Raw genomic sequence first — 57,671 nt, 5'->3', positions numbered from 1 at the left:
CGAGTGGCCTCTCGAGCTGGCGCGAGCTCGACAGCGCCGTCGAGTTGCTCCGCCGGCACGGCTCACCCTTCGCCGTCTTCCAGTGCACCACCGCCTACCCGTGCCCGCCAGAGAAGGTCGGTCTCAACGTCCTTGCCGAGCTCGCGGCGCGCTACGAGTGCCCGGTCGGCCTCTCCGACCACTCGGCAACCATCTTCGCCGGCCTTGGCGCGGTGGCGCTGGGCGCCGATCTGCTCGAGGTGCACGTCGCCTTCTCGCGCGAGGCCTTCGGGCCCGACACGAGCTCCTCGCTCACTCCGGCGGAGCTCGCCGAGCTCGTCGCCGGGGCGAGCTTCCTGCACCGGGAGCGAAGCAGCCCGGTCGAGAAGGACCGATCGGCGAGCGAGCTCGCCGACCTCGGTCGCATCTTCGGCAAGAGCCTCGTCGCGGCTCGCGACCTGGCCGTCGGACACCTCTTGGCCGAGGGCGATCTCGGGCTCAAGAAGCCGGGAACCGGCCTGCCGCCGGCCCGCCGGGATGAGTTGGTCGGGAGACGACTGCGCCGCGCGCTCCTGGCGGACGAAGCGATTTCGGAGGAAGACGTTGAGTGACTCTCGCCGCAAGGTCTGCGTGGTGCTCGTCGACCGTGCCAACTACGGTCGCCTCAAGCCGGTGATGGCCGCGATCCAGCGCCACCCTGCCCTCGAGTTGCAGGTGCTCTGCGCCGGGACGATGGTCCTCGAGCGCTTCGACCAGCCGGTCGAGGGTGTGCGCCGCGACGGCTTCCCGGTCGACGGCGAGATCTTCATCGAGCTCGAGGGATCGCGTCCGGTGACCATGGCGAAGTCGGTCGGTTTCGCCACGATCGAGTTCGCCAGCGAGTTCCAGCGCCTGGCTCCCGATCTCGTGCTGCTGATCGGCGATCGCTACGAGGCGCTCGCCGCGGCGCTCGCCGCGGCCTACATGAATCTGACCATCGTCCACATGCAGGGCGGCGAGGTCTCGGGGTCGATCGACGAGAGTGCGCGGCACGCGATCTCCAAGCTCGCACAGTTCCACTTCCCTGCCACCGTTCGCTCGGCGGAGTATCTGGTGCGGATGGGAGAGCGTCCCGAGACGATTCTCGGCGTCGGCTGCCCGAGCGGTGACATCGCCCTCACGCTCGACCGCCATCTCGAGCCCGAGGTGCTCAATGGCCGGGGCTCCGGAGCGATGATCGACCCGGGGCGGCCATTTCTGCTCGTCGTGTTCCATCCGACGACGACGGAGTTCGGTGGCGAGCGCGCGCAGATGGACGAAGTGCTCGCCGCTCTTGGCGAGATTGCGATGCCGACCCTTCTCCTCTGGCCGAACATCGACGCGGGATCGGATCACATCAGCAAGGCGATCCGGGTCTATCGGGTGGTAAGAGGAGCTGACTGGCTTCGGACCCTCACCAATCTCAGCCCGGAGGAGTACCTTGCCGTGCTGGCCAGCACCGTGTGCGCTGTAGGGAACTCCTCGAGCTTCGTGCGAGATGCCAGCTTTCTTGGTACCCCGGTGGTCCTCGTGGGTAACCGGCAAGAGGGCCGAGAGACTGACGAGCACGTCTCGAGAGTCGCGACGGAGAGGGCAGCGATTCGAGATGCCATTACGGCCCAGTTGAGACACGGGGCTTACCCTCCAAGTCAGCTCTACGGCGACGGTCGGGTCGCGGAGCGGGTCGCAAGCCAGTTGGCGGCGCTACTCCCCTACCTCCAGAAGCGCCTGAGTTATGTCGATGAGTAGTGATTCGGCGAAGCCAAGGCTGCTGATCGCAGAGCCGGAGGGGTTCAGCGACAAGGCCCTTGCCATCCTACGGTCGGTCGCGAGCGTCAGGCTGAACTCCGTGACGAGAGGGGAGCTACGGGAGGCGCTATTGGATTACGACGGACTCTGGATCCGGTTGGGCCACCGAGTGGACGCCGAGGTCATCCCGGCCCACCCGCGCTGTAGGGTCCTGGCTGTCCCTGCCACAGGTCTCGATCACGTCGACTGCGGCCTCTGTGAGCAGATTGGAATCAAGGTCCTCAGCCTGAAGGGCGAGACGGAGTTCCTCAAGGGAGTACGGGCCACGGCCGAGCTTGCCGTGGCACTCGCTCTGACCCTGATGAGGCGGATTCCGGAAGCGGTGGATTCGGTCAAGGCTGGCACCTGGAATCGAGATCTGTTCCGCGGGCACGAGCTGTTTGGAAGGACTGCTGGGATCGTGGGGATGGGGCGCCTTGGATCGATCGTCGCGGGGTATCTGAGGGCCTTCGGCATGCGGGTGCTCGGATTCGATCCGCGGCCGGACTTTCCTGTGGAATTGGCGGAGAGAGTGGGTTCGATCACGGAGCTTCTCTCGGGCTCGGACCTGGTCACTCTCCACGTGTCCTACAGTCCGGCGACGCGCCACCTCCTCGGTCCGTCGGAAATGAGATCAATGAAGCCTGGCTCAGTGCTGGTCAACACCTCGCGGGGCGGGCTGGTCGACGAGAGCGCGCTGCTGAGTGCGTTGCGGGACGGGCGGCTTGCCGGCGCAGCTCTCGATGTGCTTGACGGGGAGCCCGACATCGGCCCGGACCACCCTCTGGTGGTGTGGTCGCGGATTCACGCGAACCTGTTGCTGGTGCCGCATCTCGGAGGAAACACGTTCGAGTCCTTGGAGAAGGCGGAGGTCTTCCTGGCGGGGAAGGTGGCGACTTTCCTGTCTGGGTCAGGACGGGGGCAATGAGGGTCCTGGGGATCGTCCCAGCGCGAGCCGGCTCGAAGCGGTTACCGGGAAAGAACACCCGGGATCTGGGTGGCAAGCCGTTGGTCGCATGGGCGATCGAGGCCGCCATGAGATCGACCTTGCTCACCCGGCTGAAGGTGTCGTCCGATGATGAGCGCGTCCTGAGTATCGCCGCAGGTTACTCCGAAGACCTCCCCTTGCGGCGCCCGGAGGCTCTCGCCGGGGACCGCTCGCCGGCTGTGGAGTACGTAAGGCACGCCCTGGAGTGCGTTGGAGGCGAGGGGGACGGACCCTACGACGCCGTCGCCATCGTCCAGGCAACGTCTCCGTTCACCACGTGCGAGGACATCGATGGGGCCGTCGGGCTGCTCGAGCGGACGGGGGCTGACTCCGCCGTGACTGTCGTCAAGGTCGATCACGCGGTACATCCGGTGAAGCTCAAGACGATGGAAGGTGACCGGTTGCTGCCGTTTCTGGAAGAGGAGGACGGCCGGATGGCAGCCTTTGAACTGCCAGAGCTCTTCGTCAGGAACTGCTCCGTCTACGCCACTCGGAGGCGCGTCATCGAGTCCGGCTCGATCCTGGGTCGGGACTGCCGTGGATACCTCATGCCGCGGCGAAGGTCTCTCGATATCAACGAAGAGGTGGACTTTCTGTTTGCGGAGTTCCTACTCGAACGAGGCAAGGCATGAGCATCACGGCAGCCGTGATAGGCCTGGGGCCGCACGGACGTAGAATCCTCGGCGCGCTGGGCGAGGAGGGCGCCACGGTCGTGGCAGTGGTCGACAGTCGGCATGAGGCGATCGCACAGGTCGCGCTCCCTGTCGGTTGCAGGCCGCTTCAGGACGCAGCGACACTCTGGTCCGAGCCCGGTCTCGATCTGGTTTGCATCGCGACCAATGGACCCTCGCACGCAGAGCTCGCCCTTGCCGCCATCGCCGCCGGAGTTCCACGCGTAATAATTGAGAAGCCGATGGCTTGCTCGGTGAGCGAGTGCGATCGGATTCTGGAGGCGGCCGCGAAAGCAGGCACGCGGATCGCCGTCAACCAGTCCCGCCGCCATGATCCCTTCTACCAGTGGCTACGGGATCAGGTCCGGTCCGGTCGGTGGGGCGATCTTCTCGCCCTGTGGATTCAGCGGCCAGGGATCGGTCTGGGATGCCTCGGAACCCACTCCTTCGACCTCGCGGCCTACCTGTTCGACTCGACGCCAAGGAAGGTCTCTGGCTGGGTGGATTCTCCCCGTGGTCGCAACCCGAGGGGTGACCAGTTCAGAGACCCCGGGGGCCTGGTGGTAATGGACTTTGGTGCGGAGCGTCGCGCGGTTGTGGCTCAGCTCGAAAGCGGTGCCGGGCCGATGTCCGTCGAGCTTGACCTCACGGGAGGCCGAGTCCGCATCGATGAGAAGCTGGACCGGATCGAGGTGATCACGCGGAGTACGGGCTCCGGCCCGACGCCGAGTACCATGCCGCCGCTCGTCGAAGAACCCTTGCCCTCGGGTCTTTCAGCAAGGACGGACATGAAGCGCATGCTGCGTGGACTCATCAGCGAGGTGCTGAGCGAGGGTGATCTCACCTGCGACGGGTCGCACGGTCGACTGGCTGTCGAGGTGCTCGCGGCGGCCTATCTGTCGAGTGAGCGAGGCAGTTCGCCAATGGAGCTTCCGCTGGCTGACCAAGAGGACCGGGACCAATGGCTCCCCGTGACGTGATCCGGCTCGCCCTGGTCGGATACGGCCGAATCGCCCCTCGGCATCTAGAAGTGTTCCGGGCACTTGGCGCTGAGTTCGTGGGAGTCTGCAATCGTAGCGAGGAAGGGCGTGAGCGCGCGATCCGCGAAGGCGGGATTCCGCGTGCCTACTCGTCCATTGCCGAGATGATCACGAAGGAGAAGCCCGACGGAGTTGTGGCTTGTCCATCGTTTCCGCAGTCCTACTCTGTGGCGCGTGAACTCCTGACCGCTGGCGTGCCCTTTCTCCTGGAGAAGCCCCCGGCGCTGTCACTCCTCGAGTTCGAGGACCTGTGCGCCCTTCAGCGACTGACCCGGACGCTTGTGATGGTGGCGTTCAATCGCAGGCACTACTCGGTCGTTAGGAAGGTTCAGGAGGAGATCGCAGGAGAAGTAGTCGATGCAGTGCTCGTACGGTGGAGCGAGAACCCTGAGGCGTTCCTCGCCAGAGGCTTCGCCGCCGAGGAGGTCGAGAAACTTGTCTTTGCGAACAGCACCCATGGACTGGACATGGCCACTCTATTCGCAGGGGAAGTGCGCGAACCCCAGGCGGTGGCGATGCGAGGAGTGAAGCCGATGACTTGGTCCATGGGCCTCTTGGCCAAGTCAGCAGCGGGGACCATTCTGTCGTTCACGTCCACGTGGGCGGCGCCGGGGCCATGGAGCGTGACAGTCTCGGTTTCGGGTAGAGCTTACGTCTTTGCTCCCCTGGAGACCTGCACGGTACTGGAGAAGGGCGGCAAAGAGCGCCGTGTCCTGCCGGATGACGATGACGTGAACTTCAAGCCGGGATTTCTCCATCAAGCCCAGAAGTTCCTGGAGTGTCTGAGAGCAGGCGAAGCCGCCCCCCACCTCGCTCTGAGCTCGGCTGGCCCCGCAATGCGTCTCGCTAGCGCTCTCTTTGGCAGCATGAACTGTGGGGAACGGTAGTGCCCCGAGTGGCCGCCCGCAGCTATCTGAGGGTTGTTGCGTTGGCAGACTCCCTCGCTCTTCCTCGGTCAGAGGGCGGTGAGAGGGTAGCTTGGGAAGAAACCTGGCCCAGCGAACTCCAGAGGCTGCTCGGGGAGGTCCGCCCAGGAGCGCAGGTCGTGAACTGCGGGCGGCGAGCGCGGACTGTGGACTCCCTCTTGGCCGAGGACTTCTTCGAGCATGTTGTCCTCACTGAGCCGAGCGATGTCGTGGTGCAGGTGGGAATCGTGGACTGCGCGCCACGGGTTCTGTCGCGCCGAGATCAGCGGGTCCTGAATAGCAGGTTGGTGCCGGAGCGCCTTCGGCGGTGGGTCATCGAACGCAGGCGGCGTGCACGGCGTGCTCTCGTCGCGCGGGACCCGCTTCGGAAGGTCTACACGCCGCCGCGAGAATTTGCGGAGCAGTTTTCCGAGTTCTTGAAAAGAACTGCTGAGCTAGAGACCTCACCTCGGCTGATCGTCGTTCCGATCCTCGGGCGCCGGGAAGTGCTCGACGCCAAGTCGCCCGGCTTCTCGAAGAATATCGACACCTACAATGAGGCTCTTCAAGCATGTTGTCAGCGGAGTGAGGCGGTGTGGCTGGGAGTCGATTCTATAGAGGGCGGCATCCCAGTAGAGACGGCATTCTGCTATGACGGCTACCACCTCACGAAAGAGGGCAACGGCAACCTCGCGAGGATCCTGGCGCAGACCCTCTTGGATCCGTGCAGATGAGGATTGCCGAAGTCCAAGAGACCTCGTCCAGTGCCTCCGGTGCCGCAGGTGGGTTAAGGCGGCTACTTCTCGGCACGCTCAACTATGGCGTTGGCAGCGTTGTTGCCCCTATTCTCGGTTTCTTCCTCATCCCGCTCTACACAAGGCTCCTCGACCCAAGAGACTTCGGCGTCGCGGACTTCTGCGTCACTCTAGCCACCGCCATCGGAGTCGTGGCGCGACTGGGAGCGCCGGGAGCCGTGGCGCGGTTCTACTTCGACCTGCGTGGCGGGCAGACATTCGACAGTTTTGTCGGCAGTGTCACGTGGTTTCTTCTGGTGGTGAGCGGTGCGATTGCTGCCCTGAGTGTCCTCGTTGGGCCACTCCTCGCACCGAGACTCATCCCGGACGTGCCCTTCTACCCGTATCTGCTCATCGTCCTGCTGGGAGTGCCGTTGACGATCCTGCCGGAGATGCAACGACGGGTACTCCAAGTGAGGGAGAAGGCGCAGGTTGCGGCATTCCTGAATGGTGCCAACGCGCTCACAGTGCTCTTCTTGACGCTCGCGTTCGTAGCCGTGGCGAGGTGGAAGGCGACGGGTCTGCTTCTCGCGGGAGCGGTGACTGCCCTTCTATTCAGCCTTGTCGCCGCATGGAACCTGCGGCGAGAACTCGCGGCCCCATTCCGACGGGACTTCGTTCGGCAGTCGCTGACCTTCGGACTGCCGTTAGTGCCTAATCACCTGAGCGGTTGGTTACTGCAGGCTGGGAACCGAGCCGTACTGGGAGTGCTTGTCTCTGCCGGGGCGTTGGGTGAGTACTCGGTCGCTTCGCGGTTCGTCCTCCCAGTCGTGCTCCTCGATAGCGCCTTTACGACTGCGTACGTTCCCATCTACTTCGACCACCGGGAGAGAGAGAAGGAAGGCAGCAAAGGTGCGCTTCAGCGCCTTGCCACACTGACGATTGTGGGCTTCCTGGCTCTTGGACTACTTGTGTTCAGCGTGATGCCTTTGGTCCTCCGGCTCGTCACTCCTGCGGAATACCATGGCGGAGCCGCCTTGATCCCCGTGATCGCTATTGGGGCAATCGCTGGCGGGATCTACCATGTCGTAGGCAACGAGGTCTTGTACCAGAAGCGTCCCCTAAGCCTTCTGCCCACTACCGTGACGGGCGGACTAGTGGCGCTTTCAGTGACGAGTCTCCTGGCCGGTAGGTTCGGGGCGCTCGGCGCTGCACTCGGTTACGCGGCGGGAATGGTCGCGACGGCTGCGATCGGGGCTGCCGTGAACAACCGGCTCTACAAGTTTGGGTTGCCAATGGCGAGGCTGATCAGCTCGGGGATCTTCGTCTTGACTTGCGCGGTCGTAGCGTCAGCGTCACAGAGGGCCTCAGTCGAGGCAAGCTCGGCGATTGCAATTCTCCTGGTCGTCGCAGGTGCGGCCTTCCTATGGGTCCTGTTTCGCCGGGAACTGACGGCGAGAAACTAGGAGGCGGGTCATCGATGGCATTGCCGCGCCCTTGCAGGAGCAAGTTGAGACTGCTGAAGCCCACGGGGAGTGCTAGATGGTAGAAGTTACCGGTAAATTGGGAAGCTGGGAAGTTCCGACGGCTCATATGTGGAAGGACCGTGGTGTCGAGCTGCGGATGCAAGGGCGTCCGATGGTCGGGAAGCAAACGAGGGTGGCGACCATCGGCAGCTGCTTTGCGGCCGAACTGGTCGCAGGGATGAAGAGAAGAGGACTCGCAGGACAGATGCACCCAGGGGGTCTCTTCTACACGAGTCGGTCGATCAGGCAGGAGTTCGAGAGGATCTTCGTTGGGCAGAGCGTGGAGGAGCCCCTATGGCAGGTCCGAGGCGGGTGGGTTCACCCGTTTCAGGAACCAGGTCGGAGTGCTCCAAGCCAAGACCAGTTGCTTGCGGCGTGTGCCGAGGTCGATGCGGAGGCAGACTCTCTCTTCCGCAGCGCTGAAGTGGTGGTCGTTACACTTGGCCTCATTGAAGCATGGGTGAGCCCATTTTCTGGGTGGTTCTACCGGCAACTTCCGCACCCGGACGTGTTCTCGGATCTCAAGCCGGTCTTCACGCGGCTAACAGTCACCGAGATTCGAGAAGACCTCGAACGAATCTGGAGCTTGTTAGGAACAGGGGTTTCACGATCCCTTGTGATTACGGTGTCTCCGGTTCCGCTCCACGTCACCTTCACCTCAAGCGATGTCCGTACTGCCAACATGGAGTCTAAGTGCCGCCTTCGCGCTGCAGTGTCGGAGTTCGTTGAGGAACACCCCGAGGTCGTCTACTTCCCTTCCTTTGAGCTAGCCATGACCGCTGAACGTTTGAGCGACTTCATGAAAGAGGATGGCAGACACCTTCACCAGCGTGCCGTCGACTATATTGTGGCGACATTCCTGCGTAACTACGGCAGCACTGGGATGGAGCTTCCTGTTCTCGATCTTTCTTGGTTGGCAGGTCCCGAAAAGACGGCGGCGCGAGTTGAGCGGCGGCGCGGACTGATGGATCTCATCAGGAGGGGTTTCTCTGCGGTCGCTGGCGGCAAGCGCCGGGGCTCTCTCGGACCGTGAGCGGTGGCATGAGTGAACCGCATCACGGCGGTCGGTCGAGTCTCGAGCGGGACGCGCCTCGAGCTATGGCGCTTCGCTTTGCGGCTGCCGAAACAGACGAGCTGGCGAGTCGTGCAGAGGCATCTGGGCGATGGATGCTCGTGCGGAATCCGTTTGGGCTTCCCCTGCCGCGAATAGCTCGCAATCTGATCGCCGTGAGATTCGCCGATAGGTGGGCGGGGGACGACGGAGGTCTGCCAGTCTTAACGAAGCGTCGGCTTGCGCTTCTCGTAGCGAGGGCGGCAAGTGATCTCCGTTCGCGATTGGGAGCGCTCTCACCTCCGAAGGCCGAGCTCCGGCTGGGGGCGGGTTCAAGCCGGCTCTGCGTGCTTCTCGTGGCACGTGAACCATGCCACTTCCACCAACTTGTCCCTGTCGTCGAGAAGCTGAGGGAGAAGGTTGTCGAACTGGAGCCTTGGTGGGTGCTCTTCTCGAGACACCACAAGACCGCTATCCCGCCGTCTGCGGGGAAGACTGTCGAAGCGGAGGAGTTTCGTCCTTCTGCACGTGAGCTGGCATTCCTGCGCCGTGAGATCACGGAAATGAGTAGTCGGGACATCAGCGAGCCATGTTCAGGCCTGCGAAGTCAAGGCAACGCCTACACGTTGTTCGCTGAGGTTGCGCGCCAGGTGATGGCGGAGGTGGCTAGCCACGCACTTACTGTGACTCGAGCAATTGCGGACGTGATGGAGCGGACCGGGCCCTCGGTGATCGTCGCTGGGAATCCCTGCACCATGGAGGGGCGAATCGCAGTCGAGTTGGCAAGGTGCTCGGGGGTGCCCTCACTTGCCGTGCAACACGGATCCATGTTTTCGGAGGATCCCCTTTGGCGCGACATCCCGGTTTCGCTGTTCTGTACCTGGGGGAGCCAAGCAAGAGATGCCTGGATCTCGTACGGGTATCGAAGGGAGACTGCCGCGGTCACCGGGGACCCGGGCGGCGACTTGAAGCCAGCGCAAGGTTGGGGTGCTAGCCTCCCAACTGGGAAGGTCGTGGTAGCGCTGTCGGGTTCTGGGCATCAGACCGGGAGGAACGAACAAAGGCACTTGGTTAGCGTCATTGCGTCCGCTGCCGCGATTGATCGGGGCGGCCGCTGGTTGGTTCGCGTTCATCCAAAGGACAACCCGGAATCCTACCTCCGCGAGATATCCGAGGTGGGAGCGAGGAACGTGGAAGTAGTTTCGGCGCGGGTGGCCACCACCACTCTCAGGGAGGAGCTGTTAGATGCGCTCTGCCTCGTCACCAGCACCTCCGCATCCGCTGCGGACGCGATTCTGATGGGAGTGCCGGTCGTCTCGCTTTCGCGGCCTGCCGGGGAATGCGTTCCTGACTATGTGACAGCGGGTGCCACGCTTCATGTTGAGGCGACGCCTGAGGCGCTGGCTCGCGCGGTGGCAAAGTTGCGGATGGTTGGCCCCCCCGCGGAGGTAGTGGAGTCCGCAGTAGGTTTCCGAGAGAGGTTCTTCGGTGTGTTGGATGGGTGCGCCGCCGTCCGTGTTGCCGAGGAGCTTCTAGGGCTTGCCGCGGCTACGAAATCGCAATCAGCTCCCCGCCCGAGCACGCATTCCCGAGGCTGTGGTCTAAGAGCACCACAACATGGAATCGCCTGATGTGCGGGATCGCCGGGAATTGGAATAGCAGATTGGCCCGGGGTGGTTGCGAGGGCACAGTAGCGTCCTTGCGCGCGATGTCTCACCGTGGCCCAGACGGATTGGGGATCCACGAGTTCAACGGTGGGTCAGCTGGAATGGTGCGACTTGCCCTGGTCGACCTCTCCGAGAACGGTCAGCAGCCGCTCTGGTCGCCCGATCATCGAGTGGCGATTCTATTCAACGGCGAGATCTACAACTTCCGAGAAGAGCGGCGGCGGCTCGCGAGCTCCTATCCGTTTCGCTCCACGACCGACTCGGAAGTGGTCCTTGCCCTCTATCTCGAGTGCGGTCCTTCGTTCGTCGAGAAACTGCGCGGGATGTTCGCCCTCGCGATCCTCGATTGGCGGCCTGGCGGCGAAGCGGGGTCGCCAGACTTGCTGCTGGCTCGGGATCGATTCGGCATCAAGCCGCTCTATGTCGCCGATGCCGGCGACGGCGGGATCGTCTTCGCCTCGGAGATCAAGGGCATCCTCGCCTCGGGCTTGGTGTCTCCCGAGGTGGACTCCGAGGGCCTTGCGTCCTTCCTGCATCGTGGATTCCTTTCGCAGCCGCGTTCCATCATTCGCGGAGTGCGAATGCTAGAGGCGGGAAGCGTCGAGATCTATCGGGCGGGCGGGTCGCCGAGACGGATACGCTTCGGCGCATTGCCGGTCGCCGACCCGCAGGAGGAGACGCTCGAGGCCGCAGCCGCGCGCCTGCGAGCCACGCTCGAGGAGTCGGTGGCCCTGCACGCGCTCGCCGATGCGCCGGTGGGGGCGTTCCTGAGCGGTGGCGTGGACTCGACCGGAATCGTGGCGTTGATGAGCCGACGGGTCGGACCGCTGCGCACCTATTCGCTGGGCTGGGTGGAGGGGGGGGCGGCAGACGAGACCGAAGAGGCGGAGGACGCCGCGCGCCGGATCGGATGCGAGCACACGACGGTGCGCGTTTCGGGGGCAGAGGTAGCGGAGCTGCTGCCACGCTTCTCGCGGGATCTCGACCAGCCGTCGACCGACGGACTGAACACCTGGTTCGTGTCGCGGGTGGCGGCGCGGGAGGTCAAGGGCGTTCTGTCGGGGTTGGGCGGAGATGAGTGGTTCGCCGGTTACCCGGTGGTTTCGAGAATGGTGCGGTGTTTCTCGGGGCCGAGGCGGCATTGGACCCGTTTCGCCGGACAAGTGGCTCATTCGCTGTCTTCGGTCGCGGCAGGTTCTCGCGCGGGAGAGCGCCTGGAGAGCTGGTCGAGCTATCGTTCGCCGCAGGCCTTGTGGATGCAGTCGCATTCGGTCTTCCCGGCCCGATCGGCGGCGGTGCTTCTGGGATTAGTTCCGGGATCGGTGGATGCGCCGCAAGGCGAATCCGTTGCCGCAGCGCGTGGTGGAGGCGAGGACGGCGAGAGCGTGGCGAGCCTGGCCTGTCGTCTGGACGCGGAGATCTATATGCGCAACCAGCTGCTGCGGGACTCCGATGCGACGAGCATGGCCCACTCGCTCGAGCTGCGGGTACCGTTCGTGGACGCCGAGGTGGCGGCCTTCGCGCGCAGTTGCGACGACCGCTACAAGGTCGATGCCGCCGGCGCGGGCAGAACCTATCGGACCAGCGGTGCCAAGCGCGTGCTGATCGAGGCGCTTCGCGATCTGCTGCCGCCGGGGATCGAGAATCGCCCCAAGAGGGGCTTCGCGATGCCCTATGAAACGTGGATGCGCGGCCCTCTCCGCGAGATCGCCCTGGATTGCACGAGCGGCGAGACGGTGCGTGCCCGAGGGTTGCTCTCGCCGCCCGCGGTGGCCGACCTTCGTCGGCGAGTCGAGTCGCACGAGCCCGGCGCCGCCTACCCGAAGCTCTGGTCGCTGATGATCCTCGAGCTCTGGTGTCGCGAGGTCCTCGACCCGGCGAGATCGGGAGGTCGAGCGTGAGCTCCTCCGTGCCGGACGGTCTCACCGTCCTCATTCCCGCCGCCGGCCGCGTCCCCGAGGGCCTGCTCTCGCTTTCGAACATCAGTTGTCCGGCGATGATCCCGGTCGCCGGCCGGCCGGTGGTGCACTGGACGCTCGGCTACCTGCGAGAGCTCGGGCTGAAGAGCTTCCGCGTCGCCGTGGCGCGGCGCGGGCTCTTCGTCGAGGAGTTCGTCGAGAGTGCCTTCGGCGCCGACTGCCGGATCGATTTCGTCGTGCCGCGTCGCGACGGAGGGCTGGGCTTCACCGTCCTCGAGCTGCTCGAAGGCGTCGAGAGTGGCCCGGTGTTGGTGGTTCTCGGCGACACGCACTTCCGCCTCGACGACGCGGCGATCCTCGCGAGCGACGAGCCGTTCGTGCTCACCCATGCGGTGGAGGAGTCGTATCGCTGGTGCCTCGCCGAGGCCGACGGGGCGGGACATCTGACGCGGCTGCGGGACAAGGAGGCCGGGCTCGCCGGCGACCTGCGCGCGCTGGTCGGTGTCTACTTCTTCCCGGACGTCGGCCTTGCACGGCGCGCGGCGAGGGAGAACGTGGCGGAGGCCGAACGCTCGGGACGTCGAGCCGAGATGGCGGGCCTGCTCGAACGCGTCGCCCGGGAGGCGCCGATCCGCGTCGCCGGCGTCCGCGAATGGCTCGACTGCGGCAATCCCGACCGCCAGGCCGCATCCCACCGCGCGCTGCTCCAGGCGCGGGCCTTCAACGAGCTCAGCATCGACCCGGTCCTGGGGACGATCACCAAGCGCAGCCGCCAGCGGGAGAAGTTCCTGCAGGAGATCGACTACCTTCGTCTCCTGCCGCCGGAGATCGCCGTGCTCTTCCCGCGCCTGCTCGACTTCTCCACGGCCTGGAACGAGCCGTGGATGACGATGGAGTACTACGGCTATCCCGCGCTCGCCGAGGTCTTCCTCTTCGAGAACCTCGACCCCGGGGTCTGGCAGCGCATCTTCGAGCACCTCTTCGAGATCCAGCGGACGGCCTTCCGCTCCAGGCCCTGGCCGTTGCCGCCAGGCACGGTGCGCGAGATGTACCTCGAGAAGACGCGCCGCCGGGTCGACCAGCTCGATCCCGCGAGCCCGGTGGGCGCGTTCCTTCGCCGGAACGACGTGCTGACGGTCAATGGTCGGCCGATCGGCCGGCTCGAGCATCTCTGGGAGCGGCTCGCCGTCGAGATCGACCGGCTCGAGGCCAACGCGCAGGGTGCGATCGTGCACGGCGACCTCTGCCTGTCGAACATCCTCTACGACGTGCGCTCCCGCATCTGCAAGCTGATCGACCCGCGCGGCAGCTTCGGGCGCGAGGGGATCTACGGCGACCCGCGCTACGACGTCGCCAAGCTCTATCACTCCGTCTACGGCCTCTACGATTTCATCGTCAACGATCTCTTCCGGGTGCGCCTCGAGGGCGGCGATCTGTCGCTCACCATCCGCACGACGCCGCAGCATCGGGAGATCGAGCAGCGGTTCTCCCGCGTGTACTTCGGCGAGTTCGACCGGCGCGAGATCGTGCTCATCGCCGGGCTGCTCTTCGTCAGCATGCCGGCGCTCCACAGCGAGCGTCCGGATCGGCAGCTCGCGATGCTGGCGCGTGGCCTGCAGCTGCTCGACGAGGCGCTCGGAGGGTCGGCGTGAACATCGTCATCCCGATGGCTGGTCGCGGCCAGCGATTCGTGGATGCCGGCTACGCCGTGCCGAAACCGATGATCCCGGTGCTCGGACGGCCGATGTACTCCTGGGCTGTCGAGAGCCTGCCGCTGGAGCTCGCGTCGAGGTTGATCTTCGTCTGCCTCGCCGAACATCTCGAGGGCCACGGCCTGGCGGAGGACATCGCGGCCAGGTACCGGCGATTCGGCCCCGTCGTCAGGGGACTGGAGGCGGTCACCCGCGGGCAGGTCTGCACCGTCCTCACGGCGCGCGACCTGCTCGATCCGTCCCAGCCGTTGTTGATCTACAACGCCGACACCTGGTGCCGCACCCGGCTCGGCGAGCGGCTGCCGGCCTTGCCTGCAGAGGTCGACGGGCTGCTCGGGGTGTTCGAGGCACCGGGCGACCACTGGAGCTTCGCGCGGACCGACGCCAACGGCCGCGTGGTCGAGACGGCCGAGAAGCGGCGGATCTCGCCCTGGGCCTCCACCGGCCTCTACCACTTCTCGCGCACCGGCGACTTCCTGCGCCACGCCGACGCGATGATCGCCGCGGAGGACACCACCCGCGGCGAGTTCTACGTCGCGCCGCTGTACAACCGGATGCTGCGTGAGGGGGCAGACCTTCGCCTCGACGTGGCCGAGGAAGTTCGCGTGCTGGGGACGCCGGCGGAGCTCGCGGCGTTCGAGCGTTCGGCAGAGGGGTGGGCTGCGTCCTGAGGGTGCTTCACGTGCTCAACAGTGCGAGCGGTGGCTCGGCGATCAGCACGCTCGATCTCGTGCGGGCGATGCGCGGGCGGGGCGTGGTCGCCGCCGCTGTCTGCCACGACGCCGGCAGCCCGCGCGAGCGCGAAGCGGTGCGCGAGGCCTTCGACGGCCGCGTCGAGTTCCGCAAGCTCGTCTGGTGGAACCGGAAGATCCGCGTCCGTGCCTGGAAGAGGCCGGCCCTGGCACTTCTTCAACTTCTCGAAACCGGGGCCGGAGTGGCTTCGGCGCGGGCCGTCGTGCAGGCAGCGCAGCAGCACCGGGCCGATCTCATCCACACCAACACGATTCTCACGCCCGAGGGGGCTCGAGCGAGTCGGCGCTTGCGAATCCCGCATGTGTGGCACGTGCGAGAGCTGGTCGGGAAGACCCGGGCCTTCCCGTTGGCGGGCGCTCGAGGCCGCGTCGCCCGCCTGCTCCGCCGGGCCGGCGTGGTCGCGGCGAACTCCGAGGCGACCGCCGCGGCCCTGCGCGACGCCACGGGAGTCGAGCGGATCACGGTCGTCCCGAACGGCGTCGCCCTGGAGCCGCTGTTGGCTCTCGGTCCGGCACCGCCCGGTGGACTGTTCGTCGTCGCGATGGTCGGAAGTCTCTTGTCGCGGGTCAAGCGGCACGGACTCTTCCTCGAGGCGGCCGCGATGCTCTGCCGCCATCCCGAGATCGAGTTTCGAATCTACGGGGGTGGCGACCGGGAACGGGAATCGTATGCGCGGGGCCTGGTCGACGAGGCGACGCGCCGCGGTCTCGGCGAGCGGCTTCGGTGGATGGGGCACGTCGAGGGCGCGGCGGCGATCCTCGCGGACGTCGCGGTTCTCGTCCACCCGGCTGAGCAGGAGTCGTTCGGCCGGGTATTGGTCGAAGCGATGGCCGCCGGTCGGCCGGTGGTGGCACCGCGTGGCGGTGGGGCGGCCGAGATCGTCGTCGACGGCGAAACCGGGTTCCTCGTTCCCTGCGGCGATGCGGCGGCGATGGCCGCGGCGGTGACGCGACTGCTGGAGTCCCCGGATCTGGCGAGGCGAATGGGTGAAGCGGGGCGTGCGCGAGCCGCCGAGCGGTATGCGCTCGACCGTGTCGTCGACTCGATGCTCGGCTGCTACCGGACCGCGCTCGGCGAAGTCGGTGCGCGATGAAGCTCTCGATCTGTATTCCGAACTACAACTATGCCCGGTACCTGGGGCGTACGCTCGGCAGTGTGCTGAGCCAGGGCGAGGTCGACCTCGAGGTCGTCGTCGCCGACAACCAGAGCACGGACGAGTCGGTCGCCGTGCTGAACGCCTTGGCCGATCCGCGTGTCCGCGTCCGGGTGAATCGCTGCAACGTGGGGTTCGCCCGCAACCTCGACCGGGCTGCCGAGCTCGCCACCGGCGACTGGATGATCATGCTGTCGTCCGACGACATGGTGCGGCCCGGGGCGTTGGTGGCCTATCGAGACGTGATCGGGAAGCTCGGCGACGCCGCGTCGGAGAGTGTCCTGACGTCGACGCTCGAGGTAATCGACCCCGAAGATCGGGTCACCGGCCGGATCGGGCCCGACCCGGAGCTCTGGCGTGCGGCCGATCGGGATGATCATCTGTCGGAGCTTGCGGGAGCTCCGGTCTACCGCGTCGCGGCCGGTGAGCTTCTCGGTCGCTGCCTGCGGACGATGAAGAACCCCTTCAACTTCGCGGCAACGGCCTACCCGCGGGCTCTCTACGAGGCGGTCCACGGATACGGCGGGGCCCGCCTCATCAATCCGGACAAGTGGTTCCACTGGCGCCTGCTCGGTGTCGCGGGTCAGGCGCTCTTCGTCGACACGCCGCATTTCGCCTATCGCTGGCATCCGGCGAATCAAACGGCCCAGCAGGCGAAATCGGGGGCGCTGAAGTACCTGGTGGACGAGTACGCCACGGTTCTGGAGGCAGACACGGAACTCCTGCGCCGGGCGGGTGTTGGCCGAATTGACCTCGAGAGGGCCTTCATCGAACGAGACGTCGTTCGCCACGGGGCGGCCACCCTCGCGAGAGGTGACAGCGTTCGAGCAAGAAGGATCGTCGCATTCGGTCGGGCGGTGTTGCCGCATCTGCTGGAAGAAGTGCCGCTGGGGCATGGGCTCCGAATCCTCCTGGCACTCGGGCCGTTCGGCGGGTGGATCGCCAGGCTCGCTATGCGGTGGCGGGCCTTGTCGGTCCACAAGGGAGAGTCTGTTGGCTAGCGACTCGGCTCCTGGATGGGAGAAGCAGCGTGCGATCGGGTCAGCAAGGAGCATGACTCGTGAAACCCAGCGTCTGGGCGGCCGTTGGCGGCCTGGGGCAGCGCATTACGTGAGGTCTACTCGAGATCTCGGGGGGCGGGCCCGGTCTGGAGTCCTGTTCCTCATGGGATTGCTGGTGTTCGGCTCCGGGGTGCTCAGCCTGCGCATCGAGGTGGCTGGCCTCTACGTTCACCCGCAGTTGTTGCTGGTACTTCCCGTCGCAGCTTGGGTTCTCATGTCTAGCAGCCGCAATGCTGCGGCGAGCTTGGCTCCTTCCGCACTGGTAACCATCGCCACCTTCTCGATCTCGCACCTTGTCTCCGGTGGTCCCTACGGGCAGCTGCTGAAGCTCATCGCGTCGGCGCTGACCTTGTTTGTCGCTGCGTCTCTCGCCAGGACCTCTGCCGACTTCCGAGCCGGTGCATTGGGCCTGGCAGCTGGAGTCGGTCTCCTTGCGATGAGAGGAATGGTGGGCATCCAAGAAGTACAACTGGGAGTCGGGCTCAACCCTGTTGAAGAGGTCGCGAACAAGAACTACTTCTCGCTCTTGGCGCTTCCGGCGATCTTCGTGAGTGGGGCGTGGCTGCTCCACGGGAGGCCAGCCTGGACCGATCGCGTCGTCTTGGTTCTCGCCGTGGCAGCCTGCTCGCTGACGATCGCCGGAAGTGCGAACCGGTCCGGTTGGGTGAGCTTGGCTGTTGTTCCGATATTGCTCTTCGGCCGAAAGGCGAGCCCGCGCTTCCTGATCGGAATCGCAACGGTGGCGTTCGTCGTGATGTACGGCTTGGAGAAGCTTGAACTGCTGCCAGTGGTCGAAGAGCGGATCGCCTTGACGCAGGCTGGCTACTCCAGCGATGAGCTGCGTGAGCAACTCTACCAAGCGGGTGCCGAGATATTCCTAGCTTCCCCAATCTACGGGTCCGGGCTTCCTCGGATCAGTGATGAGCTGGCTGCTAGGGTCGGTGGCGCATTCTCCGAGGAGATCGGCCCACACAGCGTCGTCGTGTACCTACTCGCCGGGGGCGGGCTCTTTTGCACGATTCCCATCGTAGTCTTCGCCCTCCGAGTAGTCTGGCCGCGGTTCCGTCGATATGAACTGGGCTCAATCAGACCACGGGACGAGGGACTGGCTTGGCTGCTACCAAGACTCGGTCTTCTCTGGCTCATCCGCGGGCTGTTTTCAGACGAGATCCTCTATAGCCCTGCCTTCAGCATGGCTCTGGGGATGTTCCATGGTGTCACCGTATGGGACTCCTCGTTCGGGGGGGTGAAGGCCGTTGAGCGGAGGCAACCGGTTGGAGGGATGCGATGAAGGCCAGCGTTGGATTCGTCTCGTCGCGCGCCGGCTTTCATTCTGATGGGATCTGGTCCGAGGCGGGAGTCGTTCGGCCGCTTCAGGCTCTCGCCGAGCGTTACGGGAGGCTTACTGTTGCACTCAGTTCGTCTCCAGAGCGTTCTCCGCTCCTCTGCGAGCATCTGGCTGGCGACGAGGCAGACGCGGTAGAACTTCCCTGGATGCCAAGTGTACGAGTTGGGCTTCGCCGATGGAGAGGAGCGCGCCGTGCGATCCGAGAAGTCGAGCGCCGCTGCGATGTCCTGGTGGTTCAGATTCCCTTCGACTCGCCACTTGCACTGCTCGGTGCCCGACGCCCTCGCGTCTACCACATTTGCGCCGATGCGCGAGAGTGGATTCTAAGCTCGACACGATATCGGGGCCTGCTCGGCTTGCCGGCAAGAGTCGTGGCGCGAGGGATTGACCGGCTGCAAGCGGCACTATTGAGTGAGCCTCGGACGGCTTACGTGGCCAATGGCGAAGCCATCGACCGGTGGTATGGCGGCCGTGGCCGAGTGGTGATCTCGTCGGCATTGCGTGATTCGGAGATTCTCAGCGTCCAAAGACGGCGGCCGTTGGGGGACGGGTTTCGCGTGCTCTTCGTCGGATTTCTTCGCCACGAAAAAGGGCTGGACACGCTGGTTGCGGCATTCAAGATCCTGCTTGAAGCCCTGCCTCAGGCCGAGCTCGAGATCGTTGGAGCGGCGCACACGGTGGATCAGGGAGTTGGCAGCCAGCTCGAGCGCGAATTGGCGGACCTTCGAGCGGCGGGTAAGGCCAGGATTCTCCCGGCGTTGCCGTTCGGGCCGGAGCTCTTCCAGCGTTACGCTGATGCGGACGTGCTCGCATTGCCGAGTCGATCGGAAGGCACGCCGCGCGTGCTGGTCGAGGCCCGTGCCTTTCGCTGCCCTGTCGTCGCCACGCGAGTGGGAGGAATCCCGTCTTCCATCGATGATGGCGAGGACGGGCTGATTGTCCCGGTGGATGATCCGTCAGCCCTCGCTCGGGCTCTGGAAAGGGTCGCAGCAGACTCGAACCTGAGAGCCCACCTCGTCGAACGAGGCCTCGAGAGAGCGCGCAGAGCGACAGTCGAGGTCTTCAGCTCGGTCCTGGTCGAGGCGATCGAGGACTTGGTCCCGGACGCTCGCCGTGGTCAGAAGTTGGTCAGAGCGTCGAGGTGATCGGTGCGACGTCTAGGCTCTGAGCCAAGGGTCGACAAGGCGCTCTGGCTGCTCGCTTGTGCGACACCGGTGGTGACGGGAATCCTCATGCTCTTGCTCGTGAGAGGAGCGGGTCGCTACTCCCCTCCCGACTTCGGTGGGCCCGAGCCGAAGGCCACTCATGAGGCCGCACTCGAGATCCTGGAACGGGGACGCACCGAGATGGTCTTCCACCCGACGGGGTACGCCTACCTTGTCGCTCCTGTCTATCTGGTGCTGCCAAGGGTTCCCAGCTCGGTACTCTGGGTTCAGATCCTCCTGCTTCCCTCGATGGTGTGGTCGGTAGCCCGCCTCGCTGGACTTGCCGGAGACGGCGCACGGCGCGCTGCGCTGATTCTGATGGCGCTCTACTACCCTCTCGGCTACTATGCAGCGTCCTTTAGCAGCGTCTATCCGGCCATGATCTTCTTGTCGCTGGCCCTGGCTTGGTTCCTCCCTTCGGATGGACGAGACCACGTGGCGATTCGCGCAATGGCGTCAGGGGCCGCACTTGGCATCGCCACTTGCCTGCGGCCGAACCTTGGACTTGTAGGCCTCGTTCTCGTTCTGGCCTCCTGGATCACGACGCGCGACCTGCGGAGGACCGCCTGGCGCATCCTCCCGGTTGCTGCCGTGTCATTGGGACTCGTTGTCGTGATGACGTGGGCGAACCCACCTGAGCCGGGCCAGCTCACGCGCGGCAGCCAGGCATTTCATCGTTCGGTTCTCCAGGGTTCGTATCAGTTCGCTGACAAGTGGTGGGATTGGGACTGGTACGAGTCGGATGGAGACCCTGGCTTTGTTGCCTATCGTGAACATATTGCACGGATCGAGGCGGAGACCGGGCGCCCATTCACAGCGCCCGAGAGCCAGCCGGTCGTTGCTCGGGAGGCTTGGCGGCGCATTTCCGACCATCCGTGGTTGGCCCTCAAGAAGGCTGCGATCAGCGCCGTCCGAATCTGGATTCTCATCCCGACGCATCTTTCCTCACTGCCCATCAAGGTCATCATCGCTCTTCAGGAGTTCGTGCTGTTGGCATCTGCCGTGGGCGGCGCCCTTGTCCTGCGGCGGCGCCCGGCTGGCTTGGCCCTGCTCGCCGGGACCATGGTCCTGGTTGCCGCCAGCCACTTGGTGCTCCATGTCGAACCGCGCTACTCCCTGCCCGCCCGCGGCGCAGAGCTTGCTCTCGCGGCCATCGGACTCGAGCGTCTGTGGGCGACGTCGTTCGGGGGCTTGCTAACCAAGAGGTCGTCGACGGGCCCTGGAGGTTCGGGATGAACGGATCAGACGCGGTAGGTGTTTCGATCGTCGTCCCGGTGCTCAACGAGCGAGAGTCACTTGCCGGGCTCCACGCAGAGCTCAGTTCTCTGGCCGAGTCAGGTCTCCAGGTGACGGAGGTGATCTATGTCGATGACGGTTCGACAGACGGCTCCTCGGAGATTCTCCGTGCCTTGGCCGCAGCGCCTCATGGGCGCCTTCGAACTCGCTATCTTCGGCTTCGGCGCAACTACGGCCAGACGGCAGCGCTCGCAGCAGGATTCACAGCCGCCTCCGGAGGAGTGGTGCTGGCCCTGGACGCCGATGGTCAGAACGATCCGGCAGATATCCCGCGGCTACTCGAGAAGCTGGCCGAAGGCTTCGACGTCGTCAGCGGTTGGAGGCGATCTCGCCGGGATGCGGCGGTATCTCGACGTCTTCCAAGCGTCGTCGCGAACTGGCTGATCGGTAGGATCTCGGGTCTCTATCTGCACGACTATGGATGCACGCTCAAGGCATATCGCCGTGAGCTGCTCAGGGAACTGCGCCTCTATGGCGAAATGCACCGCTTCATTCCGGTCTATCTTCATCGCCTCGGAGCCCGTGTCGGTGAGCTCGAAGTCGGGCATCGAGCCCGCCGCTTCGGGCAGAGCAAGTACGGGACCGACCGGATTGCCAAGGTCCTTCTCGACCTGGTGATGGTGCGCTTCATGAGCCGGTACTTCACTCGGCCGATGCACTTCTTCGGCCGCGCTGGGCTGTGGTTCTTTGGGCTCGCGGCAGTTGTCTGCGTGATCATGTTGGTGTTCAAGTTCGGCTGGCTTTCGGTATTCGGGATCCCGTACCGTGCGAGCTTTGTCCAGACGCCGCTTCCAGCTCTGGCCGCGAGCCTTCTGGTCGGCGGAGTCACTTCGATCTTCTTCGGGATTGTCGCGGAGGTCCTGGTCCGAGTCCTGCACGAGTCACAGGGCCTGTCTGTGTACTCGGTCGCCGAAGACTCGCAATCTGGTCGGGTTGACTGATGTGCGGCATCCTTGGCGTGAGCGGCCCGCGAGGGCGCGAGTTGGTGGGGCTACTTCTGCCGCGGCTCGCTCACCGTGGGCCGGATGGGGCCGGAGTCTGGAGCGACAGATCGCTGGCTCTGGGCCATCGCCGGCTGGCCATCATCGGCGTCGACGCAGGGGGCGCCCAGCCGATGGAGCACGCGGCGACTGGCTCGCAAGTCGTCTTCAACGGAGAGATCTTCAACTACCTGGAGATCGCCGACGAGCTCGAGCGAGAGGGTCATCCGGTGGCTCGGCGCTACGACACGGCGGTGCTGCTCGCGGCCCTGGAAGCGTGGGGTGTGGACTGCCTGGCGCGGCTGAATGGCATGTTCGCGTTCGCCTGGTATCGCCCGAGAGAGCAACGGGTGCTCCTCGTCAGGGATCGATGGGGCAAGAAGCCGCTCTTCTGGGGCCGCATCCGCCTGGACGATGGCTCGCGGGTGCTCGCATTCTCATCGGAGTTGCGACCTCTGGCGGAGCTTCCTGGGGGGCCGCCACCACCTTGTGCACTCGGGGTCGCACGCTACCTGGTCTACGATGGGATGCCGGGAAGCGCGACGGTCTATTCCGGTATCGAGAAGCTCCCTCCAGGTGAGTGGCTGGAGCTTGACCCTGACGGCTCGGCGCCGAAGCGGGGACGCTATTTTCGCTTTGAGCCGGCGCCGAGGCGGTGGCACGTTGGAGAGGCAGAGGATGCCTTACTCGCGGGCCTGGAGCAGTCGGTACGCCTTCGACTACGCAGCGACGTCCCCGTCGGGCTCTTTCTCTCGGGTGGGCTGGACAGCTCGCTGCTCGCTGCGGTTTGGAGGCGCGTGGAGCCCCGGGGGCAGCTGCGCACGTTCACCGTCGGATTCGACGACTCAACCTTCGATGAACGCGAGTCGGCGCGCCTCGTCGCCAGGTGGTTCGGCGCCGAGCACCACGAGGTGATTGCTACCGGACGCGAACTTGAGCGGGAGCTAGAAACGGTCTGGCGTGGACTATCGGAGCCGTTCGGTGACCCGAGCATCATCCCGACGAGCCTGGTGTGTCGATTCGCACGCGAGCACGTAACCGTCGCGCTTGGGGGCGATGGGGGTGACGAGCTACAGGGCGGCTATGACCCATTTCGTGCTTGGCGATTGTCCCGCCTGATCGACCACCTTCACGCACGACGGCCTGCGGCCGCGGCGGCGCGCCTCCTCGAGCGATTGCTCCCGGCGAACCCCGGCAACATGTCGGTTCGATTCAAGGTGCGTCATTTCGGCCAGGGTTTCCTGCATGGGCCTAGTGAACGCATCCCGGGTTGGATGGCCAGCTTCTCCCTCGGGAGCGCCCTTTCCGTGATGCGTCCCGAGTTGGCTGCTCAGGTCTCGCTCGAGGAGGTCCTGCAGCCGAGCCGCGATGCATTCAACGGATCCCTGCACCATGGCGAGCTGGCGGGGCAGGTCGCCACATGGGTCCAGACGTACCTGGAATCATCGATCCTGACGAAGGTCGATCGAGCAAGCATGCTGCACTCGCTTGAAGTGCGGGCTCCCTTTCTTGATCCTGACCTCGCCGGCTTCCTCTCGAGCCTTCCCGCCGAACTGATCTTCAGACAGGGCCGGGGCAAGGTCTTGATGCGACAGTTGGCCAAGCGGATGCTCCCGGCGGAGGTACTTGCCAAGCCAAAGAAGGGTCTCGGAGTTCCGCAGACTGACTGGCTTCGGACCGTGCTCCGTGAGCGTTTGGAAGACAGCCTCCAGGGATCTCGGCACGATGAGTGGTATCAGTCGGATGAAATCGCCGCGATGTGGCGCGACCATCTATCAGGGCGCCGAGACCATCGAAAGGCGATCTGGAACTTTCTGTTTTCGTGGCCCTTCCGGACGAGATAGCGACGGAGGAGAGCGGCTTCCAATGTTCGGAAGTTCTGAGAAGCCAGCCAGGCCCGGGTAGGCCAGCATGTGCGGCATCGTGATTCTGAGCTCCGAACGATTGAGTTCTCTGCCAGGCGAGGTGTTCGGGCGCCTGGCGGATAGCGTTCAGCATCGTGGGCCCGATGGGGGTGGCGGTGTCTTTCTGGGCCGGATCGGGAACAGCTGGTCCGAGAGTGACCCGAATCCGAGCGTCTGGCTCGGCCACCGCCGACTCTCCATCCTTGATCTCTCCGACTCAGGCCGCCAACCGATGCGCTATCGGGACTCCTGGCTGGTCTTCAACGGCGAGATCTACAACTACCTTGAGCTGAAGCGTGAGCTCGCCTCTCGTGGTCACGGGTTCCGGACCCGGACCGACTCGGAGGTGCTGCTCGCGGCGTACGAGGAGTGGGGAGTCGAGGCGTTCGCGCGATTGCGAGGGATGTGGGGGTTCGCCATCTTCGACGGGAGGAGCGGCGAGCTGGTGATCTCGCGCGATCGACTCGGGATCAAGCCGCTCTACTACGCTCACTTCGACGGCATGCTGGCGGTGGTCAGTGAGATCAAACAACTTCTCGCGCTGCCGAGCTTTCGGCCGGGAGCCCGCAGCGAGGCGATCACGACCTACCTCGCCACCGGGTGGGAGGATTCGACCCACACGTTCTTCGACGGCGTGACTCCGCTACGTCCAGGGACCTGGGCTCGTGTCGACGCGACGAGTCTCGCTGTTCATCCGCACCCCTATTGGTTCCCTGAGCGGATCGCGGTCGAGGTCCGGGACCCTGCCGAGGCCGGGACGCGGGTGGCTGCAGCGCTCGCGGAGTCGGTGCGGCTCCATTTGCGGAGCGACGTTCCGGTCGGGTGCGCCCTGAGCGGTGGGCTCGACAGCAGCGCTGTGGCGGTGCTGGCGAACGAGGCCCGAGCCGAGGCGGGTGCCGTCGAGCCCTTCCACACCTTCTCGATCAGTTTTCCCGGCGAGCCGATCGACGAGAGGCCCTTCATCGACGAGGTGAATCACGTCATCGATGCCTCGCCGACGATCGAAACGCCGACGGCCTCTGGCTTCCTGGCGGATCTCGAGGACTTCGTCTGGCATCACGACGAGCCGGTCGGGTCGCTGTCGATGTATGCCGGCTACTGCCTGGCTCGTCGGACCCGCGAGGCGGGAGTGCCGGTCAGCCTGAACGGACAAGGTGGCGACGAGTCGCTCGGCGGATACTGGCAGTCGTACTTCGCCTATCTGCTCGGGCTTGGGCGGCATGGCGACCTCGTCACCCTGGCACGGCACTTGGGTGGAGCGCTCCTCCCGGGAGGGAATCCGCAGCTCTGGCTTCAGGCGCCTGCGCTGCTGGGGCGATGGCGACGGAAATCCCGGCCGTTTCTCGAGGTTCGTGGTGGGCCAGCAGGGCCGGGCTCGACGTCGGCGGAGAGAGTTCTCGGGATGTCGCCGAGGGAGCGCCGGCTTCACGAGATCCGTGAGCTCTTCTTGCCGCGTCTTCTCCGCTGGGACGACCGCAACACGATGGCCTTCTCGGTCGAAGGGCGCTACCCATTCCTCGATCACGTGTTCCTCGAAACGGCACTCGCCGTCGACCCATCGGCCCTGTTCTCCGGTGGGTGGACGAAGATGCCCCTGCGACGGGGAATGGTCAGCAAGCTGCCGGAGGCCATCCGCCTTCGCCGCTCGAAGCTCGGGTTCGAAACCCCCCAGGCGCGTTGGCTGCGCGGACCTCTCCTCCCGCGATTCGAGTCGCTGGTTGCGGGTGACTCCCCTGCGTGGGCCTGGGTCGAGAGGGATTCCGTTCGAAGAGCGCTCGACGAGCTCAAACGCGGCAGCGCCACGGCGGCTCGAGGGGAGGAGCTCTTCCGCGTCTTGATGGTGGATCGTTGGAGTCGGCAGTTTCTTGAGCGAGGGCGCCATGGCCGATGAGGTGGCCCGGATTCGTGGGGAGTACGAGCGACGCCGCCGTGAGATCCCTGTCGACTTCTATGCACGATGGCGCCCGGAGAACCTCTTCGCGCGACACAGTCAGGAGCGCGCCCTTTTGACGGGACTCCGGCGCGAGAGGGTCCTCCCGCTCGGCGACCAGCGGATTCTGGAGGTGGGCTGCGGTGATGGAGACTGGCTTGGAATCTTCGCCGAGTTCGGGGCGGCGCCAGAGAACCTCGCAGGGATCGATCTCGACGAGGCAAGGATCTCGGTCGCACGCGCCCGGTATCCGAGGTCCGATCTGCGCACGGGGGAAGCTTCGCACCTGCCGTGGGCTGATGAGTCGTTCGACTTGGTAGCCCAGAGCACAGTGTTCTCTTCGATTCTCTCGGACCAAATGAAGCGGGACGTTGCCAGCGAGATGCTCCGGGTCCTGCGCCCGGGAGGTGTCATCGTCTGGTACGACTTCTTCGTCAACAATCCGGCGAATCCCCACGTTCGTGGGGTCCGCCGCTCGGAGGTGGAGGGCCTTTTCGGCGGATGTCGGGGCCGGCTTGTCCGCACGACGCTAGCCCCGCCGCTCGCGCGTTGGCTGGTGCCCAGGTCCTGGGCTGCTGCGACTCTGCTCGCATCACTTCGAGTGCTCGATACCCACTTCCTTGGAGTACTGCGCAAGGAGATCAGGTGAGGTCGTGCGAGAAGTACCGAACAAAGGCGCTGTATGATCGGGCACCCATGAGCCTGCAAGGAGCGAGATGACTACGTCTGGAGTCTCGGAGGCCCTGAAGAAGTACGTCGAGAGCACCTTCCTGGTGGATCTCGGCGGCGCCGAACTGTCCACATCGAGTAACCTGTTCGCCGCGGGGGTGATCGATTCTTTCGGTGTCGTCGGGATCGTGACCTTCCTCGAGGCGGAATTCGGCGTGACGTTCAGTGACGAGGAGTTGCTGTCGCCGGATCTGGCGAGCGTCGACGGCATGGCCCGGATGGTCGAGGCAAAGCGGGCCCCGAGGTAATCGCCGTGATCTGCCGCCAATGCGTCCTGTCGGACTCCTTCCCGGGGATCGGCTTCGACGCGTCGGGGCTCTGCACGATCTGCCAGGCGGAACCGGGTCCCGTGGAGTCGACGCGCCGGCGCGCCAAGCTGCGGGGCGAGCTCGAGCGGGTCTACCGCGAGGTGCGCGGCCCGCGAGACTACGACTGCATCGTTGCCTACAGCGGCGGCAAGGACTCGACCTACACGCTGATGACGCTGCAGCGGCGCTTCGGGCTCCGCTGTCTCGCGGTGACGATCGACAACGGCTTCGTCTCGGAGCGGGCGCTCGCCAACTGCCGACTGGTCAGCGACTCGCTGGGTATCGATCACCTCCTGTTCCGTCCGTCGTTCGCCTTCATGCGGCGGATGTATGTCGACAGTCTCGAGGTCGGCGTCCACGTCAGCGCAGCGGCGAAGCGCGCGAGCGCCATCTGCAACTCGTGCATCGGCCTGATCAACAACTACGTGCTCAAGCTGGCCCTGCAGATGGAGGTGCCGATCGTCGCCGGCGGTTACCTCGGCGGCCAGGTGCCGAAGGACGCCTCGCTCTTCGAGTACCGGCCCGCCGCCATGCGACGGGCGCGTGAAGCCTCGCAGGCACGCTACGCCGCGCGCTTCGGCGCCGAGGAGGCGGCACGCTTCTTCGGGCTCGGGCCGTTCGAGCAGTCCGAGCAGACCGTCTACATCACCAACCCGATGCTCGTCCTCGAAGTGAGCGAGGACGCCGTGCTCGCGGCTCTGCGCGAGCTGGGCTGGGAGCGCCCGACCGACACCGGTCGCCACTCGAGCAACTGCCGGCTGAACGACTTGGGGATTCACTTCCATCTGGCGCGCCACGGTTTCCATCCTTATGTGGCGGAGATGGCCGAGCAGGTTCGATGCGGGCTCATGGACCGCTCCGAGGCGCTCGAGCGGCTGGCGCATCGCCCCGCCGAAGTCGACCTCGAGCCGGTGGCACGCCAGATCGGGCTCGACCTCTCGGGGCTCAAGATCCTCCCGTGAGCCCGGCCGGCATCGCCTTTCTCTTCCCCGGCCAAGGGCCCCAGGCCCCCGCCATGCTCGACGAGGCCCGCCGGCAGGAGGGGTTCGCGGAGCGTTACGCGTGTCTCTGCGACGTGGTCGGAGAGGACGTCGCCGCCGGCGTCGCCCGTCACGGCCAGGTCTATCTCGATCGCAACGAGATCGCCTCGACGGTTACGGTGCTCTGCTCCGTCCTCGAGCTCGAGCGGATCGCCCGTTCGGGCCGGGCCTGCCTCGGCGCGGCGGGATACAGCGTCGGACAGTGGACGGCGATGCACGCCGCCGGGATGCTCGACTTCGAGACGACGCTGCGCCTCGTCTTCCGGCGGGCACAACTGATGAACGCCAGTCCGGCAGCGGTCGACGGAGCGATGCTCGCCGTCATCGGACTGCCGAACGAGCGGGTCGAAGAGGTCTGCGCCGAGGTGCGGGCCGAGGGCGGTTTCGTGGCGGTGAGCAACTACAACTGTCTCGGGCAGCTGTCGGTGGCCGGGACGGTGGCCGGCGTTGCGCGTGCCGAAGAGCTCCTCGCCGCGGCAGCACCGCGCAAACTGGCGCGGGTGGGTGTCGCGGGAGCGTGGCACTGTGCACTTCTCGAGCCGGCGCGGCAGGCCTTCCGAAAGCTCCTGGAGTCGATCGAGCTCTCCCCCCCGGCGTTTCCAGTTGCCGACAACGTCTCGGGCGACCTCCTGCCGGCGGATCCGACGCTGCTTCGCGAGGCGCTCGCCGCGCACCTCTCCTCGCCGGTTCGCTGGGAGGCATGCGTTCGCCGGCTGCTCGCGATCGGAGCTGGCGAGCTCATCGAGGTGGGATTCGGCGACATGCTGACGAAGTTCGGATTCTTCATCGACCGGCGGTGCCGTTCGCTCTCGTCGAGGGCGCTCTAGGCCATGTGCGGGATCGCCGGTTTCTTCGATGTCGACTTCGTGTCCGCCGATCCGCGGCGAGCCCTGACGCGAATGCTCTCCGCCCTGCACCATCGCGGGCCGGACGAGCGTGGATTCTGGTTCGACGAGCGCGCCGGGCTCGCCAACGCCCGCCTCTCGATCATCGACCTCGCCCACGGGCAGCAGCCGATGTCGGCCGAGAACGGGCGCTACTGGATCGCGTTCAACGGCGAGATCTTCAACTATCTCGAGCTGCGGCGGGAGCTCGAAGGAGCCGGACGTCGCTTCGCCACCGAGAGCGACACCGAAGTGCTCCTGCAGGCGCTTCTCGAATGGGGCGACGAGGCGGTCGGCCGACTGAACGGACAGTTCGCCTTCCTCTTCTACGATCGTCGGCGCCGTCGGCTGTTGCTCGCCCGGGACCGCTTCGGCGAGCGCCCGTTGTTCTTCACGCGGCTCGGCCATGGCCTGGTCGCCGCCTCCGAGATCAAGGCGATCTTCGCCCTGCCGGAGGTGCGGCGGTCGATCGACCCGGTCGTCCTGCGGCGGCTCTTCCGGCTGTGGGTGCCGCTGCCCAACGAGACCTGCTTCGCGGGCGTGGAGCAACTCGCCCCGGGTCATCTGGCGGTCTTCGCCGACGGCCGGCTCGACGATCGACCCTACTATCGGCTTCCCGTCGGCCGGAGGAAGAGCACCTCCCTGCCCGAAGCGGTGGAGCGAGTGCGGGCGAGCCTCGAGCAGAGTGTGCGCCTGCGTCTGCGCAGCGAAGTCGAAGTCGGCACCTATTCGAGCGGCGGGCTCGACTCGACGATCACGACCGGCCTGGCGCAACGGCTCAACGCGCAACCGGTCCGGACCTTCGCGATCGGATTCGACGATCCGTCGTTCGACGAGACGCGCTACCAGGAGGAGGTGGCCGCGCGGTTCGGCACGCGACACCACACGGTGCGGATCGCCCGGAGCGACATCGCGCGAGTCTTCCCGGAGGCGGTCTGGCACGCCGAGACGCCTCTCTTTCGCACGGCGCCGGCCCCGATGTACCTGCTCGCCGAGCAGGTCCACGCCGCGGGAATCAAGGTCGTGCTGACCGGCGAGGGGGCCGACGAGGCCTTCCTCGGCTACGACATCTTCAAGGAAACGCTGATCCGCAGCCGGTTCCACGACCTCGACAGCGACCAGCGACTCGCCGCGATCGAGCGGCTCTACCCCTACCTGCCGCACTTCAATCGGGAGAACGCGGCGGCGCTGGCGCGCATCTTCGCGCAGCACGCCGCGGAGACCACGCGCCACCTCTTCTCGCACGAGATGCGCTTCGGGTCGGCCGCCTTCGCGGGACGATTGCTGGCGCCGACCGGGGAGGGCGACGACGATGCGGCGCGGCTCTCGGCCTGGCTCACGGCCGAGGCGCCGGATCTCGATCGATGCTCGCCGATCGAGAAGGCGCAGCTGCTCGAGTACACGACGCTTCTGCACGGCTACCTGCTTTCGTCCCAGGGTGACCGGATGGCCGCGGCGTGGGGAGTGGAGGGGCGCTGCCCGTTCCTCGACCCCGAGGTCGTCGAGCTGGCGCTTTCGTTGCCGGAGGAGCTCCGGCTGAGCGAGGGTTTGCGCGAGAAGCACGTCCTCAAGGAGGCCTTCGGAGGCGAGCTGCCCACCTCCGTGGTGGAACGGGCGAAGCAGCCGTACCGGGCGCCGGACGCCGTCGCGCTGCGTGAGGCGATGGCCGGGGGTTGGTTGGAGCCGTTGCTGCGGCCGTCGGCGATCGAGGCGAGTGGCCTGTTCGACGCGAAGAAGGCGTCGCTCTTCGTCGAGCGCCTTCGCACGTTGCCGGAAACGGCGATCGGGCCCCGCGAGGATCATGCGATGGTGCTGCTCGTGTCGACGTTGCTGCTGCAGCAGCGCTTCGTCGACGCGCTCCCTGCCGAGCCTTACGAGCGGCAGCTCGGCGACGTGCGCATGATCGACGGGCGAGAGGGCGTGAGCGCGTGAGCGTCGTCGTTCGCGCCGCGGAGAAGGCCGACATCGACGGCATCGTCGCCATGCTCGGCGAGCACTGGACGCAGCAGGGGTGGTCCGTCGGCAAGTACCGCTACTACTACGAGGACTATCCGTCGGGGCGCCCGCTGCCGTTCGTGGCCGTGGAGGACGGGGTCATCGTCGCCTTCCTCGGCCTGCTGCCGATCGCCGTCTCGGGGATGCGGGCCTGCCTCGTGCTCCAGGTCTTCGTGAGCCCGCGACATCGGCGAGGAGCCACCCTGGTGGAGCTGGCGCGCCTGGCCGAGTCGACGGCTCGCGAGTCCGGAGCTCGTTTCCTCTGCGGGTTCGGCAATCGACGATTCGCCGCCGTCGCGGCTCGCTTCCTCGGTTGGCGTGTTCCCGGCTACCTTCGTTTCGTCGACCGTGAAGCCGTCGACCTCACGGCCTTTCGGTCGCGCTTTCATTTCGACGCCGACGGCGCGTGGCATCGCTGGCGCTTCGGCGCAGTGCGAGAGATCCAGACCCAGAGCTACGAGAAGGACGGCGTGCTCCACCGGCAGCTTCTGAAGACGCGCGCCTTCCCGAAGCTCGAAGCGAGCTCGCTCGGGTTCCCCAGGCTCAATCTCTGGCACCCCGACGCGTATTCGACGACCGACGATGGCGGCTGGACCCAACCGTTCGTCGTCGTTCCGTTGGCTCCGGACCTTCCTCCCGAGCTCCTGGACATCCACCATTGGTACCTCGAGATGGGGGACTCCGACGCCATCGAGCCGTATCAACCGTGGTTGGCTAGCGGCCGCCTGGCGGGCACCCCACTCTCTCCGTCCGAAGTCGGGTGACCTCCTCACGGGACTCGATCGTGTGGTCGCCTGCGGCAGAAGAACCGTGAACCCCATGAGGATCACCTTCCTCACCCAGTACTTCCCGCCGGAGGTCGGAGCGCCGCAGGCGAGGCTCTCCGAGCTGGCCGAGCTGCTCGCCGAACGCGGTCACCAGATGACGGTGCTGACGGCCATGCCGAGCTACCCGACAGGCCGGATCTTCGCCGGCTACGGCGGCCTTTTCCGACGTGAGTCCCGCGGAGAGGTCCGGGTCCTCCGCACCGCGGTCTATCCGACGAAGAGCGCCTCCCTCGTCCGTCGCCTGGCCAGCTACCTGTCGTTCGTGGTCTCGTCGGCGCTCGTCGGCACCTTTCGGCTGGGCCGGCAGGATGTGCTCCTGGTCGAGAGCCCGCCGCTCTTCCTGGGGATGTCCGCGATCTGGCTGGCGTGGGTGACGCGCGCTCGCCTGGTATTCAATGTGTCCGATCTCTGGCCCGACGGAGCGATCCGACTGGGGTTGGTGCGGGAGGGAAGCTTCAGTCATCGGCTGGCGTCGGCGCTCGAGCGGCTCTGCTACCGCCGGGCGTGGCTGGTGACGGGGCAGTCGCGCACCATCCTGTCGAACATCGCCGAGCGCTTCCCCGATCTCGTGACGTTTCATCTGACAAACGGCTGCGACACGCGGAAGTTCGGCGCCGCCCAGGCGAGCGCCGAGATGCGACGCCGGCTCGATCCGGATGGCGACGCTTTCATCGCGACCTATGCCGGCCTGCACGGCCTCGCCCAGGGGCTGCAGCAGATCCTCGAGGCGGCCCGGATCCTTCGCGACGAGACGCGGATTCGCTTCGTGCTGGTCGGCGACGGCCCCGAGAAGGCCGAGCTCCAGGCGCTCGCCGAGGAGTGGCAGCTCACCAACGTGTGGTTTCTTGATCCGGTTCCGTCGGCGGAGATGCCCGCGCTACTGGCGAGCAGCGACGCGATTCTGGTGACGCTCAAGCTCTTTCTCCCGGGAGCCGTGCCGTCGAAGATCTACGAGGCGATGGCGAGCGAGCGCCCGCTGGTGCTGGTCGCATCCGGAGAGTCGGCAGAGATCGTCGGCGCAGCCCGAGCCGGAGACGTTCTCGCGCCCGGCGATATCGTCGGTCTCGCGGAGACCGTCCGTGGTCTGGCTCGTGGACGCGACGGGGTGGCCGAGACCTGCCGTCGCGCGCGCGCCTTGGTCGAGAACCGCTACGATCGCCGCGCCGTGGCAGAGCGGTTTTCCGAGCGCCTGGAGGCGAGATGATCCTGAACGTCGTCGGCGCACGGCCGAACTTCATGAAGATGGCGCCGTTGGTGCTCGAGCTGCAGCGGCGAGGTCTGCCCCAGCTCTTCGTTCACACCGGACAGCACTACGACGAGCGGATGTCCCAGGTCTTCTTCGACGAGCTCGGGATGCCGCGGCCGGACCTCGATCTCGGCGTCGGCTCGGGCTCGCACGCCGAACAGACGGCGCGGGTGATGGTGGCATTCGAGAGAGTGCTCGTCGAGCGGCGTCCGGCGCTCGTCGTGGTGGCCGGCGACGTCAACTCGACCCTCGCCTGTGCCTTGGTCGCGGCGAAGCTCGAGGTTGCCGTCGCTCACCTCGAAGCCGGCTTGCGCTCGTTCGACCGCCGGATGCCGGAGGAGGTCAATCGCGTCCTGACCGACCACCTCGCCGAGCTGCTTTTCGTGACCGAGCCGTCCGGGCTCGCCAACCTCGAACGCGAGGGGATCGACGCGAGGCGCGTCGCGTTCGTCGGCAACACGATGATCGACAGCCTGGTGTCGCATCGCGAGCGGGCGTTGGCGCGCGAACCGTGGCGGGCCTACGGACTCGAGCCCGGGGGCTATGGGCTCGTCACTCTGCACCGCCCCTCGAACGTCGACGACTCGGCGATGGCGGCCGAGATCGCGCGCGGCCTCGCCGGCGTCGCCGAGGAGCTGCCGCTGCTCTTCCCGATCCACCCGCGGACCCGCGAGCGCAGCGGCGAGCTCTTCTCCCGGATCGCCGGCCTGCGGCTGGTCGAGCCGCTCGGCTACCTCGAATTCCTCGGACTGATGGCCCGCGCTCGCCTCGTGCTCACCGATTCCGGTGGCATCCAGGAAGAGACCACCGCCCTCGGTGTGCCGTGCCTGACCCTGCGCGAGAACACCGAGCGACCGGTCACGTTGAGTGAAGGAACGAACCGACTGGTGGCGCTGGAGGCGCGAGCGATCCAGGAGGCGGCGCGTGCGCCACGCCCCGGGGCGACGAGAGCTCCTGCCCTCTGGGATGGTTGCGCGGCGGCTCGTGTGGTCGACCGCCTCGAGGAGTTTCTGGCACGGTGAGCGAAGACTCCGGGGCCGCGACCGTCTTGCGATCCGGCCTCCCTCAGCCGATCCAGGCGGCTATGGCGCTCCTGGGGCTGCTCGTTTCGAGCCCGCTCTGGCTCGTGGGTGGCCTGGCGATGAAGCTGACCTCCTCCGGTCCGGCGATCTTCCGCCAACAGCGGGTCGGTCGCGGCGGGCGTCGCTTCGTTCTGCTGAAGCTGCGCACGATGTCGCGAACCGGTGCCGGTCCGGGCTTCACGTCGGCAGACGATCCGCGCGTGACGCCGGTCGGGTCCTTCCTGCGCCGGACGAAGATCGACGAGTTGCCGGAGCTCTGGAACATCGTGCGGGGCGAAATGGCGCTCGTCGGACCCCGTCCGGAGGTCCCGAGGTACGTCGACCTCTCCTCGCCGCTGTGGCGACGGGTGCTCGAAGTGCGCCCCGGGGTCACGGATCCCGTGGCGATCCACCTGCGCGACGAGGAGGGCCTGCTCGCCGCAGCGAGCACGGATCGCGAACGGGCCTACCTCGAGTTGCTGCAGCCTTACAAGCTGCGTGGCCATCTCGCCTATCTCGAGCGGCGAACGTGGAGCTCGGACGTGAGGGTGCTCTTCCACACGGTGCTCGCCGTGCTGGTGCCATCGCTCGCGCCGCCACCACGGTGGGAAGATGTGGTTGCCGCCCGTGTGGAGGCGCGAGCTGGCGGGGCCGCCGGCCAGGAGGGGGCAGACGCCGTCGGGAGGGTGGGCGTTGATCGCCAGGGTTGAGCGGAGGAGAGGAAAATGACGGTCGGGATGGGCAGGCGAAGCGCGCTGGTCCTGGTTGCCCACGCGGACGACGAGACGCTCGGAGCGGGCGGTCTGATCCAGCGTCTGGCGAAGGGCGATTGGGAGGTCAGGACCGTCATCCTCTCCGATGGGATCATCGCGGCGCGAGGCGGGGACCAGGACAACAAGCCCGATGCGATCGCCGCGTGTGCCGTCCTGGGGATCGAGCCGCCGACGTTCCTCGGCTTCCCGGATCAGCGGTTCGATCAGGTCGCGATGGCCGATCTCTCGGGCGCCGTGGCCGCGCTCGGCCTCGAGCCCGACCTGGTGATCACGCACGTCGAGACGGACCTGAATCTCGACCATCGACTCACCGCGCAGGCGGCGAAGATCGTTGCCCGGCCGCGCCGCAAGCCGGTGTCGATCCTCGGCTGCGAAATCCCCAACACCAGTTTCTGGAACGGCGTCTCCTTTCCGGCGAACTACTTCGTCGACATCACGCAGGAGCTCGACCGGAAGATCGAGGCCTTCGCCTGCTATCGGGGAGAGATTCAGCCCTATCCGCACCCCTGGTCTCGGGAGGGGCTGAGACTGCTCGCACAGGCCCACGGAATGCAGTGCGGCGTGCCGTTCGCCGAGGCCTTCCACCTGATTCGCGGCTATGCCGGCCTGTTGCCGGACGGTGCACGATGAGCGTTCCCTTCTTCCGCCCGCAGATCTCCGAGGCCGAGATCGCCGAGGTCGCCGACTCGCTGCGTAGCGGTTGGCTCACCACGGGCCCGAAGGTCCGCCGTTTCGAGGAGGAGTTCGCTGCCGCCGTCGGCGGGCGGTTCGCGGTGGCAGTGAATTCGGCCACGGCGGCGCTGCACCTGGCGGTCGAGGCGCTCGGGCTGAGGCCGGGGCAGGGTGTCCTCGTGCCGACCCACACCTTCGCGGCGACCGCGGAGGTGGTGCGCTACCTCGGGGCGATTCCGATCCTGGTCGACGCCGAGCCGTCGACGCTCAACATGGATCTCGAGGACGCGGAGGCGAAGCTCACCGCGCTGCGGGAGGGTCGGTTGCCGGCGGCGATCCCGCCGGGGATCGAGGTGGTCGGGGTCATCCCGGTGCACGTCGGCGGCCTGATGATGGACGTCGGGGCGCTGCGGCGTTTCGCCGCGCGGCACCGGCTCTGGGTCGTCGAGGATGCGGCGCACGCCTTTCCCTCGTCGTGGCGCGCCGACGCGGGCTCTTCCTGGGTCCGCTGTGGCGAGGGCACCTCGGCGGTCGCCTGCTTCTCCTTCTACGCCAACAAGACGATCACCACCGGCGAGGGCGGCATGGCGGTCACCGACGACCCTGCGCTTGCCGAGCGGATGCGCCTCATGTCGCTCCATGGGCTCTCGAAGGACGCCTGGGGGCGCTACGCGGGCGGCCCGTGGGACTACCGCATCGTCGCGCCGGGGTTCAAGTACAACCTGACCGACGTGGCCGCCGCCATCGGGATTCACCAGCTCGCGCGCGCCGAGGCGATGCGCCGCGAGCGGGAGCAGATCGCCGCGGCCTACCGCGAGGCGCTTTCGAGCGTCGCGGAGGTCGATCTGCCGGTCTTTCCGGAAGACCGGCTCCACTCCTGGCACCTCTTCCCGATTCGTCTGCGCCTCGAGCGCTTGACGATCGATCGCGACACCTTCGTCGCTCGGCTCCGCGAGCTCGGCATCGGGTTCTCGGTGCACTGGCGCCCGCTTCACCTCCACCCCTACTACGAGGAGACCTTCGGCTGGCGGCCCGAGGACCTCCCGGTGTCGACCCGGGAATGGCCACGCCTCGTGTCGCTGCCGATCTTCCCGGGGATGACGGCAGGGGAGATCGAGCAGGTCGTTGCCGCCATCCGTCAACTCGCCGCAACGGTCGGGTGCTGAAGCGCCGGCCCACGGGACCGGCCCACGGGATTGGCGTGCGAAGTCGCTTCGTTCGAGGCACAATGGCGGGAGATCGCGTCTGGGGGGCGGGAACGGGATGAGTGCAGAGCGAGAGGGGATACCGGCGAGCGCCCGGGACGCACGCGCCCAGCTCGAGCCGACCGGCGAAGAGGCGCTGCGCCGCTCGTGGAAGAGCCGCCTGCTGACGCGCTGGATGCAATGTGCCCTCGACGGCGCGGCGCTGACCGCGGGGTTCGTCTTCGCGTATCTGCTGCGTTTCGAGTTCCTGATCCCTCCGGCGCAGTTGCGTGAAGGCCTCACGCACCTTCCCCTCGCCGTCGGCTTGCAGTTCGCGAGCCTGGTGGCGACGGGGGTCTATTCCTACGTCTGGCGATACGTCAGCCTCGGCGATCTGCGGGCGTTCGGCAAGGCCGCGCTGGCTTCGGGAGGACTGCTTCTCGCGCTGCGCTTCGGATTGCCGTCGGGATTGCAGGCGTGGCGCGTTCCGGTCTCGGTGATCGTCCTGTCGACGGTGCTCGGCTACGGTGCGGTCGTCGCCCTGCGGGTGGCGCGACGGCTGCAGTGGGAATGGAGCGAACGCCGCCGGCGCGTCGTTCCGGCGTCGGCGGAGCGAACGCAGGTGCCGGTGCTGTTGATCGGCGCCGGTCAGGCGGGGATGCTCGCGGTGCGCGAGCTGCAGAGCCGAGGCGAGTCGGAGATCGACGTCCGCGGCTTCATCGACGACGACCCGAGCAAACAGGGGACGGTCGTGCACGGGGTGAAGATCCTTGGGACGGTCCGCGACCTGCCGCGCCTGGTGCGCGAAATGGCGATCGACCACGTGATCATCACCATCGCCGAGACGCGGTCGGAGAACCTCAAGCGCATCGTCGCGCTCTGCGAGTCGATTCCGGTCCGCGTCCGTGCCATGCCCGGTCTTTTCGAGATCCTGCAGGGGACGGTGACGGTCTCCCGCTTCCGCGACGTCAACCTCGAGGACCTCCTGGGACGCCCGACGGTGCGGCTCGAGGGTGGTGCGGTCGACGCGTTGCTCGCCGGCCGCTGCGTGTTGGTCACCGGGGCCGGTGGCTCGATCGGCTCGGAGCTGGCGCGCCAGGTGGCACGTTTCCGTCCGGCGCGACTTCTCCTGCTCGAGCGGGCGGAGAACGCGCTCTTCGAGATCGACCGCGAGATGCGCGGCGTCGCGCCGGGTCTGCCGATCGTCCCCCTGCTCGCCGACATCGGCGACGAAGGGAGGATGCGGCGGATCTTCGCGGAATACCGGCCGCGCGTGGTCGCCCATGCCGCCGCGCACAAGCATGTGCCGATGGTCGAAGCCAACCCGTGCGAAGCCGTCAAGAACAACCTCTTCGGCACGCTCGGCCTCGCCGAGCTGGCGGCCGAGCACGAAGTCGAGACCTTCGTGCTGATCTCGACCGACAAGGCGGTCCGGCCGACGTCGGTGATGGGTGCGACGAAGAGGATGGCCGAGCTCGTGGTGCAGGAGGTCGCGCGCCGTCGCGGCGGTCGTTTCGTCGCGGTGCGTTTCGGCAACGTGATGGGCTCGGCGGGGTCGGTCATCCCGATCTTCCAGCGCCAGATCCAGGAGGGCGGCCCGGTCACGGTTACCCATCCGGAGATGAAGCGCTACTTCATGACGATTCCCGAGGCGGTGCAGCTCGTCCTGCAGGCCGCGGCGATGGGGCGCGGCGGCGAGATCTTCGTCCTCGACATGGGCGAGCCGGTGCGAATTCTCGAGCTCGCCGAGCGGCTCATCACCCTCTCCGGCTTTCGCCCGTACGAGGAAATTCCCATCGAAGTCACCGGGATGCGGCCGGGCGAGAAGCTCTTCGAGGAGATCGAGCTCGAAGGCGAGCGGATGGAAAAGACGCACCATCCGAAGATCTACGTCGGGCGGCTCCAGCCGATGGCGAGCGCGGAGCTTGCCGCGGCGCTCTCCGAGCTCCGTCTGGCGAGCGGCCAGAACGACACCGAGGCGGTGCGGTCGCTCCTCCAGCGGTCCCTGACGGAAGCTCACCTCGAAGTCGTCGGCTGACCCGCTCGCGATCGCGAGCGCGCGAGGTCAGTCGACCAACTCGACCATGCCGGGCCGGACCCGGCCTCCGGCGAGGGTCCGCAGCCGGAGCAGGTTCGGCGTCTCGGTTCCTTCGACTTCCACACTCACACCCAGCGAGCGCTGATCGGCGGTGACGACCTGCAGGGGCAGCGCTCCGCCATTCCACTGGAGCTCGACGATCGCGCCCTGCGGCGGGGCCTCGTGCAGCTCGATCCGCAGCGCTCGCGCGGGCCTCGCGGCCAGGAGCGAGAGGGTGGCATTCGATCCGCGCCAGAGCCACTCGGTGGCGGGCCAGGCCGAGTGTCGCTCGGCGCGGAGGTCGGCTTCGGCGTCGCTGCGTGCCGCCGGGTCGGCGCCGTGGCGAACGAGCTCGGCGCGCGCGATCAGATAGGCCGGGCGCCGCCTCCAGTCGCGATGGACGAGGGCCAGGGCGCTGCGCGCGCCGTCGAGATCGCCGTGGGTCAACAGGAGTCGCGTCTTGAGCAGCAGGGTCCCTGCCCAGGCCTCGCTCCACTGCGCCTGCTCGCGACGCTCGCGCAGCTCGGCTCCCGGCAGGTCCCCGGCGGCGAGCAGCGCGCCGGCGACTTCGCTTCCGGCAAGCCCGGGAGCGGTGGCGAGGCGGGCGAACGTCTCGTTCGACAGCGGACAGCTGCGCAGCCGGCAGAGCGGGAGTGCCCACTCGAGCCAGTCGTGAGACACGCCGGCGAGCGCGTCGCCGATCGCTCCGGCCGGACGCTCGCGGATCGCCGCGTCGAATGCCCCGGCGTCGTCGAGGGAGGGCGAGCCGCTCTGGGCCGCGAGAAGGTAGAGCCGCGTGGCGCCGGCGCTGTCTCCGCCACGCGCTCGGGCCCGCGCCTCGTCGAGCGCCAGGGCGACCTCGCGCCGCCGGGCCTGCTCGGTGCGCGCCTGGGCGTCGAGCCACGCCGGCCAGTTGGACCTCGCCGCGTCGAACGAGGCGACCCGACGCCAGACGTCGGCGCGATCGGGCAGCGGCAGGTAGAGCTCCTCGCGGTTGCGGGCCAGCTTCGCCCAGGCGGGGAAGAAGCGATCGAAGGTGGCCGCGTCGGCGAAGGCCTCGGCGAGCACCGGCCGCGCTCGCGCCCGCTTGGCCGGCGAGAGCATCGGCCAGAGCTCGAGGTAGCCGGCGGTGAGCAGGCGGCTCGCCTCGGTGAACGCGGGGCCGCGACGGCGGGCGAGCGAAAGCGGCGCCTCCCACCGTTCGGGATGGCGGTAGAGGGCGACATCGCGCTCCGCCAGCAGTCTCAGGTAGCGCGTCGCGCCGAGGAGCGCGGTGGCCTGCCAGTCGGCCGGCGCGGCGTCGAGCGCCGCCGTGGCCAGTCGCTCGGCGTGAGCGAGGCGCTCGCGACTGCGCGCCGCCTCCCGTCCCTCCCCGCCGGCCGGCACGCGCAGCCAACGCTGCGGGTCGAGCTCGGTGGCGACGACGGCACGGGCGACGGCCAGTCCGGCGCGGTGTCCGTTCGGTGCGGCAGCGAGCTCCCGGCGGAGAGCCCGGGCGGCGGGCGACGTGGAGTCGACGTCGAGCGCCAGCTCGCGGGCGAGTTGTTCGAGAGCGACACGCTCTCTCGCCGAGACGACTGCCGCTCCGAGAGCGACGAGCGCACCGAGAAGCGCGCCGCCGACGAGGATTCGCCGGAGCGCCCGCTCCCCGCGAGGCTCGGCGGCCGAGAACAGCCGAAGTGCCGTCATGTCGCTGTTTCGATCTTAGCCGGAAACCGCCGGGTCGTTCCCGCGGCGAGGGCGCAACCGGTCGTCGAGGCGGGAGCCCTCGCGCCTGGCTACGCTTCGACGACCCTCGGTGGACGGCCGCCGGGACGGCATCGCTGCCGGCTCACGACGGTGCGTGCGTCGCGCTCCGGTCATCGTCGCCATCCTCCAGGCGTCCGGGCTCCAGCGCCGCCGTGTCCGGCTTGGGGATCCGCAGCGCAGGCGATAACGTCGGCAAATGGCCCGTAGCGAGAGGCGGCGTGACCCGGGGGAGTTGCTCGAGCGGCTCCGCGGCATCGTCCGGGCGAGCGGATGGCTCGGAGGCGAGGCGCCGCCGCTGCCTCCCGAGCTCGCGGCGCGGGCGATGCTCGAGGGCCTCGGCCCCCTGCTCGGCGCCCGCATCTGCGCCGGTGTCCTCGCCGCCGAGCGCGCCGAGGACGCGCAGAGGCTCGCGGCGCAACACCTGATCGTCGGCGGTCTCGAGACCCAGCAGCACCAGGTGCTCGAACGGATCGCCGTTCCGCTCGCCGGGCGGGGAATCCCCTTCGTGCTGCTCAAGGGCATCGCGTTGCGCGGCCGCGTCCATCCTCCGGGCACGCGATCGATGACCGACCTCGACCTGCTCGTGCCGCGCGAGCGCTTCGACGAGGCGTTGGCCGCCGGGCAGGAGGCGGGTTTCGGGCTGAAGGGCGATGCGCGCCGCGCCTTGACGGTCTCGCGCTACCACGAGCGCGTGCTGACGCTCGACGGCGCGCTCGTCGACCTCCACGCCGGTCTCTCCGCCTGGCCGCTCTTTTCCGTCCCGCACGCGGAGCTCTTCGCTCGATCGCAGCCGGACGCCGGGGCCTGTGGCGGGCTGCAGCTCCCGGCCGAGGAGCTCTTCGTCTCGCTCGCGCTCCACGCCACCCAGCACGGGTTCATGGTGCCGCTGCGCTCGACGGTCGATGCGCTGGCGACGATCGTGCGCCTCGCTCCCGATCCTGTCGGCGTGGTGAAGATCGCCAGGCGCTGGAGCGTGGCGACCGGGACGGCGCTGCTGCTCGCCTGGCTCGAGCGGCTCGGCTTCGCCGCCGCGGCGTGGAGCGAGGCGCGCCGGCAGCTCGCGCCCGGGCTCCTCGTCGATCGCTTCGCCGAGGAGCTTCCCTTCGACGACGAGGCGGCCGGCTGGCGACGGGGGTTGCGCATCGAGCGTCGGCGGCGCGCGCGACTGCTGGACCGTCGCGCGCGCGCGATGCTCTTCGCGGCCTATCGCGGAACGCTGCTCGTCGGAGACCTGGCGCTGCGCCTCACCCCGCAAGCCTGGCGGGAGCGGCTCCAGGGGACGGCCGAGCGGGCGTGTCGAGCAACCGGGGAGATCTAGCGCTCGGCCCGTGACGAGGTGAGAGCCGAATGACGACGCCGGCGACGGCGAGGGAGCTGCCCGACGTCGACACCTCGGTGCCGGCGATCGACGAAGGGATCCAGGGGCTGCGAGGCCTGGCGATCCTGCTGCTCGTCGCCGTGCACTCGTCGCGCGCCCTGCGCGGGACGGGTGAGCTCGACCTTGTCGCCGAGGTCAACGACGCGTTCCTGTTCGTCCGCATGCCGCTCTTCGCCGCCATTTCGGGATGGGTCTTCGCTCTGCGACCCCCGGGTCCGGGGGGCGTCGTGGCCTTCGTGCGGCGACGGGCGCGCCGGCTCCTCCTGCCTCAGCTCGCCTACGGCCTCGTCGTGTTGCTCGTCGGGGTCTTCCCGCCGCGGCTCGTCTGGCCGGACTCGTGGACGACCGTCGTCGCGGTCCTCGGTCAGCCTCGCGCTCACTTCTGGTTCGTGCAGGCGCTCTTCCTGATCCTGTTGCTGGTCCTGGCGCTCGAGGCCGCCGACGGGTTTTGCACCCCGTTACGCTGGGTGGCGGTGACAGCGGTGGCGCTGCTCGCCCCGACGCTGCTACCGGCCGACCTGCCCCGTTCGGGCCGACTCGGCGGAGTCGCCTTCCTGCTCGGCTACTTCCTCCTGGGCCTGGGGCTGCAACGATTCGGAGAGCGGATCTTCACGCGCGCGGTTGTCGCGCCGGCGGTGGTTGTTCTTCTGGTGGGTGTCGTACTGCAACAACTCGTCGGGCTCGGCATCGTCGAGCTCGAACGGGAGCGGGGAAGCATGCTCTCGCTTCTCGTCGGCGTGCCGGCCGTCTTGCTTCTCCTGCGGCATCGCGCGGCGGCCAGCCTTCTTGCCTGGCTCGGGCCGTACTCGTTCGCCATCTTCCTCTACCACCGCGACGGGATCACCCTCGGCCAGAGAGCCCTCCAGCGCGCCAGCGAGCCGTTCGGCACGGCGGGCAGCTGGCTGCTCGTCCTCGGCGGTGCCGTCGGGCTGCCGATCCTGGCGCACGCCGTCCTGGTGCGATCGCGGCCGACCCGCCGGCTCTTCCTCGGCCTGCCGTGAATCCCGGTGGCCGGCGGGCGCGGGACTCGGGCCGAAACTACCCCCATTGCGCTCGTCCTGACCGGGAAACCCCTTCGGTTGGGCCTGCGGCACGGTCTTGTCCCGCGGTGGCGAAAATCGGACTCAGTTGACCCGAGTTGCCTTGGGTGCTAGCTTGAACGGTGCTTACGCTTAGGTGGCGCAGTGCCAGAGAACGTCGTGCTTGAAGGCGCCGAAGCACCCTCGAAACCAGGTGGGGGCCTGGTTCTCCGACCGAGAATGCGCCGCGGTCGATCTCGCGGTTCCGAAATGCCGTTGCGCTCCGGTTGGCGTGTATCGGGCCCGACTGGGGAGAGTGTCGAGCGAAGGGCGAGCCAGCATGGAAGCGCCGTTCTCTCGTTCCTGTCCTGGACTTGATGAGGATCCAAATGAGCCGAGGGACCGAGTCTCACCGCAAGAAGGATCGCAGGCAGTATGCGAAGCCCACGCTCACGGAAGTGGAGCTTCGGCCAGACGAGGCGGTGCTGGGGCAGTGCAAGAACGGGAACACGAACGGCCCTGGGACCGGGGTGAGCAACTGCGGGATCGCTCCCTGCAACGCGTACGGGACTTGAGCGCAGGTCGCTGCGATGTCCCCTGAGGATTGCGATCGCGAGAGGCCGCCGGGATGATTCTCGTCCGCGTTGCCGGGACGACGGTCGGGGTGAGCGCGTCCGACGCCACTCGCGTGTCGGTGCGCGAGGGTGCGGCGGATTTCGTGGTTTCCTCGGGCACGCCGGAGGTCGAGCTCGTTGCCGGGGTCGGTCCAGGGGAGGGGCACAGTGCCGGGGAGCTCCTCTTCGACGCCTTCCCGACGTGGCAGTTGTTCGGCGACGATGCCGGCTGCACCTATCGTTTTCTCGGTGCCGGCGGCGAGCGAGCCTACCGCGAGGCCTCGTTCGACCGGACGTTCTCGAGATGCCGGGTCTCCTACCTGAAGGAGGCCGAGAGCCCCCCCGAGGTGATCTATCCGTTCGAGGCTCCGGTCGACCAGCTCCTCATCATGAATGTCCTGTCGTCGCAGGGAGGTGCGCTCCTCCATGCCCTGGGCGTGGCGACAGCGGAAGGGGACGGACTGGTCTTCGTCGGCAATTCGGGTGACGGGAAGTCGACGATGGCCCGGGTCTGGGACTCCGTACCGGGCGCCGAGGTCCTGAACGACGATCGCATCGCCCTTCGCCACGAGGGCGGGCGGTTTCGGATCTACGGGACACCCTGGCACGGCGAGTTCGAGAAGGTTTCGGCGCGAGACCTCCCGCTGCGGGCGGTCTTCGTGCTGCGCAAGGCGAGAAGCTGCCGGGTGACACCGGTCGGCGGGGCCGCGGCGGTGGCCGCGCTGGTGGCGCGGAGCTTCGTGCCCTACCACGATCGCGAGGCCATCGGCAGGGTGGCCGCGCTCTTCGGGCGACTCGCCGCCGAGGTCCCTGTTTACGATTTCGAATTCACGCCGGATCTGGCGGCCGTCGAGGCCGCGCGGAGCGCTGTCGCGAATGACTGACACCCTCGGTGGACACCAACTCGCTCCCGTCGTCGGAATCGACGAGGCGGAAGGGGTGCGGCCGGCAGACGGGCGATGGTCGAGAGCGCGGTGGTGCGGGTGGCGCGCGCGATGCGGCATGTTCCGAGCCAGGCGGACGTGGGTCGTGGGAAGAGAACCGAGAGCTGGCTATTGGCAACCCCATCGTGGCGGGGTTCGAGAGGGGATGGTATGAGCACGACGATGGCCTCAGTGCGGCGCTGGCGTTCGCTTTTCCTCGGTCTCACTCTCGGTGCCTTGGCGATCCTGACTTCGGCAGGCATTGTCGAGGCTCAGGTGGTCTATGACGCGAGCTCCTCCTCGCAGGTCAATGGCGGTACGTCGTTCTCGTGGCGCCACACGGTCGGCACTGGGGATCGCCGCTATCTTGTCGTGGCGATATCCCTTCGCCGGGTCAGCCTCTTTAGCCGCGGTGGCTTGGTGGCGTGGACACCCGATTCGACGGGAACGCCTGAGATCATTGAAATTCCCTTCGCCTTCGACGGCATTTCTGTCAATGTGCTACGGACGGAGTTGTGGGAGCTCGTGTCTCCTACCTCCGGCCCCGGAACCATCGACGTCTTCTTGAACGGCGCGTCTACGAACGCGGTTGCTGGTGCGGTCTCGTTCTCGGGCGTCCATCCGGTCAACCCGCGGCGGTCGACCAACTGCACCAACGGCACGGACTCCACGCCGTTGATCACGATCGACAGCCTTGTTGGCGACTATGCGATGACGGCCGCGACGGTCTACAACCCCCGAACGCTCACCGTCGGGGCTGGGACGACGTCGCGATGGGACCGATTGACGAGCAGCGGAACCAATGACATCCGAGGTGCCGGTGGCACCGAGCCCGGGGCTGCGGGAACGATTTCCCTCGACTGGACGATGGATACAGCCGAGGTGTGGAGCGTTTGCGGCGTCGACATCAAGCCCTACCTGCCGCTCGTCTCCCATCTCGGCCGGGGACAGGCCCGCCGAACGAAGGCGGGCACGGAGGTGGCGTTCAGCACCAGTTACGAGGCCGACTCGGTGCAGTACTCCCTGCTGCGTGAGGCCGCCGATGGCTCGATCGTCGCAGTCGAAGGGGCCCAGACCAGCGGTTCCGCCTTGCAGATCGGCCGCGGCCTGCCGCTGCTCGGCGGGCGTTCGTACCGCCTCGCCGATCGCGGCCCGGAGGCCGCTGGCGCCGTGCGCTACTGGATCGAGGCGCTGGATCTGGACGGCGAACGGCAGGTGCTGGGGCCGATCCCGGTCGAAGCCGCGGACCCCGCGGCCGACGCCGATCCGCCCGAGCTCGCCGCGCTCGCGGCGAGGGTCGTGCCGCTGACCCCTGCGGCGAGTGGTGTGAGCAGCCGCTTGCAGCTTTCTTCCCGCTCCCGTCTGGCCGGGCGAGAGCCGCGCACGACGCAGTGGCTCTTGGCGAGCGGAGCGGCGGCGAAGCTCCAGGTTCGGGACGAGGGCTGGTACCGGGTGAGCAAGCGCGAGCTGCTCGCCGCCGGTTTCGACCCCGGTTCCGACTCGGGGCGTCTGCAGCTCTTCGAAGGTGGACGGGAGGTGGCGATCGCGGTCAACGACGGTGGCGACGGGCAGTTCGGGCTCGACGACACGGTCGACTTCCTGGGAGTCGGCGCCGACACGCCAAGCAGTGACGTGCGCACCTACTGGTTGATCCGCGGCGGAACGCTCGGCCGGCGGATCCCGATGGCCGACGCCCTGTCCGGACCCGCCGGGCAGACGTCGTACGCCGAGACCGTGGAACGCCACGATCGAACGACCTACGTTCCCACGATCCTGGACCCGACCCACGAGAGCTACTACGGCGCCGTGGTGACGGGGACGCCGGTGCGGCAGAGCCTCCTTCTCGATCACGTCGAGCCGGGGCTGTCGGGCGAGCACACGGTCGTCGTCGCGCTGCAGGGAGCCTCGACCGGGGCTCACACCGTGGGCGCGAGCCTGAACGGGCAGCGGATCGGTGCCGTGCCGCTCGCCGATCGGGAGTACAAGGTCACCTCGTTGCCGATCGAAAGGTCGTGGTTGCTCGAGGGAGAGAACATCGTCGAGCTGGTCGCCGAGAGCGGGGCGACCGACTTCACGCTCGTCGACTATGTCCGTGTCAACTACGCCCGTCCGTACGTCTCTCGATCCGGCGTCCTCGTCGCCCCAGCCGCTCCATTCGAAGCGGTGAGCATGACGGGCTTCCCCTCGAGCAGTGTCCGGGTCTTCGACGTGACGCAGCCGGAGGGCGTCTTCGAGCTGCCGGCGGTAGTGACGGCCCAGGGCGGCAGCTTCACCGTCAAGGTGACCCCTGCAGCGGTTTCCCCGTCGAGCGCCCTCCCAGGCGCTTCGGGGAGAGCGACGGCTGGCGAGAGAACGCTTCTCGCCGTCGCCCCGGTGGCGTACCGGCGGCTCGCTGGCATCGTCGTCAACCAGCCCTCGAGTTGGAACGAGGCGAGCCGCCGCGCCGACTTCGTCATCTTCACTCATCGCGACCTGGCGGAGGCGGCCAATCGACTCGCGGCGCAGCGCCGGAAAGAGGGTCTCGAGGTCGTCGTCGTCGACGTCGAGGATGTCTTCGACGAGTTCGCGTTCGGGGCTCACGACCCGGCGGCGATTCGCGCCTTCCTCGATCGGGCCCGCACCGCCTGGAAGCAGCCGCCGGGGTTCGTTCTTCTGTTCGGAGACGCCAGCCTCGATCCGCGGAATTACACCGGCGCCAACAGGCCCGACCTCGTGCCGACCTGGATGGCCCTGACCGAGACGATGAAGACCGCGTCGGACGACTGGTTCGTCGACTTCGACGACAACGCGGTGCCGGATCTGGCGATCGGCCGGCTGCCGGCGCGAACCGCGCTGGATGCGGACCGGCTGGTCGACCGGCTCATCTCGTACATGGCCAACCGTCCGGCCCCATGGCGGAAGAAGGTCCTGGTCGTCACCGACCAGACCGAAGACGGAGTCCGCTTCCGCGAGGAGAGTCGTGACCTGATCGCGGCAATCCCTGCGGGATTCACCGTGACCGAGGTTGCACGCGACGATCACCCGAACGATGCGTCCTTCAGCGCGGCCATCGTCGACGGCTTCCGCCAGGGTGCCGCGGTCGTCGCCTACTTCGGCCACGGATCGACTCGCATCTGGCGCAACGACGGCGTCTTCGGGCTCGCCACGGCGACGAGCCTCGGCAACGGCGACCGTCTCCCGGCCGTGCTGGCGCTCACCTGCCTGAACGGCTTCTTCGCCGACACCTACGACGACAGCTTGTCCGAGGCCCTGCTGAACGCCGAGAACGGCGGGGCGATCGCCGTGCTTGCGTCGTCGGCGTTGACCGCTCCAGATGGCGAGGTCGCGCTCGGGACGCGCTTCCTGGCGCAGTCGCTCGGGAGCGGCAAGGGGGTTTCGGTCGGTCAGGCGCTGGCGGCGGCGAAGGCCGGCGTGCTCGACCCGGACGTGCGGAAGACCTGGATCCTGCTCGGCGATCCGACGCTCAGGCTCCGCTGAGCACGCGCAGAGGCGGTTGCTGCCCGGCTTCCTGGATCGCATTCGGAAACGCCTTCAGGAGCCGGGCCGCAGCGACTTTCAGGCGATCTCGCTCCGGGCCGGGCTCACAGTAGGAGCAGGGGCCGTGGGCCGGGACCGCCACGCCGAGGACCGCGGCGCGCAGGTGGGCGACCTCGCAGAGAAACGTCACCGGTTCCTCGGGGCTCCCAGCTTCGAGCACCGCCGTGGCCGGGCACATTCCGCACATGGGTTTGATGTGGCACGCGGAGCACGGGGTGAGTCGAGAGGCGCGCCGCTGCCGGAGCGCAGCCAGTGCCCCCTGCCAGCCCTCCGCAAAGCTCCCAGACCGCAGGTCGTAGTTGGATTCCTGGAAGAGAACGCAAGGCGCAAGCCCGCCGAACGGGTCGATGGCAAACGAACACACCCCGGCACCGCAGTGGAACAGCAGGTCCTCCTGGCCTTGCGGCTGGGGAGGGGCGAGCGTCCGAGCGAGAAACCGTCGCCACTCCGGGAGCCGCTCCGGGTTCTCCAGGTCGAGGGCCACGGCCTGCTCGCTGGAGAGCCGCACGGCGAGCGGCGTCTGAGAGCAGTCGAGCCGGGGGTTCACCAGCGCGTCGAAACGAAAACCCACGCCGAGCTCGTCATTCGCCAGGCGCTTCATCGCGACCAGCTCGTGCGCATTCAGGCTGAGCGCCATCGTCTTGAGCGTCACCGGAACCCGGTGCTCGAGGAGAAGGCGAATGCCCTGCAGGCACCGCTCGAACGACCCGGGGCGGCCGGTCAGACGATCGTGCGTGGCGGCAGTCGCGCCATAGATCGAGATCTCGACCTGGAAGGGTGGCCACTCGGAGAACAGCGCGGCGATCGCCGGGGTGACGAGCGTGCCGTTGGTGAAGACGGTGACCAGGAGCCCCTGGCGTTTCGCATGCTTGTAGATGGTCGAGAAGTCGTCGCGAACGAGGACCTCGCCGCCGGTGAACAAGAGGTAGAAGCAGCCGGCGGCGGAGACCTCGCCGAGGATCCTGCACCACTCGCTGGCCGAGAGCTCGTTCGACAGGGCTTGCGGATCGCTGGCGGCGAGGTTGGTGTAGCAGTGCTGGCAGCCCATGTTGCAGCGGCGCGTCAGCTCTGCCACTCCGGAAAGCGGGATCCGCTGCCCGGCGGTCTTCGCCCAGAGCCCCTGGGAGAAGACCGCGGAGGTCGTCCGGCCGATCGTCATTTCAGAGCGACGCTTCTGCGACGGGCTCGATCAGTCCCCTGGAGCTCAAGGCCTCGAGGAACTCGTCGAGGTCGCTCTGCGCCTGTTCGGAGCTGACGTCGAACTCCTCCGTCAACCGGGCGACGATCGACGCCATGCTCTGCTCCGGTTCGAGAAGCTGCCAGATGGCCGCCCCGACTTCGTTCAGGGTGAAGAGACAACGAAGGTCTGCCACGCCGCCGCGGACCGGCACGATCACGGCCTCGCCGGCCACCAACCGGAACGCCAGGTCCTCGTTCTTCCGGTACCGGGTTGTCTCGGGTTCCATCGGTTGCCACGCCTCCTCGCCTGGCCAGGACCCTTCGTCCGTCGCGCCGACACTCCGGCGAAGGCGTTGATGAAAAGTAATGTAGAGGATGCCGTGGCGTGGCGCAACCGGGTGTTGCGCAGCGGGGCTCCGGTCGAAGAGTCGCGCGTTTCGGGAGTTCCCGATGTGCCTCCTTGGGGGAGAAGAGTGCCGGCACGATAGAGCTCTCCCCGGTTGGCGAACTATCGATACGGCACCGCCTGGGCCCTGAACATCTGCGCATAGAGGCCGTCGCGCCGGAGGAGCTCCTCGTGGGTACCGGTCTCGACGAGGCGACCGGCGTCGAGGACGGCGATCGAGTCGGCGGAACGAACGCTCGAGAAGCGGTGGCTGATGAGCAGCGTAGTGCGACCGCGAGCGGCCTCGACGAGGCGGTCGACGAAGTCGCGCTCGGCGAGCGGGTCGAGCGCGGCGGAGGGCTCGTCGAGGACGAGCAGTGGCGACTCGCGTTCGTCGCGGTAGAGGGTGCGGGCGAGCGCGAGCCGCTGCCACTGGCCGGCGCTGAGCTCGCGACCGTCGTCGAAGACGTTGCCGAGCACCGTCTCCCAGCCACGCGGGAGCGATTCGATGTCCGGCGAGACGCCGGCGAGGCGGGCGGCGCGCAGGAGACGCGGGTCGGCGGAGGCGTCGACCGGGCTCGGGCGCCCGGGGATGAGTCTCTGGACGTCGCCGAGTCGGACGTTGTCGACGGCGGGAAAGGCGAAGCGGCCGTACTCCTGCAGCAGCACCGCGGCGCGGCGTCGGATGTCGGCGCCGCTCGCCTCCCGCAGGTCGAGACCGTCGACGGTGATCCGCCCGCACTCCGGGTCGTAGAGGCGCAGCAGGAGCTTGACGAAGGTCGACTTGCCCGAGCCGTTGCGGCCGACGAGGGCGAGGACCTTGCCGGCGGGGATCTCGAGGTCGAGGCGATCGAGCGCGAGCGCGCCGCCGGTCCGATAGCGGAAGCTCACCCCCTCGAAGCGGATTCCTCGCTGCAGCGCCGTCGGAAACGGCCGCGGCACCGGGGGGTCGACGACCCGTGGGGCGAGACCGAGGAAGTCGCCGAGATGGCGCAGGAAGAGACCGTCCTCCCACAGCGAGGCGAGCGAGGCCAGGAGCCCCTGGAGCGCTGCGAGGCCGCGCTGGATCGCTCCGAAGTACATGACGAAGGCGCCGATCGAGACGCTGCCGGCGATCGCCTGGCGCGCGAGAAAGGCGAAGGTGCCGAAGAGTGCGGCGACGGCGAACGCCTGGGCGAGGGAATCGGCATGGGCGCGGCGGCGGGTGAGAGCGAAGCGGCGAGAAGTGATGCCGCGACGCAGGCCGTACCAGCGGCGGTGGAGATACTCGCCGAGGCCGAAGAGGCGGATCTCGGCGGCCCATTGCGGCGAGGTCAGGAGCCAGCCGTGGTAGAGCGCGGCACGCTCGTCGTGAGCCTCGCCCCGCTGCAGACCGAAGAGCTGGCGTGAGAAGCGCACACGGACGAAAAGACCCGGCACCGCGGCAAGCAGCAGGATGCCGGCGAGCCACCAGCGCAGGGTGGCGAGCAGGGCGGTCACCGCGAGCAGTGCCGCACCCTCGCGGCCGAGTTGCGAAAGGCCGTGGGCGAGCCGTGGCGCGCGCCAGGAGCCTTCCTGCTGCGCCCGGTGAAGTGTGTCGTGGAACGACGGGTCCTCGTAGTAGGCGAGGTCGACGGCGGCCGACTGGCGCTGAATCCGCGCGGCGACGTCGTCGCGGACGGTCTCGGCGAGCCGTTCGGAGAGCATCGTGCCGAGCGAGCCGAGAACGGCGGCGGCGATCGCGGTGCCGGCGGCGGCGGCGAGCCAGGCGAGCGAGCCGTCGAGGTCGCGTGCCGAGACCGCGTCGACGACGCGGCTCGCGCAGAACAGGCCGGCGAGAGGAAGGAGCCCCTGGGCGGCGGTCAGCGCGCCGAGCGCCGCGAACGCCCGCGGAGCCGCTGCGGCGACCATCGAGACGGCGCGGCGCAGGCGGGTGAGGCCGTCGATCGGCAACGAGGCCATAGACAACGGCAGCGTACAGGATCCGCGGGCAGCGTCGAAGTCGCGGCCAAGCGGGAAGTAGACTTCGAGTCGGCGAGCCGTGCGACGGGAGGCGACGGGAAGCGGCCGTTGCCGGCTCGCGCGGCGTCGCGAGAGGAGCGGAACAGGTCGTGAGCCGAAACCCCCGGGAAGGCGATGCACCGGTCGACCGCGCGGAGCGCTCGCCTGTCGTTCGAGAGCTCGCGATCGCCCTCGACGGCTCCGAGCTGGCCGGGCTGGTCGAGGAGCTCGTGGCGCGCGGCGTTCCGGTGCGCTTCCAGGCGAAGGGCGGCAGCATGTCGCCGTGGATCCGCGACGGCGACGTGGTGACCGTGGCGCCGATCGGTGGCGAGGAGGTGGGCGGCAGCGAGAACGGCCAGAGCCCTCGCGCACCCCGTCTCGGGGACGTGGCTGCGTTTCGAAGGCAGCCAACGGGGCGACTGACCGTGCACCGGCTCGTGCGGCGCGAGGCCGAGGGTTGGATCGCACGCGGTGATCGGCTCGCCGGGGAGGACGGGAGGGTCCGCCGCGAAGAGCTGCTCGGCCTCGTCACCAGGGTGGAGAGGGCGGGGCGTGAGATCTGGGTGCCGCGAGGGCTCGCGGGTCTGCTGCTGGCGACGCTCTCGCGCGTCGCGCTCGGGGCCAGAGCGAGGTGGTTGCGGCGATGAGGGCGCGGTGCCTGCCGAATCGCGACCGCGTGGATGCACCCGACTCGTCTCCCCGCGGGTTCGTCCACCCTTTCCGGAGAGGGCGAGCCGACCCCGTTCCGAGCTGCGCCGCAGCACCGTGACCCGTCCTCCGCTTCCGGTCCGGGTACACTCCCCGCATGCGGCGCGAACATCTGGCCCTGGCGGTGTGGACCGTCCTGGTCGTCGTGCTGCTGCTGCTCCCCGGTGGCTGGCTCTCCGGGCCGGAGCTCGCGGGGATCGCGACGGTCGCAGGAATCCCGCATTTCGACAAGCTCGTGCACGCGTTCCTCTTCGGGGTGCTGGCCTGGCTCGCGTGCGGCTCGTTGCGGCAGATCGGGGCACGGTGGCCGGTGATGCTGGCCCTGCTGGGGGCCGTTCTTCTGGGGACGATGCTCGAGCTGATCCAGCCGATCGTCGACCGCAGCGGTGAGCTCGAGGATGCCCTCGCCGACGGTGGCGGAGCTTTCCTCGCGGCGGCGCTATGGGGGCGCGGTGGGCGCTCCCGCCGCCGCGACTGACCCGCCGCGCGCCGACTGGTAGGCTTGCCACGCCATGGAATCGGACCAACTCGTCGTCAAGTCGTTGGGGGAGGCCACCCGGCCGAGCCCGCTGCAGGTCATCACCGAGGACACCTTCGTCGAGCCCGACGAGCGGACGCTGATCTCGCCCTACCTCGCCGCGGCGCGCTCCGCCTTCTCCCGTGGCGAGGAGCCAGCGTCGTTCGAGATCGCCGGACCGCGACGGATGCTCTACTTCGACCCGCCGCGAACGCGCGTCGCCATCGCGAGCTGCGGCGGCATCTCGCCGGGGCTCAACGCGGTGATCCGCGGCCTGGTCATGCAGCTCTGGCACCGCTACGGCACGCGCGAGATCTTCGGCGTGCGGCACGGCTACGGCGGCCTGCGCTCGGGCAGCGAGCTGATGCCGCTCGCCCCGCAGGAGCTGCGCCAGGCGCACGAACAGGGTGGGACGCTTCTCGGCACCTCGCGCGGCACGCCGCCGACGAGCGAGATCGTCGACACGCTGGTGGAGAACGGGATCGACATCTTCTTCCCCATCGGCGGCGACGGAACGCTGCGTGGGGCCCTCGCCATCGCCGAAGAGATCGAACGGCGGGGTCTGAAGATCGCGGTCGTCGGCCTTCCGAAGACGATCGACAACGACATCCCCTGGGTGCGGCGCTCCTTCGGCTTCCAGACCGCCGTCCGGGTGGCCGCCGAGGCGGTGCGTGCCGCGCACACCGAAGCGACCTCGGTGCGCTTCGGCATCGGTCTGGTGAAGCTGATGGGCCGCAACGCCGGATTCCTCGCCGCCAACGCGGCGCTGGCCACCGGTCACGCGAACTTCTGCCTCATCCCCGAGTCACCGTTCGCGCTCGAAGGCGAGGACGGTCTGCTCGCGCTCCTCGAACGGCGGCTCGCCTCGCGCTCGCACGCGCTGATCGTCGTCGCCGAGGGGGCCGGGCAGCAGTACTTCCGCGAAGAGGACCGCCCGCTCGACCCCTCGGGCAACCGCAAGCTCGGCGACATCGGCCTCTACATGAAGCAGCGGATCGAGCAGCACTTCGCGATGCGCGGACGGCCGTTGACCCTCAAGTACATCGACCCGAGCTACATCGTCCGCTCGGCCCCGGCGGACACCTGGGATGCGCTGCATTGCGCGCGACTGGCGCAGAACGCCGTCCACGCGGCGATGGCGGGGCGGACGGCGCTGCTCATCGGCTACTGGCACGGCCAGATGACCCACGTGCCGCTCGCCGCTCTGCGGGGCGAGCGCCGCACGGTCAATCCCAACGGCGAGCTCTGGTGGACGGTGCTCGAGTCGACCGGGCAGCCGCTGAAGATCGGCGACCCGACGCTGATCGAGACGCCGACGGCCTGAGCGGGCGCGGCGAGGCCGACGACCTCGCATTCACTCGACATCGAGCGGATCGGTCGCTCCGGCCGGCCAGGATCGATCCGGGCCGACCGGATGACTGGTCCCCTCCCGCGCGCTCACGGGTCCGCCGGGGCAGCCGCGACGGGGACGGATTACGGACTCGAGCCGTCGAAGGCCTCGATGTCGACGTGATTCTGCGGCGCTCCGCCGGCGTGGTCGAAGGTGTAGATCTCGCAAAGGGGTGGCGGCGCGTCGTCGAAGCCGCAGTCGAAACCGCGGGTGACCGTCAGCGTGTAGGGGAGGCTGGTCTGGCTGGCGACGAAGAGCCACCAGTGGCCGTTGATGCTGCGGCCGTCGAGCAACTTGAGGGTGACCTCGACATTGCCCGGGTCGAAGAAGGTGAAGGTGCCCGAGTCGACCGAGAGCCGGGTCGGTACGCCCAGGCCGCTCTCGCCGATGCCCGGAGCGTTCCAGGAGATCCTGGCGACGAATTGATCGCCGGGCTCGAGCTCTGGATGGAGCAGCAGGCGATCGGCGGGCAACTGCGGCGAGCTGCCGTCGCGCAGCTCGAAGCCGGTCTCGGCGAACACGGACTGGTTGCCGAGCGGCGGCTCGTCGAAGACGACCCGGACGTTCCAGGCCGGCCAACTCGCGGGGGCGAGCGCTGCGGTCTCGATCTCCCATGCGAACGGCTGCAGACCCGGCGGCGGATCGCCGCACGGGGGCGGCAGGATCGGGGGCACCAGGTTCCGCACCAGCAGGTAGATGGTGTGGTCGCTCCCGGAAACGCTGACGCCGCCCTGGCCGACGTGGCACCAGCCCGGGTCGTTGCCGAAGTTCGAGAGGACGCGCACTCGGTCGCCCCGGTGGGGAAGCACCGGATCGAGCCGCAACTCGACGTGATCCCAGACGGGGGCGAGCGGCGGCTCGGGCCCGGCGACGGCGGCCGGCATCGACTCGATGTCCTCGAAGTTCCGGCTCGGGCCCTCGGGGTGGTGGTAGGAGCGCGTCGGGCAGGCCGGCGGATCGACCGGGAGGTTCAGGCAACCGCCGGCGACGTCCATCACGGTGAGCGTGAAGTCGAGTGTCGTCAGGCTGGAAGCGAAGAGCCAGTAGTAGCCGTTGATCCCCTCGCCGTCGAGCATCTTGACGAGGACCTCGGGGTTGCTCGGGTCGAAGAACCAGAACGTGCCGCTCGCCTCCGAGGTGCGCACGGCGGAGGCGACGTGCGAGTGCCCGTCGCGCGGATCGACGTAGCTCACGGTGAAGAGAAAGCGCTCGCGCTGGAGCGACAGGGTTGCAGCGGCCGGCTGGATCTCGACTCCGGCCCTGGCCAGGGTGTCGTAGACGAGGAAGCCGCTGTGGCGTCGGACTTCGACCGGGTGCCAGCCGCTGGTGGCGACGTTCGGCGGCACCGCGAAGTCCACCGTCGTGGGTGGCTGATCGAGGCAGGGCACCGCCGGTTCAGCGCGGTAGACCCAGAGCACCATCGTCCCGTCGTCGACCTCTGCCGCCGGGCCTCCGGAGAACGTGTCGGGCACCCAGCGACACCAGCCGGCGTCGCCCGTGCCGGAGAAGTCGAGGACGAGCTCGAAGGGATGCTCGGCGATCGGCAGCGCGGGCTCGGACGAAACCCGGATGCCAGGAATCTCCGCGGCCGTGGCGGCGAACGGGAGCCAGAGCGTCACGGCGATGGCGGCGAGCAGGATCGACCTGGTGTCTTGGTTGCTCATGATCGTCGAGTCTGCCTCCCTGGGTTCCGGCGGGCAAGGGCGTCGGGGACGGCGCGTTCTCGCCTTGCCGGTGGTTCAGCTCTCTACGCCGATTCCGGCCCCACGGTTGCCGAGGGCTCCCGTACAATCCGCCCATGTCCGATCCGAGGCTGCCCGACGACGTCCGCCTGCCCGAAACCGCATTCCGTGAGCTCGCCCCCGGCGAGCGCTACGAGCCGGTCATCCCGGCCTCCGCCGAGGTGGCGGAGGTCACTCCGCGCTCGATCGCCCAGGGGGTCTTCTGGTCGGTCGTCTTCTCGGCGGCAGCGACCTACATCGCCTTGAAGCTCGGCCAGGGGATCGAATCCGCGATCCCGATCTCGATCCTGGCGGTCGGCTTCTCGGTCTTCGCCGTGCGGGTGATGAAGTCGCGTGGCTCGACGCTGCTCGAGAACGTCAACGTGCTGGCGATCGGCGCGACCTCGGGGATCGTCGCCGGCGGCTCGGTCTTCACCATGCCGGCGATCTACATCCTCGGTCTCGAGGGGCGCTCGTCGTTCTTCCAGATCTTCCTCGTGCCGCTGCTCGGGGCGGCGCTCGGCGTCTTCTTCCTCGCGCCGTTCCGCCGCTATTTCGTCCACGACCTGCACGGCAAGCTGCCCTTCCCGGAAGCGCGGGCGACGACCGAGATCCTGGTGGCCGGCAAGCGCGGCGGGCGCAGCGCCGGGGTGCTCTCCTACTCGGCCGGCGTGGCGGCGGTCTTCGACTTCGTGGGTCCGTCGATGCGCGGCTTCGCCGACGTCTTCTCGACCGAGAAGATCGCGCTGCTGTCGAGCTTCACCGAGCGCACCAAGGCGGTGTTCACGATGAACACCTCGGCGGCGGTCTTCGGCCTCGGCTACATCATGGGGGTCGACTACGCGGCGATCATCCTCGCCGGGTCGATGGTCTCCTTCCTCGTGCTGGTGCCGCTCTTCGGCTGGCTCGGGCAGCACATCCCGGCGGCGCTGCCGGGTGGCACGCTGCCGCTCGCCCAGATGGCGCCCGCCGACATCTTCTTCGACTACGTGCGGCCGATCGGCATCGGCGGCATCTTCGCCGCCGGCGTGCTGTCGATCCTCAAGATGTCGCCGGTGATCGTGCAGGCGGTCGGTCAGGCGTTCGGCGAGATCCGGCGCCTGGCGAGCGGTGGCGCGAAGGTCGGCGAGAGCGCGGCGCGCGCCGAGCGCTCGATGCCGATGTCGGCGGTGATGGGCGGGGCGATCGGCGTCGGACTGTTGGTGCTGCTCTACTTCCGCTTCTCGGTGCTCGCCGGCGTCGACGGTGCCTGGCGGCTGTCGCTCGCCGCCGCGGCGCTCGCCCTGCTCGTCGCATTCCTCTTCACCGCCGTCTCGGCCTGGGCGATCGCCATGATCTCGATCACGCCGATCTCGGGAATGACCCTGACGACGCTCATCGTCACCGCCATGGCGCTCTCGGCGCTCGGGCTCACGGGAGCCGACGGCATGCTGCAGACGCTGCTGATCGGCGGCGTCGTCTGCACGGCGCTGTCGATGGCCGGCTCGCTGGTCACGCAGTACAAGATCGCCTATTGGCTCGGCGCCACCCCGAAGCGCGTCGAGATCTGGAATCTGGTCGGCGCCGTGGTGGCCTCCGCCGCGACGACCGCGGTGATCCTGCTGATGGCCCGCGTCTACGGCTTCGCCCCGGGTCCAGGCCATCCGAGCCCCCTGCCGGCGCCGCAGCCGAACGCGATGGCGGCGGTGCTCTCCGGCGTGATGGGAAGCGGCGGGGCCCCCTGGTTCCTTTACGCCATCGGCGCGGTCTTCGCGATCTCGACCGAGCTCTGCGGCGTTTCGGGGCTCGCCTTCGCCCTCGGCATGTACCTGCCGATGGACCTGAACTCGCCGCTGGTCGTCGGTGCGGCGGTCGCCTGGCTGCTGCGGCACTCGACGAAGGACGAGCCGCTCGCTCAGGCGCGGCACGAGAAGGGGACGCTCGTGGCCTCGGGCTTCATCGCGGGCGGAGCCTTGGTCGGGGTGCTGGCGGCGCTGCTCAAGTTCGTCGAAGAGTCGACCGGCACGACGCTGGTGCCGGACCTGACGACGTTCGGCGGGCTCGGCGCCTGGCTTGGCGCCTGGGGCAACTGGCTCGGCCTCGGGCTCTTCCTGGCGCTCGGCGCGTGGGTCTACTGGGTCGCCTGGCGGGAGAAGGTCGAGGTCGAG

46 protein-coding genes (3 of these 46 running past the window's edge) are annotated in these 57,671 nt (G+C 67.7%); 40 read left to right on the top strand and 6 right to left on the bottom strand.

From position 1 onward, the window contains the following. From IPJ17_20775 to IPJ17_20620, 32 genes are all read left to right on the top strand, one after another. A protein-coding gene (locus IPJ17_20775) for an N-acetylneuraminate synthase family protein (protein QQR73871.1) crosses the window boundary here: on the top strand, positions 1 to 590 show its 3' portion. The gene continues 469 nt to the left of window position 1, outside the view; the window shows 590 of its 1,059 coding nt (coding positions 470–1,059); its start codon lies off the left edge, out of view; the stop codon is at positions 588 to 590. Continuing rightward, positions 517 to 1,746: a UDP-N-acetylglucosamine 2-epimerase (hydrolyzing) gene (neuC, locus tag IPJ17_20770; GenBank protein QQR73870.1), complete on the top strand. Its 1,230-nt coding sequence runs from the start codon at positions 517 to 519 to the stop codon at positions 1,744 to 1,746. The genes IPJ17_20775 and neuC overlap by 74 nt, the downstream gene beginning before the upstream one ends. Continuing rightward, a complete protein-coding gene (locus IPJ17_20765) occupies positions 1,733 to 2,713 on the top strand; it encodes a hypothetical protein (protein QQR73869.1) in 981 nt (326 codons plus the stop codon). The genes neuC and IPJ17_20765 overlap by 14 nt, the downstream gene beginning before the upstream one ends. Beyond that, complete coding sequence (locus IPJ17_20760; GenBank protein QQR73868.1) at positions 2,710 to 3,405, top strand: acylneuraminate cytidylyltransferase family protein; 696 nt, start codon at positions 2,710 to 2,712, stop codon at positions 3,403 to 3,405. Before IPJ17_20765 ends, IPJ17_20760 begins: the two co-directional genes overlap by 4 nt. Further along, complete coding sequence (locus IPJ17_20755) at positions 3,402 to 4,424, top strand: Gfo/Idh/MocA family oxidoreductase (GenBank protein QQR73867.1); 1,023 nt, start codon at positions 3,402 to 3,404, stop codon at positions 4,422 to 4,424. The genes IPJ17_20760 and IPJ17_20755 overlap by 4 nt, the downstream gene beginning before the upstream one ends. Beyond that, positions 4,406 to 5,371, top strand: coding sequence for a Gfo/Idh/MocA family oxidoreductase (locus IPJ17_20750; GenBank protein QQR73866.1), 966 nt, complete (start codon positions 4,406 to 4,408; stop codon positions 5,369 to 5,371). Before IPJ17_20755 ends, IPJ17_20750 begins: the two co-directional genes overlap by 19 nt. A gap of 8 nt (positions 5,372 to 5,379) precedes the next feature. Continuing rightward, positions 5,380 to 6,123, top strand: coding sequence for an SGNH/GDSL hydrolase family protein (locus IPJ17_20745; protein QQR73865.1), 744 nt, complete (start codon positions 5,380 to 5,382; stop codon positions 6,121 to 6,123). After that, complete coding sequence (locus IPJ17_20740; GenBank protein ID QQR73864.1) at positions 6,120 to 7,589, top strand: oligosaccharide flippase family protein; 1,470 nt, start codon at positions 6,120 to 6,122, stop codon at positions 7,587 to 7,589. The genes IPJ17_20745 and IPJ17_20740 overlap by 4 nt, the downstream gene beginning before the upstream one ends. Positions 7,590 to 7,782: 193 nt before the next feature. Then, on the top strand, positions 7,783 to 8,682 hold the full coding sequence (locus IPJ17_20735; GenBank protein QQR73863.1) for a GSCFA domain-containing protein: 900 nt from the start codon (positions 7,783 to 7,785) through the stop codon (positions 8,680 to 8,682). 1,648 nt (positions 8,683 to 10,330) lie between these two features. After that, positions 10,331 to 12,268 carry an asparagine synthase (glutamine-hydrolyzing) gene (asnB, locus tag IPJ17_20730; GenBank protein QQR73862.1) on the top strand — a complete coding sequence of 646 codons (1,938 nt, stop codon included), beginning with the start codon at positions 10,331 to 10,333 and terminating at the stop codon, positions 12,266 to 12,268. Then, positions 12,265 to 13,938, top strand: coding sequence for a phosphotransferase (locus IPJ17_20725; protein ID QQR73861.1), 1,674 nt, complete (start codon positions 12,265 to 12,267; stop codon positions 13,936 to 13,938). The genes asnB (IPJ17_20730) and IPJ17_20725 overlap by 4 nt, the downstream gene beginning before the upstream one ends. Next, positions 13,935 to 14,669 (top strand): glycosyltransferase family 2 protein, encoded by a 735-nt coding sequence (locus IPJ17_20720; GenBank protein QQR73860.1) that lies wholly within the window; start codon positions 13,935 to 13,937, stop codon positions 14,667 to 14,669. The genes IPJ17_20725 and IPJ17_20720 overlap by 4 nt, the downstream gene beginning before the upstream one ends. Before the next feature lie 11 nt (positions 14,670 to 14,680). After that, entirely contained in the window at positions 14,681 to 15,844 is a 1,164-nt protein-coding gene (locus tag IPJ17_20715; GenBank protein QQR73859.1) for a glycosyltransferase family 4 protein, read from the top strand. Continuing rightward, a complete protein-coding gene (locus IPJ17_20710; protein ID QQR73858.1) occupies positions 15,841 to 16,905 on the top strand; it encodes a glycosyltransferase family 2 protein in 1,065 nt (354 codons plus the stop codon). Before IPJ17_20715 ends, IPJ17_20710 begins: the two co-directional genes overlap by 4 nt. 163 nt (positions 16,906 to 17,068) lie before the next feature. Continuing rightward, positions 17,069 to 18,256 carry an O-antigen ligase family protein gene (locus IPJ17_20705; protein QQR73857.1) on the top strand — a complete coding sequence of 396 codons (1,188 nt, stop codon included), beginning with the start codon at positions 17,069 to 17,071 and terminating at the stop codon, positions 18,254 to 18,256. A gap of 488 nt (positions 18,257 to 18,744) precedes the next feature. Then, entirely contained in the window at positions 18,745 to 19,458 is a 714-nt protein-coding gene (locus tag IPJ17_20700; protein ID QQR73856.1) for a glycosyltransferase family 4 protein, read from the top strand. An 87-nt stretch (positions 19,459 to 19,545) separates the two neighbouring features. After that, the gene (locus IPJ17_20695) at positions 19,546 to 20,754 is read left to right on the top strand and encodes a hypothetical protein (GenBank protein QQR73855.1); all 1,209 of its coding nucleotides are present in this window, start codon (positions 19,546 to 19,548) and stop codon (positions 20,752 to 20,754) included. Beyond that, a complete protein-coding gene (locus IPJ17_20690; protein QQR73854.1) occupies positions 20,751 to 21,755 on the top strand; it encodes a glycosyltransferase in 1,005 nt (334 codons plus the stop codon). The genes IPJ17_20695 and IPJ17_20690 overlap by 4 nt, the downstream gene beginning before the upstream one ends. Further along, positions 21,755 to 23,638 carry an asparagine synthase (glutamine-hydrolyzing) gene (gene asnB / locus IPJ17_20685; GenBank protein QQR73853.1) on the top strand — a complete coding sequence of 628 codons (1,884 nt, stop codon included), beginning with the start codon at positions 21,755 to 21,757 and terminating at the stop codon, positions 23,636 to 23,638. Before IPJ17_20690 ends, asnB (IPJ17_20685) begins: the two co-directional genes overlap by 1 nt. A gap of 100 nt (positions 23,639 to 23,738) precedes the next feature. Next, positions 23,739 to 25,589 (top strand): asparagine synthase (glutamine-hydrolyzing), encoded by a 1,851-nt coding sequence (asnB, locus tag IPJ17_20680; GenBank protein ID QQR73852.1) that lies wholly within the window; start codon positions 23,739 to 23,741, stop codon positions 25,587 to 25,589. Further along, positions 25,579 to 26,277: a class I SAM-dependent methyltransferase gene (locus tag IPJ17_20675; protein QQR73851.1), complete on the top strand. Its 699-nt coding sequence runs from the start codon at positions 25,579 to 25,581 to the stop codon at positions 26,275 to 26,277. The genes asnB (IPJ17_20680) and IPJ17_20675 overlap by 11 nt, the downstream gene beginning before the upstream one ends. 67 nt (positions 26,278 to 26,344) lie before the next feature. Further along, the gene (locus IPJ17_20670; GenBank protein ID QQR73850.1) at positions 26,345 to 26,605 is read left to right on the top strand and encodes an acyl carrier protein; all 261 of its coding nucleotides are present in this window, start codon (positions 26,345 to 26,347) and stop codon (positions 26,603 to 26,605) included. A gap of 5 nt (positions 26,606 to 26,610) precedes the next feature. Further along, positions 26,611 to 27,627: a hypothetical protein gene (locus IPJ17_20665; protein ID QQR73849.1), complete on the top strand. Its 1,017-nt coding sequence runs from the start codon at positions 26,611 to 26,613 to the stop codon at positions 27,625 to 27,627. Then, positions 27,624 to 28,532: an ACP S-malonyltransferase gene (locus IPJ17_20660; protein QQR73848.1), complete on the top strand. Its 909-nt coding sequence runs from the start codon at positions 27,624 to 27,626 to the stop codon at positions 28,530 to 28,532. Before IPJ17_20665 ends, IPJ17_20660 begins: the two co-directional genes overlap by 4 nt. 3 nt (positions 28,533 to 28,535) lie before the next feature. Continuing rightward, on the top strand, positions 28,536 to 30,521 hold the full coding sequence (gene asnB, locus IPJ17_20655) for an asparagine synthase (glutamine-hydrolyzing) (protein QQR73847.1): 1,986 nt from the start codon (positions 28,536 to 28,538) through the stop codon (positions 30,519 to 30,521). Continuing rightward, positions 30,518 to 31,348: a GNAT family N-acetyltransferase gene (locus IPJ17_20650; GenBank protein ID QQR73846.1), complete on the top strand. Its 831-nt coding sequence runs from the start codon at positions 30,518 to 30,520 to the stop codon at positions 31,346 to 31,348. Before asnB (IPJ17_20655) ends, IPJ17_20650 begins: the two co-directional genes overlap by 4 nt. A 55-nt stretch (positions 31,349 to 31,403) precedes the next feature. Beyond that, a complete protein-coding gene (locus IPJ17_20645; protein ID QQR73845.1) occupies positions 31,404 to 32,615 on the top strand; it encodes a glycosyltransferase family 4 protein in 1,212 nt (403 codons plus the stop codon). After that, a complete protein-coding gene (gene wecB, locus IPJ17_20640) occupies positions 32,612 to 33,679 on the top strand; it encodes a UDP-N-acetylglucosamine 2-epimerase (non-hydrolyzing) (protein ID QQR73844.1) in 1,068 nt (355 codons plus the stop codon). Before IPJ17_20645 ends, wecB begins: the two co-directional genes overlap by 4 nt. Before the next feature lie 62 nt (positions 33,680 to 33,741). Then, entirely contained in the window at positions 33,742 to 34,428 is a 687-nt protein-coding gene (locus IPJ17_20635; GenBank protein QQR76240.1) for a sugar transferase, read from the top strand. A 15-nt stretch (positions 34,429 to 34,443) separates the two neighbouring features. Continuing rightward, positions 34,444 to 35,121, top strand: coding sequence for a PIG-L family deacetylase (locus tag IPJ17_20630; protein ID QQR73843.1), 678 nt, complete (start codon positions 34,444 to 34,446; stop codon positions 35,119 to 35,121). Next, positions 35,118 to 36,329 carry a DegT/DnrJ/EryC1/StrS family aminotransferase gene (locus IPJ17_20625; protein ID QQR73842.1) on the top strand — a complete coding sequence of 404 codons (1,212 nt, stop codon included), beginning with the start codon at positions 35,118 to 35,120 and terminating at the stop codon, positions 36,327 to 36,329. The genes IPJ17_20630 and IPJ17_20625 overlap by 4 nt, the downstream gene beginning before the upstream one ends. 97 nt (positions 36,330 to 36,426) lie before the next feature. Continuing rightward, a complete protein-coding gene (locus IPJ17_20620) occupies positions 36,427 to 38,385 on the top strand; it encodes a polysaccharide biosynthesis protein (GenBank protein ID QQR73841.1) in 1,959 nt (652 codons plus the stop codon). A gap of 27 nt (positions 38,386 to 38,412) precedes the next feature. On the opposite strand, the gene IPJ17_20615 is transcribed toward IPJ17_20620, so the two are convergent. After that, entirely contained in the window at positions 38,413 to 40,113 is a 1,701-nt protein-coding gene (locus tag IPJ17_20615; protein ID QQR73840.1) for a hypothetical protein, read from the bottom strand. 256 nt (positions 40,114 to 40,369) lie between these two features. On the opposite strand from IPJ17_20615, the gene IPJ17_20610 reads away from it, so the two are divergent. From IPJ17_20610 to IPJ17_20595, 4 genes are all read left to right on the top strand, one after another. Beyond that, positions 40,370 to 41,491: a nucleotidyltransferase family protein gene (locus tag IPJ17_20610; GenBank protein ID QQR73839.1), complete on the top strand. Its 1,122-nt coding sequence runs from the start codon at positions 40,370 to 40,372 to the stop codon at positions 41,489 to 41,491. 29 nt (positions 41,492 to 41,520) lie between these two features. Further along, complete coding sequence (locus IPJ17_20605) at positions 41,521 to 42,552, top strand: acyltransferase family protein (protein QQR73838.1); 1,032 nt, start codon at positions 41,521 to 41,523, stop codon at positions 42,550 to 42,552. 646 nt (positions 42,553 to 43,198) lie between these two features. Continuing rightward, positions 43,199 to 44,068: a hypothetical protein gene (locus IPJ17_20600; protein ID QQR73837.1), complete on the top strand. Its 870-nt coding sequence runs from the start codon at positions 43,199 to 43,201 to the stop codon at positions 44,066 to 44,068. 75 nt (positions 44,069 to 44,143) lie between these two features. Next, a complete protein-coding gene (locus tag IPJ17_20595; GenBank protein QQR73836.1) occupies positions 44,144 to 47,584 on the top strand; it encodes a hypothetical protein in 3,441 nt (1,146 codons plus the stop codon). Here the strand turns inward: IPJ17_20595 and IPJ17_20590 are convergent. From IPJ17_20590 to IPJ17_20580, 3 genes are all read right to left on the bottom strand, one after another. Then, a complete protein-coding gene (locus tag IPJ17_20590; GenBank protein ID QQR73835.1) occupies positions 47,571 to 48,803 on the bottom strand; it encodes a radical SAM protein in 1,233 nt (410 codons plus the stop codon). The genes IPJ17_20595 and IPJ17_20590 overlap by 14 nt on opposite strands. A 1-nt stretch (position 48,804) precedes the next feature. After that, positions 48,805 to 49,110: a PqqD family protein gene (locus IPJ17_20585; GenBank protein QQR73834.1), complete on the bottom strand. Its 306-nt coding sequence runs from the start codon at positions 49,108 to 49,110 to the stop codon at positions 48,805 to 48,807. 221 nt (positions 49,111 to 49,331) lie between these two features. Beyond that, positions 49,332 to 51,149 carry an ABC transporter ATP-binding protein gene (locus IPJ17_20580; protein ID QQR73833.1) on the bottom strand — a complete coding sequence of 606 codons (1,818 nt, stop codon included), beginning with the start codon at positions 51,147 to 51,149 and terminating at the stop codon, positions 49,332 to 49,334. A gap of 149 nt (positions 51,150 to 51,298) precedes the next feature. Between IPJ17_20580 and IPJ17_20575 the strand changes: the two genes are divergently transcribed. The 3 genes from IPJ17_20575 to IPJ17_20565 all read left to right on the top strand — a co-directional run bounded on the left by IPJ17_20575 (position 51,299) and on the right by IPJ17_20565 (position 53,737). After that, the gene (locus tag IPJ17_20575; protein QQR73832.1) at positions 51,299 to 51,835 is read left to right on the top strand and encodes a S24/S26 family peptidase; all 537 of its coding nucleotides are present in this window, start codon (positions 51,299 to 51,301) and stop codon (positions 51,833 to 51,835) included. A 158-nt stretch (positions 51,836 to 51,993) separates the two neighbouring features. Beyond that, positions 51,994 to 52,374 carry a VanZ family protein gene (gene vanZ, locus IPJ17_20570; GenBank protein ID QQR73831.1) on the top strand — a complete coding sequence of 127 codons (381 nt, stop codon included), beginning with the start codon at positions 51,994 to 51,996 and terminating at the stop codon, positions 52,372 to 52,374. A 34-nt stretch (positions 52,375 to 52,408) separates the two neighbouring features. Then, positions 52,409 to 53,737, top strand: a complete 1,329-nt coding sequence (locus tag IPJ17_20565) for an ATP-dependent 6-phosphofructokinase (GenBank protein QQR73830.1) — start codon at positions 52,409 to 52,411, stop codon at positions 53,735 to 53,737. Between the two features lie 149 nt (positions 53,738 to 53,886). Here the strand turns inward: IPJ17_20565 and IPJ17_20560 are convergent, their stop codons facing one another. After that, the gene (locus IPJ17_20560) at positions 53,887 to 55,467 is read right to left on the bottom strand and encodes a hypothetical protein (protein ID QQR73829.1); all 1,581 of its coding nucleotides are present in this window, start codon (positions 55,465 to 55,467) and stop codon (positions 53,887 to 53,889) included. 134 nt (positions 55,468 to 55,601) lie between these two features. Here IPJ17_20560 and IPJ17_20555 point away from each other — a divergent pair, with 134 nt between their 5' ends. Continuing rightward, on the top strand, positions 55,602 to 57,671 hold the 5' portion of the coding sequence (locus IPJ17_20555) for an oligopeptide transporter, OPT family (GenBank protein QQR73828.1). 3 nt of this gene lie beyond the right edge of the window; only the first 2,070 of its 2,073 coding nucleotides appear in the window; its start codon is at positions 55,602 to 55,604; its stop codon lies off the right edge, out of view. After that, on the bottom strand, positions 57,635 to 57,671 hold the 3' portion of the coding sequence (locus IPJ17_20550; protein ID QQR73827.1) for a hypothetical protein. The gene runs 218 nt beyond the window's last position; only the last 37 of its 255 coding nucleotides appear in the window; its start codon lies off the right edge, out of view; its stop codon occupies positions 57,635 to 57,637. The two genes, IPJ17_20555 and IPJ17_20550, sit on opposite strands and share 40 nt — an antisense overlap.

It is taken from the genome of Holophagales bacterium, from assembly GCA_016699405.1.
GTDB lineage: Bacteria > Acidobacteriota > Thermoanaerobaculia > Multivoradales > JAGPDF01 > JAAYLR01.
The sequence above is the reverse complement of the archived record's forward strand: the minus strand, read 5'-3'. Positions and strand labels throughout refer to the sequence as shown.

Bases quoted from the DNA above. Each gene is read 5' to 3' on its own strand.
- neuC (QQR73870.1), top strand. From the start codon at position 517: ATGAGTTGGTCGGGAGACGACTGCGCCGCGCGCTCCTGGCGGACGAAG.
- IPJ17_20765 (QQR73869.1), top strand. From the start codon at position 1,733: ATGTCGATGAGTAGTGATTCGGCGAAGCCAAGGCTGCTGATCGCAGAG.
- IPJ17_20760 (QQR73868.1), top strand. From the start codon at position 2,710: ATGAGGGTCCTGGGGATCGTCCCAGCGCGAGCCGGCTCGAAGCGGTTA.
- IPJ17_20755 (QQR73867.1), top strand. From the start codon at position 3,402: ATGAGCATCACGGCAGCCGTGATAGGCCTGGGGCCGCACGGACGTAGA.
- IPJ17_20750 (QQR73866.1), top strand. From the start codon at position 4,406: ATGGCTCCCCGTGACGTGATCCGGCTCGCCCTGGTCGGATACGGCCGA.
- IPJ17_20740 (QQR73864.1), top strand. From the start codon at position 6,120: ATGAGGATTGCCGAAGTCCAAGAGACCTCGTCCAGTGCCTCCGGTGCC.
- asnB (QQR73862.1), top strand. From the start codon at position 10,331: ATGTGCGGGATCGCCGGGAATTGGAATAGCAGATTGGCCCGGGGTGGT.
- IPJ17_20710 (QQR73858.1), top strand. From the start codon at position 15,841: ATGAAGCTCTCGATCTGTATTCCGAACTACAACTATGCCCGGTACCTG.
- IPJ17_20705 (QQR73857.1), top strand. From the start codon at position 17,069: ATGGGATTGCTGGTGTTCGGCTCCGGGGTGCTCAGCCTGCGCATCGAG.
- IPJ17_20695 (QQR73855.1), top strand. From the start codon at position 19,546: ATGCTCTTGCTCGTGAGAGGAGCGGGTCGCTACTCCCCTCCCGACTTC.
- IPJ17_20690 (QQR73854.1), top strand. From the start codon at position 20,751: ATGAACGGATCAGACGCGGTAGGTGTTTCGATCGTCGTCCCGGTGCTC.
- asnB (QQR73853.1), top strand. From the start codon at position 21,755: ATGTGCGGCATCCTTGGCGTGAGCGGCCCGCGAGGGCGCGAGTTGGTG.
- IPJ17_20675 (QQR73851.1), top strand. From the start codon at position 25,579: ATGGCCGATGAGGTGGCCCGGATTCGTGGGGAGTACGAGCGACGCCGC.
- IPJ17_20670 (QQR73850.1), top strand. From the start codon at position 26,345: ATGACTACGTCTGGAGTCTCGGAGGCCCTGAAGAAGTACGTCGAGAGC.
- asnB (QQR73847.1), top strand. From the start codon at position 28,536: ATGTGCGGGATCGCCGGTTTCTTCGATGTCGACTTCGTGTCCGCCGAT.
- IPJ17_20645 (QQR73845.1), top strand. From the start codon at position 31,404: ATGAGGATCACCTTCCTCACCCAGTACTTCCCGCCGGAGGTCGGAGCG.
- wecB (QQR73844.1), top strand. From the start codon at position 32,612: ATGATCCTGAACGTCGTCGGCGCACGGCCGAACTTCATGAAGATGGCG.
- IPJ17_20635 (QQR76240.1), top strand. From the start codon at position 33,742: ATGGCGCTCCTGGGGCTGCTCGTTTCGAGCCCGCTCTGGCTCGTGGGT.
- IPJ17_20630 (QQR73843.1), top strand. From the start codon at position 34,444: ATGACGGTCGGGATGGGCAGGCGAAGCGCGCTGGTCCTGGTTGCCCAC.
- IPJ17_20625 (QQR73842.1), top strand. From the start codon at position 35,118: ATGAGCGTTCCCTTCTTCCGCCCGCAGATCTCCGAGGCCGAGATCGCC.
- IPJ17_20620 (QQR73841.1), top strand. From the start codon at position 36,427: ATGAGTGCAGAGCGAGAGGGGATACCGGCGAGCGCCCGGGACGCACGC.
- IPJ17_20615 (QQR73840.1), bottom strand. From the start codon at position 40,113: ATGACGGCACTTCGGCTGTTCTCGGCCGCCGAGCCTCGCGGGGAGCGG.
- IPJ17_20610 (QQR73839.1), top strand. From the start codon at position 40,370: ATGGCCCGTAGCGAGAGGCGGCGTGACCCGGGGGAGTTGCTCGAGCGG.
- IPJ17_20605 (QQR73838.1), top strand. From the start codon at position 41,521: ATGACGACGCCGGCGACGGCGAGGGAGCTGCCCGACGTCGACACCTCG.
- IPJ17_20600 (QQR73837.1), top strand. From the start codon at position 43,199: ATGATTCTCGTCCGCGTTGCCGGGACGACGGTCGGGGTGAGCGCGTCC.
- IPJ17_20595 (QQR73836.1), top strand. From the start codon at position 44,144: ATGGTCGAGAGCGCGGTGGTGCGGGTGGCGCGCGCGATGCGGCATGTT.
- IPJ17_20590 (QQR73835.1), bottom strand. From the start codon at position 48,803: ATGACGATCGGCCGGACGACCTCCGCGGTCTTCTCCCAGGGGCTCTGG.
- IPJ17_20585 (QQR73834.1), bottom strand. From the start codon at position 49,110: ATGGAACCCGAGACAACCCGGTACCGGAAGAACGAGGACCTGGCGTTC.
- IPJ17_20580 (QQR73833.1), bottom strand. From the start codon at position 51,149: ATGGCCTCGTTGCCGATCGACGGCCTCACCCGCCTGCGCCGCGCCGTC.
- vanZ (QQR73831.1), top strand. From the start codon at position 51,994: ATGCGGCGCGAACATCTGGCCCTGGCGGTGTGGACCGTCCTGGTCGTC.
- IPJ17_20565 (QQR73830.1), top strand. From the start codon at position 52,409: ATGGAATCGGACCAACTCGTCGTCAAGTCGTTGGGGGAGGCCACCCGG.
- IPJ17_20560 (QQR73829.1), bottom strand. From the start codon at position 55,467: ATGAGCAACCAAGACACCAGGTCGATCCTGCTCGCCGCCATCGCCGTG.